Origin of the sequence: Streptomyces sp. AgN23, assembly GCF_001598115.1 — a bacterium.
In the GTDB taxonomy this organism is placed as follows: Bacteria; Actinomycetota; Actinomycetes; order Streptomycetales; family Streptomycetaceae; genus Streptomyces; species Streptomyces antimycoticus.
On record NZ_CP007153.1, the window covers coordinates 3,212,638 to 3,268,630 of the forward strand.

At 70.9% G+C, this 55,993-nt stretch carries 59 protein-coding genes and 1 pseudogene (2 of these 60 running past the window's edge); 21 read left to right on the top strand and 39 right to left on the bottom strand.

The annotated features are described in order from the left end of the window. The 10 genes from lgt to hisI form a co-directional block, all read right to left on the bottom strand. A protein-coding gene (lgt, locus tag AS97_RS14045; protein ID WP_059144994.1) for a prolipoprotein diacylglyceryl transferase crosses the window boundary here: on the bottom strand, positions 1-311 show its 5' portion. The gene continues 652 nt to the left of window position 1, outside the view; 311 of the gene's 963 nt are visible here — the first part of the coding sequence; it begins with the start codon at positions 309-311; its stop codon lies beyond the left edge, outside the window. Positions 312-381: 70 nt separating this feature from the next. Continuing rightward, entirely contained in the window at positions 382-1,209 is an 828-nt protein-coding gene (locus AS97_RS14050; protein WP_125758804.1) for a thioredoxin domain-containing protein, read from the bottom strand. An 86-nt stretch (positions 1,210-1,295) separates the two neighbouring features. Further along, a complete protein-coding gene (trpA, locus tag AS97_RS14055) occupies positions 1,296-2,114 on the bottom strand; it encodes a tryptophan synthase subunit alpha (RefSeq protein WP_086708542.1) in 819 nt (272 codons plus the stop codon). Next, complete coding sequence (gene trpB / locus AS97_RS14060) at positions 2,114-3,361, bottom strand: tryptophan synthase subunit beta (RefSeq protein WP_086708543.1); 1,248 nt, start codon at positions 3,359-3,361, stop codon at positions 2,114-2,116. Before trpB ends, trpA begins: the two co-directional genes overlap by 1 nt. A gap of 290 nt (positions 3,362-3,651) precedes the next feature. Then, the gene (gene trpC, locus AS97_RS14065; RefSeq protein WP_059144997.1) at positions 3,652-4,461 is read right to left on the bottom strand and encodes an indole-3-glycerol phosphate synthase TrpC; all 810 of its coding nucleotides are present in this window, start codon (positions 4,459-4,461) and stop codon (positions 3,652-3,654) included. 160 nt (positions 4,462-4,621) lie between these two features. After that, entirely contained in the window at positions 4,622-5,032 is a 411-nt protein-coding gene (locus AS97_RS14070; protein ID WP_086708544.1) for a DUF2752 domain-containing protein, read from the bottom strand. 117 nt (positions 5,033-5,149) lie between these two features. After that, positions 5,150-5,410, bottom strand: a complete 261-nt coding sequence (locus AS97_RS14075; protein WP_125758802.1) for an HGxxPAAW family protein — start codon at positions 5,408-5,410, stop codon at positions 5,150-5,152. A 141-nt stretch (positions 5,411-5,551) separates the two neighbouring features. Further along, entirely contained in the window at positions 5,552-6,247 is a 696-nt protein-coding gene (locus AS97_RS14080) for a TIGR02234 family membrane protein (RefSeq protein ID WP_059145000.1), read from the bottom strand. Between the two features lie 67 nt (positions 6,248-6,314). Then, on the bottom strand, positions 6,315-7,805 hold the full coding sequence (locus tag AS97_RS14085) for an anthranilate synthase component I (RefSeq protein WP_125758799.1): 1,491 nt from the start codon (positions 7,803-7,805) through the stop codon (positions 6,315-6,317). A gap of 123 nt (positions 7,806-7,928) precedes the next feature. Next, positions 7,929-8,294, bottom strand: coding sequence for a phosphoribosyl-AMP cyclohydrolase (gene hisI, locus AS97_RS14090; RefSeq protein ID WP_059145002.1), 366 nt, complete (start codon positions 8,292-8,294; stop codon positions 7,929-7,931). 107 nt (positions 8,295-8,401) lie between these two features. Here hisI and AS97_RS14095 point away from each other — a divergent pair, with 107 nt between their 5' ends. Further along, positions 8,402-9,430, top strand: a complete 1,029-nt coding sequence (locus AS97_RS14095) for a hypothetical protein (protein ID WP_210564995.1) — start codon at positions 8,402-8,404, stop codon at positions 9,428-9,430. 81 nt (positions 9,431-9,511) lie between these two features. Next, positions 9,512-10,144 carry a TIGR03085 family metal-binding protein gene (locus AS97_RS14100; protein ID WP_210564997.1) on the top strand — a complete coding sequence of 211 codons (633 nt, stop codon included), beginning with the start codon at positions 9,512-9,514 and terminating at the stop codon, positions 10,142-10,144. A 54-nt stretch (positions 10,145-10,198) separates the two neighbouring features. Here the strand turns inward: AS97_RS14100 and AS97_RS14105 are convergent, their stop codons facing one another. Both AS97_RS14105 and AS97_RS14110 read right to left on the bottom strand, forming a co-directional pair. Next, on the bottom strand, positions 10,199-11,029 hold the full coding sequence (locus AS97_RS14105) for an endo alpha-1,4 polygalactosaminidase (protein WP_210564999.1): 831 nt from the start codon (positions 11,027-11,029) through the stop codon (positions 10,199-10,201). 239 nt (positions 11,030-11,268) lie between these two features. Further along, complete coding sequence (locus AS97_RS14110; RefSeq protein WP_059145005.1) at positions 11,269-12,012, bottom strand: SDR family oxidoreductase; 744 nt, start codon at positions 12,010-12,012, stop codon at positions 11,269-11,271. 377 nt (positions 12,013-12,389) lie between these two features. Between AS97_RS14110 and AS97_RS14115 the strand changes: the two genes are divergently transcribed. Both AS97_RS14115 and AS97_RS14120 read left to right on the top strand, forming a co-directional pair. Beyond that, positions 12,390-12,536 carry a hypothetical protein gene (locus tag AS97_RS14115; protein WP_236670233.1) on the top strand — a complete coding sequence of 49 codons (147 nt, stop codon included), beginning with the start codon at positions 12,390-12,392 and terminating at the stop codon, positions 12,534-12,536. Next, on the top strand, positions 12,514-13,047 hold the full coding sequence (locus AS97_RS14120) for an HIT domain-containing protein (RefSeq protein ID WP_210565001.1): 534 nt from the start codon (positions 12,514-12,516) through the stop codon (positions 13,045-13,047). Before AS97_RS14115 ends, AS97_RS14120 begins: the two co-directional genes overlap by 23 nt. Here AS97_RS14120 and AS97_RS14125 read toward each other — a convergent pair. Then, the gene (locus AS97_RS14125; protein ID WP_247204366.1) at positions 12,970-13,422 is read right to left on the bottom strand and encodes a hypothetical protein; all 453 of its coding nucleotides are present in this window, start codon (positions 13,420-13,422) and stop codon (positions 12,970-12,972) included. The genes AS97_RS14120 and AS97_RS14125 overlap by 78 nt on opposite strands. Positions 13,423-13,489: 67 nt before the next feature. Here AS97_RS14125 and fxsT point away from each other — a divergent pair, with 67 nt between their 5' ends. Both fxsT and AS97_RS14135 read left to right on the top strand, forming a co-directional pair. Beyond that, complete coding sequence (gene fxsT / locus AS97_RS14130) at positions 13,490-16,366, top strand: FxSxx-COOH system tetratricopeptide repeat protein (RefSeq protein ID WP_210565005.1); 2,877 nt, start codon at positions 13,490-13,492, stop codon at positions 16,364-16,366. Between the two features lie 23 nt (positions 16,367-16,389). Beyond that, entirely contained in the window at positions 16,390-16,860 is a 471-nt protein-coding gene (locus AS97_RS14135) for an OsmC family protein (protein ID WP_210565006.1), read from the top strand. 30 nt (positions 16,861-16,890) lie between these two features. Here the strand turns inward: AS97_RS14135 and AS97_RS14140 are convergent, their stop codons facing one another. Next, positions 16,891-17,991: an alkene reductase gene (locus AS97_RS14140; RefSeq protein ID WP_210565007.1), complete on the bottom strand. Its 1,101-nt coding sequence runs from the start codon at positions 17,989-17,991 to the stop codon at positions 16,891-16,893. Between the two features lie 92 nt (positions 17,992-18,083). Here AS97_RS14140 and AS97_RS14145 point away from each other — a divergent pair, with 92 nt between their 5' ends. From AS97_RS14145 to AS97_RS47325, 4 genes and pseudogenes are all read left to right on the top strand, one after another. After that, on the top strand, positions 18,084-18,461 hold the full coding sequence (locus AS97_RS14145; RefSeq protein ID WP_059145012.1) for a MerR family transcriptional regulator: 378 nt from the start codon (positions 18,084-18,086) through the stop codon (positions 18,459-18,461). 27 nt (positions 18,462-18,488) lie between these two features. After that, a pseudogene (locus AS97_RS14150) lies at positions 18,489-18,704 on the top strand (sigma factor-like helix-turn-helix DNA-binding protein); the annotation flags it as partial. 95 nt (positions 18,705-18,799) lie between these two features. Continuing rightward, positions 18,800-19,075, top strand: coding sequence for a hypothetical protein (locus AS97_RS47320; RefSeq protein WP_247204367.1), 276 nt, complete (start codon positions 18,800-18,802; stop codon positions 19,073-19,075). Then, a complete protein-coding gene (locus AS97_RS47325; RefSeq protein ID WP_247204368.1) occupies positions 19,041-19,439 on the top strand; it encodes a CU044_5270 family protein in 399 nt (132 codons plus the stop codon). Before AS97_RS47320 ends, AS97_RS47325 begins: the two co-directional genes overlap by 35 nt. Positions 19,440-19,645: 206 nt before the next feature. On the opposite strand, the gene hisF is transcribed toward AS97_RS47325, so the two are convergent. From hisF to hisD, 9 genes are all read right to left on the bottom strand, one after another. Beyond that, a complete protein-coding gene (gene hisF, locus AS97_RS14160) occupies positions 19,646-20,416 on the bottom strand; it encodes an imidazole glycerol phosphate synthase subunit HisF (protein ID WP_059145015.1) in 771 nt (256 codons plus the stop codon). Beyond that, positions 20,413-20,823, bottom strand: a complete 411-nt coding sequence (locus AS97_RS14165) for a Rid family hydrolase (RefSeq protein WP_059145016.1) — start codon at positions 20,821-20,823, stop codon at positions 20,413-20,415. Before AS97_RS14165 ends, hisF begins: the two co-directional genes overlap by 4 nt. Then, on the bottom strand, positions 20,820-21,551 hold the full coding sequence (gene priA / locus AS97_RS14170) for a bifunctional 1-(5-phosphoribosyl)-5-((5-phosphoribosylamino)methylideneamino)imidazole-4-carboxamide isomerase/phosphoribosylanthranilate isomerase PriA (RefSeq protein WP_059145017.1): 732 nt from the start codon (positions 21,549-21,551) through the stop codon (positions 20,820-20,822). Before priA ends, AS97_RS14165 begins: the two co-directional genes overlap by 4 nt. A 95-nt stretch (positions 21,552-21,646) precedes the next feature. Beyond that, positions 21,647-22,306, bottom strand: a complete 660-nt coding sequence (gene hisH / locus AS97_RS14175; protein ID WP_247204369.1) for an imidazole glycerol phosphate synthase subunit HisH — start codon at positions 22,304-22,306, stop codon at positions 21,647-21,649. Next, a complete protein-coding gene (locus AS97_RS14180) occupies positions 22,303-22,467 on the bottom strand; it encodes a hypothetical protein (RefSeq protein ID WP_059142226.1) in 165 nt (54 codons plus the stop codon). Before AS97_RS14180 ends, hisH begins: the two co-directional genes overlap by 4 nt. Beyond that, the gene (locus AS97_RS14185) at positions 22,464-22,643 is read right to left on the bottom strand and encodes a hypothetical protein (RefSeq protein WP_125759916.1); all 180 of its coding nucleotides are present in this window, start codon (positions 22,641-22,643) and stop codon (positions 22,464-22,466) included. Before AS97_RS14185 ends, AS97_RS14180 begins: the two co-directional genes overlap by 4 nt. Then, positions 22,640-23,233, bottom strand: a complete 594-nt coding sequence (gene hisB / locus AS97_RS14190) for an imidazoleglycerol-phosphate dehydratase HisB (RefSeq protein WP_059142224.1) — start codon at positions 23,231-23,233, stop codon at positions 22,640-22,642. The genes AS97_RS14185 and hisB overlap by 4 nt, the downstream gene beginning before the upstream one ends. Then, entirely contained in the window at positions 23,230-24,348 is a 1,119-nt protein-coding gene (locus AS97_RS14195; RefSeq protein ID WP_059142223.1) for a histidinol-phosphate transaminase, read from the bottom strand. The genes hisB and AS97_RS14195 overlap by 4 nt, the downstream gene beginning before the upstream one ends. Then, positions 24,345-25,670, bottom strand: a complete 1,326-nt coding sequence (hisD, locus tag AS97_RS14200; protein ID WP_086711067.1) for a histidinol dehydrogenase — start codon at positions 25,668-25,670, stop codon at positions 24,345-24,347. The genes AS97_RS14195 and hisD overlap by 4 nt, the downstream gene beginning before the upstream one ends. A 156-nt stretch (positions 25,671-25,826) precedes the next feature. On the opposite strand from hisD, the gene AS97_RS14205 reads away from it, so the two are divergent. From AS97_RS14205 to ybaK, 3 genes are read left to right on the top strand one after another with little or no spacing between them, the layout of a single operon-like run. Continuing rightward, positions 25,827-27,422, top strand: a complete 1,596-nt coding sequence (locus AS97_RS14205) for a hypothetical protein (RefSeq protein WP_059142221.1) — start codon at positions 25,827-25,829, stop codon at positions 27,420-27,422. Between the two features lie 55 nt (positions 27,423-27,477). Continuing rightward, on the top strand, positions 27,478-28,218 hold the full coding sequence (locus AS97_RS14210) for an LON peptidase substrate-binding domain-containing protein (RefSeq protein ID WP_210565008.1): 741 nt from the start codon (positions 27,478-27,480) through the stop codon (positions 28,216-28,218). A gap of 11 nt (positions 28,219-28,229) precedes the next feature. Next, positions 28,230-28,727, top strand: a complete 498-nt coding sequence (gene ybaK, locus AS97_RS14215; protein ID WP_059142219.1) for a Cys-tRNA(Pro) deacylase — start codon at positions 28,230-28,232, stop codon at positions 28,725-28,727. Between the two features lie 223 nt (positions 28,728-28,950). On the opposite strand, the gene AS97_RS14220 is transcribed toward ybaK, so the two are convergent. The 5 genes from AS97_RS14220 to AS97_RS14235 all read right to left on the bottom strand — a co-directional run bounded on the left by AS97_RS14220 (position 28,951) and on the right by AS97_RS14235 (position 33,297). Further along, positions 28,951-29,670, bottom strand: coding sequence for a magnesium transporter (locus AS97_RS14220; RefSeq protein ID WP_185930045.1), 720 nt, complete (start codon positions 29,668-29,670; stop codon positions 28,951-28,953). A gap of 59 nt (positions 29,671-29,729) precedes the next feature. Then, on the bottom strand, positions 29,730-30,605 hold the full coding sequence (locus tag AS97_RS14225) for an ABC transporter permease (protein WP_059142217.1): 876 nt from the start codon (positions 30,603-30,605) through the stop codon (positions 29,730-29,732). 90 nt (positions 30,606-30,695) lie between these two features. Further along, positions 30,696-31,736 carry an ABC transporter ATP-binding protein gene (locus tag AS97_RS14230; RefSeq protein WP_210565009.1) on the bottom strand — a complete coding sequence of 347 codons (1,041 nt, stop codon included), beginning with the start codon at positions 31,734-31,736 and terminating at the stop codon, positions 30,696-30,698. 67 nt (positions 31,737-31,803) lie between these two features. Continuing rightward, the gene (locus AS97_RS48565; RefSeq protein ID WP_260613370.1) at positions 31,804-31,938 is read right to left on the bottom strand and encodes a hypothetical protein; all 135 of its coding nucleotides are present in this window, start codon (positions 31,936-31,938) and stop codon (positions 31,804-31,806) included. A gap of 45 nt (positions 31,939-31,983) precedes the next feature. Next, on the bottom strand, positions 31,984-33,297 hold the full coding sequence (locus tag AS97_RS14235; protein WP_210565011.1) for an NYN domain-containing protein: 1,314 nt from the start codon (positions 33,295-33,297) through the stop codon (positions 31,984-31,986). A 290-nt stretch (positions 33,298-33,587) separates the two neighbouring features. Here AS97_RS14235 and AS97_RS14240 point away from each other — a divergent pair, with 290 nt between their 5' ends. Then, positions 33,588-33,767, top strand: a complete 180-nt coding sequence (locus AS97_RS14240; protein ID WP_125759922.1) for a hypothetical protein — start codon at positions 33,588-33,590, stop codon at positions 33,765-33,767. Between the two features lie 121 nt (positions 33,768-33,888). Here AS97_RS14240 and dnaE read toward each other — a convergent pair whose 3' ends face one another. Then, complete coding sequence (gene dnaE, locus AS97_RS14245) at positions 33,889-37,434, bottom strand: DNA polymerase III subunit alpha (RefSeq protein ID WP_210565012.1); 3,546 nt, start codon at positions 37,432-37,434, stop codon at positions 33,889-33,891. Positions 37,435-37,648: 214 nt separating this feature from the next. Here dnaE and AS97_RS14250 point away from each other — a divergent pair, with 214 nt between their 5' ends. The 5 genes from AS97_RS14250 to AS97_RS14270 all read left to right on the top strand — a co-directional run bounded on the left by AS97_RS14250 (position 37,649) and on the right by AS97_RS14270 (position 43,525). Next, positions 37,649-38,974: a DUF2252 domain-containing protein gene (locus tag AS97_RS14250; protein WP_059143473.1), complete on the top strand. Its 1,326-nt coding sequence runs from the start codon at positions 37,649-37,651 to the stop codon at positions 38,972-38,974. An 89-nt stretch (positions 38,975-39,063) separates the two neighbouring features. After that, the gene (locus tag AS97_RS14255; protein ID WP_210565014.1) at positions 39,064-40,044 is read left to right on the top strand and encodes a thioredoxin domain-containing protein; all 981 of its coding nucleotides are present in this window, start codon (positions 39,064-39,066) and stop codon (positions 40,042-40,044) included. 44 nt (positions 40,045-40,088) lie between these two features. Further along, positions 40,089-40,790 carry a hypothetical protein gene (locus tag AS97_RS14260; RefSeq protein ID WP_079059283.1) on the top strand — a complete coding sequence of 234 codons (702 nt, stop codon included), beginning with the start codon at positions 40,089-40,091 and terminating at the stop codon, positions 40,788-40,790. Positions 40,791-40,854: 64 nt separating this feature from the next. Then, positions 40,855-41,685, top strand: coding sequence for a thioredoxin domain-containing protein (locus AS97_RS14265; RefSeq protein ID WP_059143471.1), 831 nt, complete (start codon positions 40,855-40,857; stop codon positions 41,683-41,685). Between the two features lie 196 nt (positions 41,686-41,881). Next, positions 41,882-43,525 (top strand): alkaline phosphatase D family protein, encoded by a 1,644-nt coding sequence (locus tag AS97_RS14270; protein WP_210565016.1) that lies wholly within the window; start codon positions 41,882-41,884, stop codon positions 43,523-43,525. Positions 43,526-43,570: 45 nt separating this feature from the next. Here the strand turns inward: AS97_RS14270 and AS97_RS14275 are convergent, their stop codons facing one another. Then, positions 43,571-44,161, bottom strand: a complete 591-nt coding sequence (locus tag AS97_RS14275; protein ID WP_210565018.1) for a dienelactone hydrolase family protein — start codon at positions 44,159-44,161, stop codon at positions 43,571-43,573. A 119-nt stretch (positions 44,162-44,280) separates the two neighbouring features. Between AS97_RS14275 and AS97_RS14280 the strand changes: the two genes are divergently transcribed. Further along, the gene (locus AS97_RS14280) at positions 44,281-45,435 is read left to right on the top strand and encodes a mechanosensitive ion channel domain-containing protein (RefSeq protein ID WP_125759966.1); all 1,155 of its coding nucleotides are present in this window, start codon (positions 44,281-44,283) and stop codon (positions 45,433-45,435) included. 24 nt (positions 45,436-45,459) lie between these two features. On the opposite strand, the gene AS97_RS14285 is transcribed toward AS97_RS14280, so the two are convergent. The 4 genes from AS97_RS14285 to AS97_RS14300 form a co-directional block, all read right to left on the bottom strand. Continuing rightward, positions 45,460-45,924: a GNAT family N-acetyltransferase gene (locus AS97_RS14285; RefSeq protein ID WP_059143468.1), complete on the bottom strand. Its 465-nt coding sequence runs from the start codon at positions 45,922-45,924 to the stop codon at positions 45,460-45,462. Then, complete coding sequence (locus AS97_RS14290) at positions 45,921-46,862, bottom strand: RluA family pseudouridine synthase (protein WP_059143467.1); 942 nt, start codon at positions 46,860-46,862, stop codon at positions 45,921-45,923. The genes AS97_RS14285 and AS97_RS14290 overlap by 4 nt, the downstream gene beginning before the upstream one ends. Positions 46,863-46,929: 67 nt before the next feature. Continuing rightward, positions 46,930-47,517 carry a signal peptidase II gene (gene lspA, locus AS97_RS14295; RefSeq protein WP_059143466.1) on the bottom strand — a complete coding sequence of 196 codons (588 nt, stop codon included), beginning with the start codon at positions 47,515-47,517 and terminating at the stop codon, positions 46,930-46,932. Positions 47,518-47,588: 71 nt separating this feature from the next. Beyond that, positions 47,589-48,425: a TraR/DksA family transcriptional regulator gene (locus AS97_RS14300; RefSeq protein WP_086709969.1), complete on the bottom strand. Its 837-nt coding sequence runs from the start codon at positions 48,423-48,425 to the stop codon at positions 47,589-47,591. 598 nt (positions 48,426-49,023) lie between these two features. Between AS97_RS14300 and ileS the strand changes: the two genes are divergently transcribed. Continuing rightward, the gene (gene ileS, locus AS97_RS14305; protein ID WP_210565019.1) at positions 49,024-52,161 is read left to right on the top strand and encodes an isoleucine--tRNA ligase; all 3,138 of its coding nucleotides are present in this window, start codon (positions 49,024-49,026) and stop codon (positions 52,159-52,161) included. 294 nt (positions 52,162-52,455) lie between these two features. On the opposite strand, the gene AS97_RS14310 is transcribed toward ileS, so the two are convergent. The 5 genes from AS97_RS14310 to pgeF all read right to left on the bottom strand — a co-directional run. Continuing rightward, positions 52,456-53,646, bottom strand: coding sequence for a DivIVA domain-containing protein (locus AS97_RS14310; RefSeq protein WP_125759965.1), 1,191 nt, complete (start codon positions 53,644-53,646; stop codon positions 52,456-52,458). A 49-nt stretch (positions 53,647-53,695) separates the two neighbouring features. After that, the gene (locus AS97_RS14315) at positions 53,696-53,992 is read right to left on the bottom strand and encodes a YggT family protein (protein WP_014060001.1); all 297 of its coding nucleotides are present in this window, start codon (positions 53,990-53,992) and stop codon (positions 53,696-53,698) included. A gap of 82 nt (positions 53,993-54,074) precedes the next feature. Beyond that, positions 54,075-54,695, bottom strand: a complete 621-nt coding sequence (gene sepF, locus AS97_RS14320; protein WP_014060002.1) for a cell division protein SepF — start codon at positions 54,693-54,695, stop codon at positions 54,075-54,077. A gap of 123 nt (positions 54,696-54,818) precedes the next feature. After that, entirely contained in the window at positions 54,819-55,538 is a 720-nt protein-coding gene (locus tag AS97_RS14325; protein WP_059143462.1) for a YggS family pyridoxal phosphate-dependent enzyme, read from the bottom strand. A 3-nt stretch (positions 55,539-55,541) separates the two neighbouring features. Beyond that, a protein-coding gene (gene pgeF / locus AS97_RS14330; RefSeq protein ID WP_210565021.1) for a peptidoglycan editing factor PgeF crosses the window boundary here: on the bottom strand, positions 55,542-55,993 show its 3' portion. It continues 289 nt past the right edge of the window; the window shows 452 of its 741 coding nt (coding positions 290-741); the start codon falls outside the window, past its right edge; it ends in the stop codon at positions 55,542-55,544.

Genomic DNA, 55,993 nt, shown 5'->3' on the forward strand with positions numbered 1-55,993 from the left:
GCCCCCCAGATCCCGAGGCCGCCCTGCCAGATCTTGAAGGCGTCCACCCAGTCACGGCCGTCGGTGAAGTACAGCTCGTAATCGGTGATGACGTGGTAGAGGCGGCCTCCGACCAAGCCGAAGGGCACCGCCCAGACGGCGATGTCGGCAACGGTGCCGACGCGGCCGCCCCGGGCGACCCAGCGCCGCCCGCCGAGCCAGACCGCGACGAAGACGCCGATGATGATGCAGAAGGCATAGCCGCGCAGCGGGACCGGACCGAGATAGATCACGCCGGACGACGGGCTGGGGATGTAAGCGAGGAGGTCCATGACAGGACCGACGCTACCGTGCCGGGCGGGAGATGCGGCAACCCACCCGGCAACGGCTGCGTAACAAGGATCAGTCCCGGGCCGCCGCGAGGACCATGCGCTTGAGCTTGTTGGGGCTCAGCGGCTTGTCGGGGTCGCCGTACACGGACTCCCCGCCCAGCAGCACCGTCGGCGTGGACGCATAGCCGGAATGGGCGAAGACATCGCTGGACTTGCGCACCCAGGCGTCGTGCCGCCCCTCCTCGACACACTTCCGGAAGGCGGGGGTGACCAGCCCGGGGACCTGGTCCGCGAGCTTGATCAGCCGGGCGTTCTTCGCGTAGCTGTCCCGGGTCTCCGCGGGCTGGTGGCGGTAGAGCACATCGTGGTAAGCCCGGAACTTCCCGGCGCCCTGATCCTGGGCGCAGGCCGCCGCGTTCGCCGCGCGGACCGAACCGGTGCCGCCGAGGTTTCCGTCGATGATCGTCACCAGGTGGTACTCGACCTTCATCCGGCCCTGGTCCTGCAGCTCATGGACGGTCTCGCGGAAGACGTCCTCGAACTGCTTGCACCCCGGGCAGCGGAAGTCCTCGTACACCGTCAGGGTCACCGGCGCCGGCTTCCCGGCCTTGTCCGCCCGCCCGGCCTTCCCCGCCTTGCCCACCATCCCCGAGGGGATCACCAGGCGCCCCTTGCCGACCGCTCCGCGCGGTGGCACCACGGAGCTGCCCGACTTGCCCGAGTCGTCTTCGGTCCTGGAGGCGACCATGCCGACCCCCACGGCCCCGGCGAGGACGGCCACCACCGCCCCCAGGACGCCCAGCGTCCGCTTCCGCTTCGCGCGCGACCGCTCCCGCTCGCGCTGTTCCCTCAGGCGCTCTCGGGCGCCGCGCTTTCCCTCACGGTTTCTCTGGCTCACGCCCTCGCCAACGAGGCGGAGGAGCACCGCCGGGCTCCTCCGCCCCGTTCTTCCCTCTAACGAGCGACCCTCCAACGGGCGAGTCGCTAGCGGGCGGCGCGCACGCCTTCCGCCAGCTCACCCGCGAGCTCGCGCAGCCCCGCCAGACCGGCCTCGGTGTCACCCTCGGCGTCCAGCAGCCGCTTGACGAAGGCCGAGCCCACGATGACCCCGTCGGCGAACGCCGCTACCTCGGTGGCCTGAGTGGCGTTGGAGACGCCGAGCCCCACGCAGACCGGGAGCGTGGTGGTGCGGCGGGTGCGCTCCACCAGCTCGCGCGCCTCCTGGCCCACCGATTCCCTCGTTCCGGTGACGCCCATCAGGGACGCCGCGTAGACGAAACCGCTGCCCGCCGCCGTGATCTTCGCCAGCCGCTCATCACGGCTGCTGGGCGCGACCACGAACACGGTCGCCAGACCGTGCTGCTCGGCGGCCTTCCGCCAGATCTCCGACTCCTGGACCGGCAGATCGGGCAGGATGCAGCCCGCGCCGCCCGCCTCGGCGAGATCGGCGGCGAACCGCTCGACGCCGTACCGGTCCACCGGGTTCCAGTACGTCATGCACAGGATCGGGGCGCCCGTCCGGGCGTGCACCTCCCCCACCGTACGGATCACATCGCGGATCTTGACCCCGCCGCGCAGCGCGATGTCGTCGGCGGTCTGGATCACGGGCCCGTCGAGGACCGGATCGCTGTGCGGCAGCCCGACCTCGACGATGTCGCAGCCGCCCTCGATCATGGCGGTCATCGCGTCCACCCCGCCGTCGACGGAGGGGAAACCGGCGGGCAGATAGCCGATGAGCGCGGCGCGCCCCCCGTCCTTGGCGGCCGCCAGGACGGATCCCAGCAGCTCCAGATTCCCGGCCATCACTTCGCTCCCTGGTCGCTCTGCTGGTCGTAGAGCCCGAAGTACCGAGCCGCCGTGTCCATGTCCTTGTCGCCGCGCCCGGAGAGGTTGACCAGCACCAGGCCGTCGCTCCCCAGCTCACGGCCGAGGTCCAGGGCGCCCGCCAGCGCGTGGGCGCTCTCGATCGCCGGGATGATGCCCTCGGTCTCCGAGAGCAGCCGCAGCGCCCGCATCGCCTCGTCGTCGGTGACCGCCCGGTACTCGGCACGGCCGATGTCCTTCAGATACGCGTGCTCCGGCCCGACGCCGGGGTAGTCGAGACCGGCCGAGATCGAGTACGGCTCGGTGATCTGGCCGTCCTCGTCCTGGAGCACGAACGACCGGGAGCCGTGCAGGATCCCGGGCTCGCCCTGGCTCAGCGTGGCCGCGTGCTCCCCGGTCTCCACACCGTGTCCGGCGGGCTCGAAGCCGACGAGGCGCACGCTCTCGTCCGGCAGGAAGGCGTGGAACAGCCCGATCGCGTTGGATCCGCCGCCCACACAGGCCGCGACCGCGTCCGGCAGCCGCCCGGTCCGCTCCAGGATCTGCCGCCGCGCCTCCACGCCGATCACCCGGTGGAAGTCGCGCACCAGCGCCGGGAAGGGGTGGGGGCCGGCCACCGTACCGAAGAGGTAGTGGGTGCGGTCCACATTGGCGACCCAGTCCCGGAACGCCTCGTTGATGGCGTCCTTCAGGGTGCGGCTGCCGGAGGTCACGGAGATGACCTCGGCGCCCAGCATCCGCATCCGCGCCACATTGAGCGCCTGCCGCTGGGTGTCGACCTCGCCCATGTAGATGGTGCATTCGAGCCCGAACAGCGCACATGCGGTGGCCGTGGCCACGCCGTGCTGACCGGCGCCGGTCTCGGCGATGACCCGGGACTTGCCCATGCGCTTGGTGAGCAGGGCCTGCCCCAGCACATTGTTGATCTTGTGGGAGCCGGTGTGGTTGAGGTCCTCCCGCTTGAGGAAGACCCGGGCGCCCCCGGCGTGCTCGGCGAACCGCCGCACCTCGGTCAGCGCACTGGGCCGGCCGGTGTAGTTGACCAGCAGATCCTCGAGCTCGGCCGCGAAGGCGGGGTCCGTCTTGGCCTTCTCGTACTCGGCCGCGACCTCGTCGACGGCGGCGACGAGCGCCTCGGGGATGAACTTGCCGCCGAAGGCGCCGAAATAGCCCTCGGCGCTGGGCACTCGACCCTCCGGGTCGGGGATGAAGAAATCAGAGGACATGGGTGGTACTCCTCGATCGGGGCAGCGCCCCGCAACGGATGCGACGGGTGGAAAAGCCATGGCCCGCCGGGCGAAACGCCCCGGATACGGCCCTCGGCTACGGCCTGCAGCGCACGCTCAGCGCGTTGCCGTCCGACGCCATCGCCGCCCGTTGATCTGCCCCGGCTCACATCCGATGTGGTAGCGCACGCGCCGCCCCCGCACCCGCCTCGCGGGCGCGCGGCAGCCCCGGGGCCGACAGCCCCGGGCCAGGCGCGCGTACGTCTCCACGGTCCGCCGGTCCCGTCTCGTCAGTCCCGGCCGTGGCGCAGCGCCGGGTGGGCGCCCGCCGCCACCAGATCGGCCACCGCGGCCTTGGGGTCGCGCCCGGTCACCAGGGACTCGCCGACCAGCACCGCGTCCGCGCCGTCGTTCGCGTAGGCGATCAGGTCGTGCGGACCGCGCACCCCCGACTCCGCGATCTTGACGATGTGGTCCGGGATCTCCGGTGCGACGCGTGCGAAGGTCGAGCGGTCCACCTGGAGGGTCTTGAGGTCGCGCGCGTTGACGCCGATCACCCGGGCCCCGGCGTCGACCGCCCGGACGACCTCGTCCTCGTCGTGCACCTCGACCAGCGGCGTCAGCCCGATCGACACGGCCCGCTCGATGAGCGAGACCAGCGCCTCCTGCTCCAGCGCGGAGACGATCAGCAGGATGACGTCGGCGCCGTACGCCCGCGCCTCCCACAGCTGGTAGGAGGTGACGATGAAGTCCTTACGGAGCACCGGAATGTCGACCTTGGCCCTTACGGCTTCCAGGTCGGCCAGCGAGCCGCCGAAGCGCCGCTGCTCGGTCAGCACACTGATGACGGATGCGCCGCCCGCCTCGTAATCGGCCGCGAGCCCCGCGGGGTCGGCGATCGCGGCGAGCGCGCCCTTGGACGGGCTGGACCGCTTGACCTCGCAGATCACCTTGACGCTGTCGCCCTTGAGCGCCGCGACGCCGTCCTTCGCCGGCCGGGCCTTGGCCGCCCGCTCCTTGAGCTCGTCGAGGGTGACGCGCGCCTGCCGCTCCGTGAGGTCGGCACGGACTCCGTCGATGATCTCGTCGAGCACACTCATCGAGCGGGCCCCCTTCCGTGACGGGGATGAAGCTGGCTTTGAATCCGCCGGATGTGGCGGCATACCGCCTCACCTGGCACTGCGATGGTAGCCGCCAGGAGGCCGAGGTCTCGCATCCGGTTGACGCGGACGGCCCCCACATGCACATACACAACAGCGGTCACGGCGTCAGTAGTCCCCCGAACGGGAAATTCCGGATGATGGTGAAGACCAGCGCGACCGCGCCGAGCGCCCCCGCATGCCACGGCCGCGCCGCCGGGAAGCGTCCGCGCACACACCACACCACCCAGCAGACGGCGAAGAGCGCGTAACAGCCGACGGCGAGGGCGTTGTCGCGCAGCGCGGCCGCCAGATCGCCGTGGGCCAGGGCGTGGGCGCCGCGCAGCCCGCCGCAGCCGGGGCAGTACAGCCCGGTGAACCGCAGCAACGGGCAGACGGGGTAGTGACCGGGCTCCCGGGGGTCAACGACGCCGACGTAGCCGAAGGCGGCGAGAACGCCCGCGAGCACCCCGAAAGGTGCCACGAGACGCCGCGCCACGGGGGCCGGGGCGGTCGGCAGTGGTTCGGTCACACCGCCAAGTCTCCCCCGGGATCCACGAAGGCGCAGCTCAGGGCCGATACGCCGGCCTCCGTACGGCTCAGTGCCGAGCGCGGTGGAGGCGGGCGCGGCCCCGGGCCGCGCCCGGGCTCACTGCTGGGTCTGTGCCTGCGCCTGCGCCGTGGGCTGGGGCTGCGGCTGCGGGAGCGAGTGCTGCGCCTTGGGCAGGCCCAGCCCGGCCGCGCGCATCGCCGCGCCGACGACACCGCCGAGGACGATGATCACCATGCCGACCCAGAAGCCGAGTGGGTTGGCCGCCACGGTGAACGCGCCGGCGACGCAGAAGCCGATGAAGGCGATGGTGACACCGGTCCAGGCGGCCGGGGTGTGTCCGTGGTTGTGACCCGCCATGAATTCTCCTCGTAGCTGTACTGCGCCTGGTCCGGGCGCTCGGGGGCGAACGCTCCCAGGCCATTGTCCCCGACGCGCGAAATGCCCTTGAGCGGGGGTGGACATCGCGGTCCGAGACCGGACGGGGGCGCGAAGAAGCTGCTAGGCGCCCCGCTCGGCGTCCTGCCGCGCCGGGGCCCGGGTCGGGTCCTCGCCCCGGTCCAGGGCCTTCCACAGCTCCTCGGGGCGGTCCGGGTCGGGGGCGGGGCCGCCGCGCCGGGTGCGGGCCCGGCCCACGGTGCCCGCGGTGCCCGCGCGCTCGTAGCGACCGGACATGGCCGGCCAGTGGCGACCGTAGCCCAGGGCGAGCACGCCCGCGAGCAGCAGCAGCACGCCGCCGGCCGCGGCGACCCACGGCCAGGGGGTGTACGCCACGTCGTGGATGGGGCTGTGGGTCAGACCGCTCACCTTGGACGCCTTCTCCTCCAGCGCCGCCTTGTCGGTCGCGCCGAGGGCCGAGCTGACGACGATGCCCGCGCCACTGAGGGCGAGCAGCGCCGAGACGGCGCCACGGCCGAGGCGGCGCACGGCGAAGATCGCGACCAGCGCGGCGAGGCCGACGATCGCCAGCGCACCGGGCAGCCCGGTGATGTCATCGCCGTTGGCGCTCTGCGGGAGAGAGCCCTGGGCGACGGAGGCGGTGCCCTCGGCCCACTTGCGGCTGGTGGCCAGCAGGACGAGGGCGGCGCCGAGCGCACCGGCGAGCAGGGCGATGGCAAGGCTGCTTCGGCGGCCGCGCGCGGCGGGGGCGGAGGGCTCGTTCTCGGCCCTTGGCTGGGGTACGGCTGCTGCAGTCACGCCTACCACTATCCCCCACCCGGGTACGGGACCGTCCTCGGGTGGGGGATATGGGAACTACCGGGAACTACCGCCCCAGCCGGCCCGCCGCATGCACCGCCCGCAGCACCGCCGCCGCCTTGTTGCGGCACTCCGCGTCCTCGGCGGCCGGCTCGGAGTCGGCGACGATCCCCGCACCCGCCTGGACATAGGCCGTGCCCTCGCGCAGCAGCGCGGTACGGATGGCGATCGCGGTGTCGGAGTCGCCCGCGAAGTCGAGATAGCCGACACAGCCGCCGTAGAGCCCGCGGCGGCTCGGCTCCAGCTCCTCGATGATCTGCAGCGCCCGCGGCTTGGGGGCGCCGGAGAGGGTGCCCGCGGGGAAGCAGGCGGTGAGCACGTCGAAGGCCGTACGGCCCTCGGCGAGGCTGCCGGTGACCGTCGAGACGATGTGCATGACATGGCTGTAGCGCTCGACCGACATGAAGTCGACGACCTCCACGCTGCCGGGCTCGCAGACCCGCCCGAGGTCATTGCGCCCGAGGTCGACGAGCATCAGATGCTCGGCCCGCTCCTTGGGATCGGCCAGCAGCTCCTCGGCGAGGGCCGCGTCCTCCTGCGGGGTGGCCCCCCGGCGGCGGGTGCCGGCGATGGGGTGCAGCATCGCCCGGCCGTCCTCGACCTTGACCAGGGCCTCCGGGCTGGAGCCCACCACATCGAAGCCCTCGAACCGGAAGAGGTACATATAGGGGCTCGGGTTGGTGGCGCGCAGCACCCGGTAGACATCGAGGGCGCTGGCCGAGCACGGCGTCTCGAACCGCTGCGAGGGGACGACCTGGAACGCCTCGCCCGCGCGGATGCGCTCCTTGATGTCGTCCACGGCCGCCATGAAGTCCTCGCCGCCCCACAGCGCGGTGTACTCGGGCAGCTCCGACTCGGGCAGCGCGGTGGGGTCGGTCGGCACGGGGCGCACCAGGTCGGCGGCCATCGCGTCGAGCCGGGCCACGGCGTCCGCGTACGCCTCGTCCACCCCCGTGTCGAGGTCGTTGTGGTTGATCGCGTTGGCGATCAGCAGCACGGTGCCGTCCCAGTGGTCCAGCACCGCGAGGTCCGAGGTGAGCAGCATGGTCAGCTCGGGCAGGCGCAGATCGTCCCGCCCGTGCTCGCCGACCTTCTCCAGGCGGCGGACGATGTCATAGCCGAGGTAGCCGACCATGCCGCCGGTGAACGGCGGCAGCTGGGCCAGACCCCCGAGGTCGCGGGGGGTGTGCAGGGTCTCGACGGTGGCGCGCAGCGCCTGCAGGGGGTCGCCCTCGGTGGGGACGCCGACCGGCGGGGTGCCCAGCCAGTGGGTGCGGCCGTCGCGTTCGGTGAGGGTGGCGGAGCTGCGGACGCCGACGAAGGAGTAGCGGGACCAGGAGCGGCCGTTCTCGGCGGATTCGAGGAGGAAGGTGCCGGGGCGCTCGGCGGCCAGCTTGCGGTAGAGGCCCACGGGGGTGTCGCCGTCCGCGAGCAGCTTGCGGCTGACGGGGATGACGCGGCGATCGGCCGCCAGCTTGCGGAAGGTCTCGAGATCCATCGTGACAACGTCCTGGGTCAAGGGCTGGGGAGCCCGGCGGGCGGGTGCGGTGATGGGGCGGGTGCGGGGACGGCCGGGGCGGGTGCGGGGACGGCCGGTCCGGCGGCCGGTCTGCCGGCCGGTCTACGGGCCGAGCGGGAGGTCGCCGGCGTCGAAGCAGGTGCGGTCGCCGGTGTGGCACGCGGCGCCGACCTGGTCGACCTTGACGAGGATGGTGTCGGCGTCGCAGTCGAGGGCGACGGACTTGACCAGCTGGACATGGCCGGAGGTGTCGCCCTTGACCCAGTACTCCTGGCGGCTGCGGCTCCAGTAGGTACAGCGGCCGGTGGTGAGAGTGCGGTGCAGCGCCTCGTCGTCCATCCAGCCGAGCATCAGCACCTCACCGGTGTCGTACTGCTGGGCGATGGCGGGCAGCAGCCCGTCGGCGCCGCGCTTGAGGCGGGCGGCGAGGGCCGGGGCGAGGGCGGAGGGGCGGTCGGAGCCGGTCATGCGACCATTCTGCACGCCCGGAGGGGGGTCTTAGCGAATGATCTCCGCCGGGCCGGTATCCCGGGCCCGATGGTCGGGTTGTCGGTGGAATGGGGCATGCTTCGGGCATGACGTTTCCGCCGCCGTCGAATGACCCCAACCGGCCTGGAAACGGCGGGGGGTTCGGTCCACCGCCGCAGCCGCAGCAGCAACCACCGTCTCAGCCCCCGCAGGCTCCGCGGCAGCCGCAGCAGGGCTTCGGGCCGCCGCCCGCGGCGGCCCGGCCCGCGCAGCCGGGCGGGCCCGGGGCGCAGGCCCAGCCCGGTCCGTACGCCCAGCCGGGCCCGCCCGGACAGCCGAGCGGCGGTTTCGGCCCGCCCGCCCTACCGGCCCTGCTGCCCGGCGGGCCACCTCCGGGCGCGCTGCCGCCGGGGGCCGTACCCCCGGGCGCGCTGCCGCCGCCTCCCCCGCCGCCCAGCCCCGGCGGTTCCAAGGTCGCGGCGATCGTCATCGCGGCGGTGGTGGCCGTGGCGGTGGTCGTCGGCGCGATCGTCATCGGGACGAAGGACGACGGGGACAAGAAGACCGCGGCCGACGCCGGCCCGTCCGCCTCCGCCTCGGACCGCCCCCTCTCCTCGCCCTCGGACGGCGGGGTATCCGCCGCCCCGCCGGGCTCGGAGGACCCCGGCCAGGGCGCGCCGCTGGGCGGTGGAAGCGATGCCCCCGACGCGGATCCGGACACCTCGGATTCGGCGGCCCCGGACGCGTCGGAGTCCGGTGAGCCCGGTGACAGGGTGCCGTATGTGGTGCTCGACCCTGGCCAGTGCTTCGACCACCCGGCGATGGACAGCAGCGTCACCAAGGTCGAGAAGCGCTCCTGCCACGGCCCGCACGACGGCGAGGTGATCGCCAACGAGAAGCTGAGCGGCGACTTCTCCTCCGAGAAGGCGATTCAGACCAAGGCGCTGTCGCTGTGCGGTACGGACGCCAAGAAGCGGCTCAAGACCATCCCCAACGACGGCCGGATGTATTACTACTACGCGCTGTATCCCGCCCTGGGCACCTACTCCATCCAGGGCGAGGACCAGGTCTCCTGCGCACTCACGCTGAGCGCCGCACGCGACGGCAAGAAGCTGAGCAAGCCCCTGCCGGGATAGGCCCGGGCAGGGCGGCCCCCGGCGGGGCGCGCGGCGGCGCTTCTCATGGCAGCGGGCGGGCCCCGGTCGTAGGGTAGACGCATGTCCACTCACGCGAAGCGCGAACGCCTGCTCCTCGCCGACCTCTTGGACGGCGCGGGCCCCGGGGCCCCGACGCTGTGCGAGGGCTGGAGCACCCGCGATCTGGCGGCCCATCTGGTGGTCCGCGAGCGCCGCCCCGACGCGGCCGCCGGGGTGCTGGTCAAGCCGCTGGCCGCGCGGCTGGCCCGAGTCCAGGAGGAGTTCGCGGCGAAGCCGTACGAAGAGCTGCTCCAGCTCTTCCGCACCGGTCCGCCGCGGATGTCGCCGTTCGCGCTGAAGCAGGTGGACGAGGCGGCCAACAGCTTCGAGTTCTACGTCCACGCCGAGGATGTGCGCCGCGCCCGCCCGGAGTGGACACCGCGCGAGCTGGACCCGGTCTTCGCCGACACGCTGTGGTCCCGTATCGAGCGCGGCGCCCGGATCTTCGGCCGCCGCTCCCCCGTCGGCCTGGTGCTGCGGCGTCCGGACGGCCGTACGGCGGTGGCCCACCGCGGCGTCCCGGTCGTCACGGTCACCGGCGAACCGGGCGAGCTGGCGCTCTTCCTCAGCGGCCGCCAGGAGGCCGCCCGGGTCGGACTGGAGGGCGACAAGGAGGCCGTGGCCTCGGCACGTGAGGCCAAGCTGGGCGTCTGAGACCGAGGCGCGTCCCCGCAGTCCGGCGGGGACGCGGGGATGCGCCGGGATTCCCTAACAGGTCTCGCGGACGTAATCCTCACCGTCGTCGGTCGAGACGTCCTCGTCCCGCAGGACGATGCTGAGCCGGTCGCCCCAGCCCTCGCACGCCTTGGCGAAGCCCTCCTCGCCGTACTCGACGACCACCACATGGTCGTCGTAGGCCGTGGCGAACTCACCGCACTCGTCGTACTGGCCGCACTCCTCGACCACCGCGAAGTCCAGCCCGGCCGCCTTACGGTCGGAGAGGAGCGCCGCGGTGTTCTTCTGCGCGATGGCCAGCCCCTGGGCGTGCGCGTGCTCCGACAGCAGCGCCATGAACTCCTTGGCGTGAGTGGTGGTCAGCAGCTTCTGGGAGCGCTCGTAGCTGTCGTAGTTGTCGGGCTCGACGGCGTCGAAGCCGTCCTCGGCGCAGCCGTCGATCCAGCCGTCGACCTTCTCCGCCACGCGCTCGCGCTTCTTGGCGGTGCTGATGTCGAGCAGCGGTTCCTTCCAGTGGGTGTCGATGACGAGATCGCCGTCGCGGTCACGCAGCAGCAGGTCGTCGGGCCACTGGTCGCGCTCGCCCGGCTGGACCTGGAAGGCGTTGACGTAGCAGATGTTGTAGAGCCCGTCCGCCGGGGAGTCCGCGCGGTCGCGGCTGACGATGTCGACGCCCTTCGGCGGGGTGTACTCCCCGCCGATCTGGTAGTCGAAGCCGCCGTGGACGGGCGGCAGCGCCACCTCGGACGCGCTGGCCCCAGAGGACATGGACACGGCCACGACGGCGGCCGCGGCGGCCGCGGCCGTCGCCACCGACGCGAGGACCCAGCGGCGACGAAGGCGGGCGGCATGGCTGGCTGGCATGGAGGCTCCAACACTCGCGGGTAACGGCCCCGCCTCGGATGGCATCCGCCGTCCTGGCGACTGAGTCCGGGCTCGGGACCGTAACCGGACCCCTACCGGCTGGGCGTACCTCTCGGGCGGCACGGGGGCGGTACACCCGTGCGGCTGTTGTGATCAAAGCGGCCCCCGGCAGCGGCGTCAAGTCGACAGCCCACGGGGCCGGACCGCTGCCGCGGCAGTTCGCGCGCCCGCGCGGGCCCCTACTGGGCGCTCGCGACCGGGCGCACCACGATCTCGTTGACGTCGACCTCGGCCGGCCGGCTGATGGCGTACGCGATGGCATCGGCGATCGCGGAGGCGGGGAGGGCCACCGAGCGATAGGTCTTCATGGCCTCACGGGCTGCCGGATCGGAGATGGAGTCGGCGAGTTCGGACTCGGTCACGCCCGGGGAGACCAGGCTGACCCGGATGTCACCGGCCGATTCCTGGCGCAGCCCCTCCGAGATGGCGCGTACGGCGAACTTGGTGGCGCAGTACACCGCGGCCGTGGGCGACACCTCGTACGCGCCGACCGAGGCGATGTTCACGACATGCCCACCGCCCTGCTCCTTCATCACCGGCAGCGCCGCGGCGATGCCGTACAGCACACCGCGCACATTCACGTCGAGCATCCGGTCCCATTCGTCGACCTTCAGCGCCTCGAGCGGCGAGAGGGGCATCACCCCGGCGTTGTTGACCATCACATCCACCCGCCCGAACCGCTCCCGGGCGGCCGCCACAAAGGCCCGCATGTCCCCGGCCGCGGTGACATCCAGCCGCTGGTACGCCGCGCTGCCGCCCTCGGCGGTGATCTGCCCGGCCAGCTCCCCCAGCCGCTCGGTCCGCCGCGCCCCCAGATACACCCGGTGCCCCTCGGCGGCGAGCCGACGCGCGGTCGCCTCGCCGATCCCGCTGCCGGCCCCGGTGATGAGCACGACCTTGCCCGTCTCGGTGATGGCGTTCATGGCGATATCCCTTTCGCTCCTGATCCCGTTCTGCCCTGCCCCACCGAGTCTGGGCAGGTCAGTGGCCCTGTACCAGGACGCGCTGCTCCTGGGTGCGGGACACCCTGTCAGCGCCGACGCTGCCGTGCGGCCGACGGTCGGAGAGGGTCACAGCACGATCGCGCGGTGGCTGATCTCTTCGAGACGGGCCGTCGGTACGGCTGGTGCGACGCGTTCCGAGCGCAGGTCCATGGCCGCGTTACGCGCGGCCAGGTTCCGGGTCCTGGCTGCCGCTGCCGCTGCCGACGAACATCCTGTGCGTCAGGAAGCCGACGACCGTGCCGCTGGGCCCGCGCCACCGACTCGTGGACCGGGCGCAAGACCAGCGGACACCTAGGGTGTCTCTGGAGAAGATCGGAGAGTGGTCGGTGACAGCGGTGCGGGGCAGCGGCGGAGAGCGCGAGTACCAGCGGATCGCCGACGAACTCAAGGCGGCGATCACTGCTGGGGAGTACCGGCCGGTTGATCGTCGGTTTGACGCCTGAGCGCGTGGGAGAGGCCATGGACGACTGCGTTTTCTGCCGCATCGTGGAAGGGGTCGAGCCCGCGCGCATCGTCCACTCCGATCAGGAAACGGTCGCCTTCCTCCCGCTCACACCGGCCGTTGCGGGCCATGTCCTGGTCATCCCACGGCAGCATGTGCGGGATGCCTGGGAGCTGGACGAGCCGACGAGTTTCGCGCTCACGCGTGCCGTACGGCAGGTCATGCACGCGGTGCGGACCGCGTTCGAGCCCGAAGGGATGAACATCATCACCTCGGTCGGCTCCGTGGCGACGCAGAGCGTCATGCACGTACACGTGCACATCGTTCCCCGCAACGAGAACGATCGCATGGGCCGCATCTGGCCCCCGCCGCGCAGTTCGGCACCCGAACACCTGGACCAACTGGCCGAGCGCCTGCGCGTTGCTCTGCGGAGTTCAGCCGAGAACGACGGCGAGCAGCACGGCGAGGTGCGCGACCCCGATCCCGCCGTAGAAGAGCGAGAGAGTGACTGAGAAGGTGGCCTGCCACCACCGCACCTGCCCCGCGTAGGGGTACGGATTCATGGAGAAGAGCTCCACCTCGGCACCTGGCTTCCGCGCTTGATCGTAGAGCTTGCGGAACAGCCGCTCCTGCCACAGGAAGTAGCCGTCGAGAAACCAGAACGCCACCAGGGGAACGAAGGCCGTCGCGGCCACCGACAAGCGCGAGCCCTCGGCGGCGAACGCCAGCAGCCCCGCGGCCAGCGTCAGGCACCAGCCCTTGACCAGGAAGGAATTGGTGCCGAGCCGGGTGATGACGGCCTGGATGAACTCCAGGTGCTTGACCTGGTCCTGGCTGAGCGTCGGCCGGCTGCCGAGTATCCCTGTCGGTTCCGCTTCGCTTGTCACCCGACGAGAGTTTAATTCCTCGCCAATAGGCATACTGGAGGACCGTTGGCCTGGTGCAGGGGGGTACATGGAGACGGTGTCGGGCGCTCCGGAGAAGGTCGACTTCTTCATCAGCTACGCCGGAGTGGAGCGGGCCTGGGCCGAATGGGTCGCCTGGCACCTCCAGCAGCACGGTTTCAGCGTGGAGTTCGATCACTGGCACTGGCAGGCGGGGGACAACACCACGCTGCGCATGAGTGACGCACTGGCCCGCGCCGACCGTTTCCTCGCGTTGCTGTCACGGTCGTACTTCGAGCGCCCCCGGTACACCCGGGACGAGTGGACCGCCGCGTTCGACGACCGTGAGCGGGGGACGGGCGGCTTCATCCCCTTGCATGTGGCCGAGCTGGAGAAGAGCGAGATCCCCGATCTGCTCCGCCCGATCAAGGCCGGCATCTTGTACGGGAAGAGCGAGGAGGAGGCGCTCACGGAGCTGCTGAGCGCCGTCGGTCAGCCCGCCGGGCCGCAGGGTAAGCCCGGTTTCCCCGGTTCGGCGGCCACGCTCGGAGACCGGGACGAAGCGGCCCCCCGGTTACCCGCGTCCACGCCCAGGGCATCGAACGTCCCGCCACGGCTTCCCCTGTTCACCGGCCGGGACGAGGTACTCGACCGCATTCGTACGACCTTTCAGTCCCGGTCCCCCGTCCAGGCGTTGCACGGCATGGGCGGCGTGGGCAAGACACAGACCGCGGCCGAGTACTGCCATCGCTTCGCCTCGCAGTACGACACGGTGTGGTGGCTGGATGCCGAGCAGACCGTCACGCTCGACAGCCAGCTCGCGGACCTGGCTCATACGCTCAAGACGGTGCCCGCCACCATGCCGGTGGCGGACGCGGCCCAGAGCGCCCGCCAGTATCTGCGCACGAACGGTCGATGGCTGCTGGTCTTCGACAACGCGGAGGACCCCGGCACCTTCAGGAGCCTCCTCCCCGAGGGCGGCGGCCATGTGCTGATCACCTCGCGCGACCCGGGGTGGCACAGCGCCGCCACCCCCATGGACATCGGCCTCTTCGCGCGCGCCGAGTCCCGGTCCCTGCTGGCCGCGTATGTGCCCAAGCTCCCGCAGACCGAGGCCGATCGGCTCGCCGAGGCTCTTGGGGATCTGCCGCTCGCCCTCGCCCAGGCGGGTGGCCTCATCGCCACCTCCGGCTTCTCCGTGGATACCTACCTCAAGGACCTCACTGCCACCAGCCGCCTCCTCGACCGCAGTGCCCCGATCACCTACCGGCACAAGACCCTCGGCGCGGCGGTACGGCTCTCCTCGGCTCACCTCGCCCGCACCGATCCCGTGGCATCGGAGCTCCTCCGGATCTGTGCCTTTCTCGCCCCCGAGCCCATCCCTCTTGACACATGGCTCACCAAAGCGGGGGTCGAGCTGCCACCCTCGTTGAACGGCCTGGTCTCAGACCTGGTAGCGGTCGCCGACTCCATTGCCGCGATGGCCAGGCTTGGGCTGGTGCGGCCCCAACACGGCGGGCTGACGATCCACCGCCTCACCGCCGCGGTCCTGAGGGACCGTACGGGCGCGAATGCGACCAGCGCCGCCCAGGAAAGCGCACACGAACACGCCAAGAACCTGGTGATCAGCGTGAGGCCCGATGACGAGGGGAGGGACCCGGCCACCTGGCAGGAGTGGGCCGGCCTTCTGCCGCATGTGATGACGCTGAGCGAGACCTGGACGCAAGATGACGACATGCGTGAGCTGTCGCTCGATGCCACGCAGTATCTGCTGATGCGAGGGACGACCTCCGCGGCACACGATGCGGCGCGCGCACTGCACCAGCGGTGGTCAGCCGAGTTTCCCCCGGATCACCCGCATTTGCTGACCGCCGAAACTCTTCTCACCGACAGTCTGAACATCCTGGGTCGCTACCGTCAGGCACTCGCGGTGATCGAGAACGTTGTGGAACTCAGCCGCAACGCCCTGGGTGACGATCACGAGACAACGCTCGCCGCCAACACAGCACTCGCCACCGCATTCACCAACCTGGGTCAGTACCACGAGGCCCAAGTGATCGAGGAAGACGTGCTGCGACGACGTCGAAGCACACTGGGCGAAGATCATCGAGACACCCTCACCTCAGGCAACAACCTCGCCGTCACCCTGGATACGCTCGGCGATCACCACGCCTCACGAGCACTCAAGGACGACGTTCTCAAGCGTCAGCGCAGGGTCTTGGGAGAGAACCACCCCGACACGCTGATCAGCGCCACTAACCTCGCCGTCACTCTGATGGATCTCGGCGAGTTCGTCCAGGCTCGCGCGCTGCTCGAGGGCACCGTCGACCGCAGTCGCGAAACCCTCGGCGACAACCACCCCAACACCCTCAACGCGGCCAGCGGCCTGGCCGCTTCGTTGAAAGATCTGGGTCACCACCACAAAGCGCAGACGCTCAGAGAGGACGTCCTCACCCGGCGACGCAAGGTCCTGGGCGAGGATCACCCCCACACTCTGGACTCCTACAGGGACCTCGCGTCCAGTCTGACCTACCTCGGTCACCACGCACGCGCTCGCTCAATTCTCGATGACACGCTCAACAGAAGCCGCGCCATGCTCGGCGACACACATCCCGACACTCTTACTGTCGCTCATAACCTCGCAACGGTCCTGATGCGCGTCAACCAGCACGTCCAGGCTCGCGCGCTGCTCCAGAGCACGCTCGACAAACACCGCGCGACCCTGGGCCCGGAGCACCCGAACACACTCACCACCGCTGCCAATCTGGCCTCCGTGCTGAGCCATCTCGGGCGGCGCAAAGAAGCGCGCGCGCTTCTGCGGAACAGCCTCGAGGGATTTCGCAGAACACTCGGCGAAGAGCATCCCAAGACCAAAGCCGTCGCCGAGCAACTCGCCGGCTACAAGAAGGTCTTCGGGAAACGCAAGAAAAAGATCCGCCGCCCGTAGACACGACAGGGAGCACACAGCCGATGGGTCGACAGCACTTCTACCGCGCCACCGTCCGGTGGACCGGCAATACCGGTTCGGGGACGAGTGGTTACCGGGGCTACGAGCGGTCGCACGACATTCTCGGGGACGGCAAGCCGACCCTGCGGGGCAGCGCCGATCCGGCGTTTCTGGGGGATCCGGGGTGCTGGAATCCGGAGGAGTTCCTGCTGGTCTCACTCTCGCAGTGCCACATGCTGACGTACCTGTCGGTATGCGCCCGGGACGGGGTGAGGATCACGGCGTACGAGGACGTGGCCACCGGGGTCATGGAGGAGGCGGCCGGGCACAGTGGGCGCTTTACCGAGGTGGTGCTCAATCCGGTGGTCACCGTCGCGGACGCGGCGATGGTGGAGCGGGCGCGTTCGGCGCACCATGACGCCCATCAGGCGTGCTTCATCGCCAATTCGGTCAACTTTCCCGTCCGTCACGAGCCGACCATCCGGGTCGGCTGAGCCGGGCCGGCCGACCCGGGTCGGCCGAGGTCAGGCCGCCGTCAGCGTGGGGTAGTCCGTGTAGCCGGTCTCGCCGCCCACGTACATCAGATACGCGTCCCGGATGGGGTTGAGCGGGGCGCCGGTGCGCAGGCGGGTCACCAGGTCGGGGTTGGCCAGGAAGGTGCGGCCGAGGGCGATCAGGTCGGCTCCGGCGGTCAGCAGCCGCTCGGCCTGGCGCATGCCGCCGTCGGCGGGGACGCCGTCGCCGGGCAGCGACGGGTTGGCGATCAGCGTGGCGGGCCAGGCGGTGCGGAGTTCCCGGAAGAGGGGATGGCCCGGTTCGGCGCGGACGATGTGGAGGTAGCTGAGGCCGGTGTCCGCCAGTTCCTTGATGAGGGCGGGGTAGAGGGTCTCGGTGTCGCCCTCCTCGATGCCGTTGACGGTGGATCCCGGGGAGATCCGCAGGCCCACCCGCTCGGGGCCGATCGCGTCGGCGACGGCGTGGACCACCTCGGCCACGAACCGGATGCGCCCCGCCACCGAGCCGCCGTAGCCGTCGGTGCGGCGGTTGGTGTTCCGGGCCAGGAACTGGTGGAGGAGGTAGCCGTTGGCGGCGTGCACCTCCACTCCGGCGAAGCCCGCGTCGAGGGCGTTGCGCGCGGCGGTGGCGAAGTCGGCGACGGTGGAGCGGATCTCCTCGACCGTCATCTCGCGCGGCACGACGGCCTGTTGGTGGCCGCCGGGGGTGAAGATCGTCTCCGGGAGCGGGACCGGCGAGGGAGCCACCGGTGTCAGCCCGCTGGTGTCCGGGTGGCCGACCCGCCCGCCGTGCTGCAGTTGGAGGAACATCCGGCCGCCCGCCGCGTGCACCGCATCGGTCACCCGCCGCCATCCGGCCACCTGCGCCGCGCTGTGGATCGCGGCGATGTCGGGGTAGGTCTGCCCCACCGCGTTGGGCGTGGCGGCCTCGGCGACGATCAGCCCGGCCGTGGCGCGCTGTGCGTAGTAGGTAGCCATGATCGGTTCGGGTACGCCGTCGGCGGCGGCGCGGTTGCGGGTCATCGGAGCCATCACCAGGCGGTTGGACAGCTCCAGCGGTCCCAGGCGGGCGGGTTCGAAGAGGCGGGGTATCCGGGGTGTGTGCGTCATGCCGGTACGGTAGAACTTGACACCAGTGTCACGTTCAAGTCCCCGGATTCATGTCCCTGGATTCACGTCCCGGCCCGGCAGACGAGGTGAGCATGCGGATCGGCGAACTGGCTCGGCGCACCAGCGTGAGCGAGCGCTCGCTGCGCTACTACGAGAAGCAGGGGCTGATGACGGCCGAGCGTACGCCGGGCGGTCATCGCGAGTACCCCGAGGGCGCGGTGGACCGGGTCATCCGCATCCAGGAGCTCTTCGCCGCCGGGCTGTGCAGCGAGAAGATCGCCCAACTGCTCCCCTGTATGCGCGATGCGGACGGCGGCCCGTCCCGGCGGGCCAACTCCCAGCTGGTCTCCGACCTCACCACGGAGCGGAAGCGCATCAACCGGATGATCGATGACCTGCTCCGCTCCCGCGACGTCCTGGACGAGGTGATCGCGACGGCGTCGGAGACCGGCGAGCCGCCCGCTCCGTAAGAGGTGTGGCGCAGGTCACGGGAAACGGTGGCGGACTTCGCCGACGAGACCGCCGGGCGGATCGACGACGCCCGCCGGCTCGCCGCCGTGCGCACGGTGTACGGCCGGCTGCGGCGCGGCGAGCGGGAGGCGCTGGCGCTGTGCGTGTGGTCCGCGCTGGACTACGCGCAGGCCGCCCAGGCGCTGGGGATTCCGGTGGGCACCGCGCGCTCGCGGCTGTCCCGGGCCCGCGCCCGGCTGCGCGAGCTCGCGGCGATGACGACCAGAACCGCATCACCGCCACCGCCACCGCCCCCGCCCGCACGGTCCGGCGGCGGCTGTCGCGCCCGGCGCTGCTGATGCCCGCCGCGGGCCTGGCGCTGGCCGGGACGCTGGCCGTCACCCTCACCGGGAGCGGGACGTCCGGCGACACCACCGCCCAGCCGCGCGAGACCGCCACCGTCCTGCTCGACCGGATCGCGGGGACCGCGGCGAAGTCGGACGTCAAGCCGGTGCGACAGGACCAGTTCGTCTACGTGAAGAGCCTGACGGCGGGGGCCGAGATGAAGGAGGACGGCTCCTCGAAGCTGGAGCCGCGGCATGAGCGCGAGCCGGATGGCCGAACCGGACGATGAGGGGGAGAAGGCACAGGCCGTCTTCAACCGGATCGGTTCCTTCCTGGGTGAGACGGTGATGCCGCCGGAGAACGCGGCCGCTCTCCACAAGGCCGCCGCGAAGATCCCCGGGGTGACGCGGAAGGAGGACGCGGTGGACGCGGCGGGCCGCCACGGGGTCGGCATCGCCCGCGTCGACAAGAGGACGGGGGAGATCACCGAGTGGGTCTTCGACCGGGACAGCCTGACCCTGCTCGGTGAGCGCAGCTACCTGACGAGGGACCGCTGGGCGGGCAAGAAGGGCGACGTCATGGAGAAGACGGCGTACCTGAAGCGCGGGATCGTCGACGCGTACCGCGAGCCGCCGGACTCCGCCACGAAGTGACACCAGGCGCGCCCACGGCATAGATATGCGGCTCCGCCGCGTGGCAGGGGCTCAGCCTCAGACCCCTGGGGCCCAGGGGTCTGAGGCTGAGCCCCGATCCGGGGTCTGGGGCGGAGCCCCAGTTGCGGGAAGGGGCGGGGAGGGGAGTAGCCCGCCCCAGGTGGCACGGCCGTCAGACGCCTCCTGGGCGCCGTGGGCACGCCGCCTCAGCGGACCGGGTGCCCCGCGTCCCGCAGCGCGCCCTTGACCTGGCCGATCCGCAGATCGCCGAAGTGGAAGACGGACGCCGCCAGCACCGCGTCGGCACCCGCGGCGACCGCCGGCGGGAAGTCGGCGAGCTTCCCGGCGCCGCCGCTGGCGATGACCGGGATGGTCACATGCTTGCGGACGGCCTCGATCATGGCCGTGTCATAGCCGTCCTTGGTGCCGTCCGCGTCCATGGAGTTCAGCAGGATCTCCCCCGCGCCCAGCTCCGCCGCGCGGTGGGCCCATTCGACGGCGTCGATGCCGGTACCGCGGCGACCGCCATGGGTGGTGACCTCGTAGCCGGAGGACGTCACCGTCCCTTCGGGACAGCGGCGGGCGTCGACCGAGAGGACGAGCACCTGGCTGCCGAAGCGCTGGGAGATCTCGCGGATGAGCTCGGGGCGGGCGATGGCGGCGGTGTTGACGCCGACTTTGTCCGCCCCGGCGCGCAGCAGCTTGTCGACGTCCTCCGGGGTGCGGACGCCCCCGCCGACCGTCAGCGGGATGAAGACCTGCTCGGCGGTGCGGCGGACCACGTCGTAGGTGGTCTCGCGGTCGCCGGAGGAGGCGGTGATGTCGAGGAAGGTCAGCTCGTCCGCGCCCTCCTCGCCGTAGACCTTGGCCATCTCGACCGGGTCGCCCGCGTCGCGCAGATTCTGGAAGTTGACGCCCTTGACGACCCGGCCGTTGTCCACGTCCAGGCAGGGGATGACTCGGACCGCCAGGGTCATGACTGTCGTGCTCCTCGGAATGCTTCCAGTTCGACTTCCACCAGGACGCGCGAGTCGACGAAACCGGACACCACGACCAGCGTCGCGGCCGGGCGCACGGCGTCGAAGAGCTGCTTGTGCGCGCGGCTCACTTCGTCCACGTCACGGGCGTGGGTGAGATACATACGGGTGCGGACCACCGATTCGACGCCCAGGTCGAACTTCTTCAGCGCGTCCAGCGCATGGCCGAAGGCGGCGAGCGTCTGCTCGTACGGATCACCCTCGCCCTCCAGTACGCCGCGCTCCGCCAGCGGCATCGTCCCGGCGACGAGCACCAGGTCACCGACCTCGACGGCCCGGGCGAACCCGATGGTCTCCTCCCAGGGGCTTTCGGTCTGGACCCGCCGCGCGGACTCGGGTGAGGTCATACGGATACCGCCTCCAACGCCTCTTCCAAGGTGAACGCCTTGGCGTAGAGTGCCTTGCCCACGATGGCGCCCTCGACACCTTCCGGTACCAGAGTCGCAAGGGCACGCAGGTCGTCAAGCGAGGAAACGCCGCCGGAGGCGACGACGGGCTTTTCGGTCGCGGCGCAGACATTGCGCAGCAGCTCCAGGTTGGGGCCCTGGAGGGTGCCGTCCTTGGCGATGTCGGTGACGACGTAGCGGGCGCAGCCCTCGGAGTCGAGGCGGGCCAGCGTCTCGTACAGATCGCCGCCGTCCCGGGTCCAGCCGCGGCCGCGCAGGGTGGTGCCGCGCACATCGAGGCCCACCGCGATGAGGTCGCCATGCTCGGCGATGACCTTGGCGACCCACTCCGGGGACTCCAGGGCGGCCGTGCCGAGGTTCACCCGGGCGCAGCCGGTGGCCAGGGCGGCGGACAGCGAGGCGTCGTCACGGATGCCGCCGGACAGCTCGACCCTGAGGTTCATGGCGCGGGCCACCTCGGCGATCTGCTCGCGGTTGTCCCCGGTGCCGAAGGCGGCGTCGAGGTCCACCAGGTGCAGCCATTCGGCGCCCGCCCGCTGCCAGGCCAGGGCGGCCTCCATCGGGTCGCCGTACGACGTCTCGGAGCCGGACTCGCCGTGGACGAGGCGGACGGCCTGGCCGTCTCGGACATCGACGGCGGGGAGGAGTTCGAGGCGGTTCGAGCGCATTGCGGACAACCTTCGGTGAGAGCGTGAGGGCGGTGCGGGTGGGTGCGGGCGGGCGGGTGGGTGGGTGGGTGCGGACCGTGGCCGGCGCGGGCCGGTCAGAGCGTGTCGAGCCAGTTGCGGAGCAGCCGCGCTCCGGCGTCGCCCGACTTCTCGGGGTGGAACTGGGTGGCCCACAGCGGGCCGTTCTCCACGGCGGCGACGAACGGCTCGCCATGGGTGGCCCAGCCGACCTTGGGGGACGGCATATGGGGGTTGGTGACCTCGAGCTCCCAGGTGCGGACCGCGTAGGAGTGGACGAAGTAGTACCGCTCGTCCTCGTCCAGGCCCGCGAAGAGCTGTGAGTCTTCGGGCGCCTTGACCGTGTTCCAGCCCATGTGGGGGACGACGGGGGCGCGCAGCGGCTCGACCGTGCCGGGCCACTCGTCCAGGCCCTCGGCCTCGACTCCGTGCTCGATACCGCGCCCGAAGAGGATCTGCATGCCGACGCAGATGCCCATGACCGGGCGGCCGCCGGACAGCCGGCGCCCCACGATCCAGTCGCCGCGCGCATCGCGCAGCCCGTTCATGCAGGCGGCGAAGGCGCCGACGCCGGGGACGAGGAGGCCGTCGGCGGCCATGGCCTTGTCGTAGTCGCGGGTGATCTCGACCCGCGCGCCGACATGGGCGAGGGCCCGCTCGGCGGAGCGTACGTTGCCGAATCCGTAGTCGAAGACGACGACGTTCTTCGCGGTCGTGCTGTGCGTCAGGTCGCTCAATTCCATACCTCAAGCCGCAGGATCCCGGCGAGCAGCGCCATCGTGGCACCGATCCCGAGCAGCGTGACGACGCTCTTGGAGATGCCCTGCTTGACGAAGGAGATGACCCCGCCGAGCAGAAACAGCCCCACGAGGATGAACACGGTCGACAAGCCGTTCAAGACGCTACCTCGTTCGCTTCTCCGCCCGCGCGGCGAAAGCGCGGGTCGCGGGTCATCTGCGGCCCGGCGGCCGCGCGCGCGACGCTCACCGCTACCCCGTTCGCTTCTCCGCCCGCGCGGCGAAAGCGCGGGTCGCGGGTCATCTGCGGCCCGGCGGCCGCGCGCGCGACGCTCACAGGGCCCCCTTCGTGGAGGGGAGGATCCCGGCGGCGCGGGGGTCGCGCTCGCTGGCGTAGCGCAGGGCCCGCGCCAGGGCCTTGAACTGGCACTCCACGATGTGGTGCGCGTTGCGCCCGTAGGGGACGTGGACATGCAGGGCGATCTGCGCCTGGGCCACGAAGGACTCCAGGATGTGCCGGGTCATCGTGGTGTCGTAGGTGCCGATCATCGGCGCGATGTTCTCCGGCTCGGTGTGCACCAGGTACGGGCGGCCGGAGAGGTCGACCGTCACCTGGGCCAGCGACTCGTCCAGCGGCACCGTGCAGTTGCCGAACCGGTAGATCCCCACCTTGTCGCCGAGCGCCTGCTTGAAGGCGGCGCCGAGCGCGAGGGCGGTGTCCTCGATGGTGTGGTGGGTGTCGATGTGCAGGTCGCCCTCGGTCTTGACCGTGAGGTCGAAGAGGCCGTGGCGGCCGAGCTGGTCGAGCATGTGGTCGTAGAAGCCGACACCTGTCGAAACTGCCACATCGCCCTTACCGTCGAGATCGATCTCGACGACGACCGAGGTCTCCTTGGTCGTGCGCTCCACACGTCCCACGCGGGTCATGCGCTCTTCTCCTTCATCAGCTCGCGTACCGCGTCGAGAAACGCGTCGTTCTCGGCCGGTGTGCCCGCGGTGACCCGCAGCCGGCCCGGTACACCGTTGTCACGGACCAGGACGCCCCGGTCCAGCAGGCCCTGCCACGCCGCATGGGCGTCCTCGAAGCGGCCGAACTGGACGAAGTTGGCGTCGGAGTCGGTCACCTCGCAGCCGAGGGCGCGCAGCTCGCTCACCAGCCGGTCGCGCTCGGCCTTCAGCGCCTCGACGTACCCCAGCAGCGTATCGGTGTGCTCCAGGGCGGCCAGCGCGGTGGCCTGGGTGACGGCGGACAGGTGGTACGGCAGGCGGACCAGCTGGACGGCGTCGACGACCGCCGGATCGGCGGCGAGATAGCCGAGCCGCAGCCCGGCCGCGCCGAACGCCTTGGACATGGTGCGCGAGAGCACCAGCCGCGACCGCCCCTCGATCAGCGGCAGCAGCGAGGGGCGGTGGCTGAACTCCCCGTACGCCTCGTCCACGACGACCAGCGCCCCGGCGGCATCCGCCCTGGCGGCCTGCGCTGCCTCGTAGAGCGCGAGCACCGTCTCGGCCGCGACGGCGGTGCCCGTCGGATTGTTCGGCGAGGTGATGAAGACGACATCGGGGCGGTGCTCGGCGATGGCCTTACGGGCGTCATCGACATCGATGGTGAAATCGGCGTTCCGCGGACCGGAAATCCAGCCGGTGCCGGTGCCGCGGGAGATCAGCGCGTGCATCGAGTACGAGGGCTCGAAGCCGATCGCGGTGCGCCCCGGCCCGCCGAAGGTCTGCAGCAGCTGCTGCAGCACCTCATTGGACCCATTGGCCGCCCAGACCTGCGCGACGCCGACCTCGAGACCGGCGGTACGGCTGAGATAGCGGGCCAGCTCGGTGCGGAGCTCGACCGCGTCCCGGTCCGGGTAGCGGTTGAGGTTCCGGGCCGCCTCGGTGACCCGCTCGGCGATGCGGGCGACCAGCGGCTCGGGCAGCGGATAGGGGTTCTCGTTGGTGTTCAGCCGTACGGGCACCTCGAGCTGCGGGGCGCCGTACGGGGATTTGCCACGGAGCTCGTCCCGGATCGGGAGATCGTCAATGCCGGTCACTTGCTCGGTGGCACCTTCCAGTCGAATCTTGCCTTCACCGCGGCGCCGTGGGCGGGCAGATCCTCCGCCTCGGCCAGCGTCACCACATGGCCGGCGATCTCGGCCAGCGCCTCCCGGCTGTAGTCCACCACATGGATCCCGCGCAGGAACGACTGCACGGACAGCCCCGAGGAGTGGCAGGCGCAGCCGCCCGTGGGCAGCACATGGTTGGAGCCCGCCGCATAGTCGCCGAGCGACACCGGCGCGAACGCCCCGACGAAGATCGCCCCGGCGTTGCGCACCCGGGCCGCGACGGCCGCCGCGTCCTCGGTCTGGATCTCCAGGTGCTCGGCCGCGTACGCGTCCACGACGGCCAGGCCCTGCTCCAGACCGTCGACCAGCACGATGCCGGACTGCCGCCCGGACAGCGCCGGACGGATCCGGTCCTCGACGTGCTTGGTGGCCGCCAGCTGGACGTCCAGCTCCTTCTCGACCGCTGCGGCCAGCTCCTCGGAGTCGGTGACCAGCACGGAGGCGGCCAGCGGGTCGTGCTCGGCCTGGCTGATCAGGTCCGCGGCCACATGCACCGGGTCGGCAGTGGCATCGGCGAGGATGGCGATCTCGGTCGGCCCGGCCTCGGCATCGATGCCGATCCGGCCCTTGAGCAGCCGCTTGGCCGCGGCCACGAAGATATTGCCGGGCCCGGTCACCATCGCGACCGGGCGGCAGTCCTCGGTGCCGTAGGCGAACATGGCGACGGCCTGGGCGCCGCCCGCCGCGTACACCTCGTCCACGCCCAGCAGCGCGCACGCCGCGAGGATCGTGGGGTGCGGCAGCCCGCCGAACTCCGCCTGCGGCGGGGAGGCGACGGCCATCGAGTCGACCCCGGCCTCCTGCGCGGGCACCACGTTCATCACCACGGAGGAGGGGTAGACCGAGCGCCCGCCCGGTACGTACAGCCCGACGCGCTCGACCGGCACCCAGCGCTCGGTGACCGTGCCGCCCGGCACCACCTGGGTGGTGTGGTCGGTGCGCCGCTGCTCGCGGTGGACCAGCCGGGCCCGCCGGATGGACTCCTCCAGGGCGGCGCGCACGGCCGGGTCCAGCTCCGCGAGGGCGCGCTCCAGCGCCGCCGCGGGGACCCGCACCCGCTCTATGGCGACGCCGTCGAACCGATGGGCGTAGTCGATCAGCGCGGCGGTACCACGATGGCGCACGTCGTCACAGATGGGCCGCACCTTCTCCAGGGCGGCCTCGACGTCGAGTTCGGCACGGGGCAGCAGGTCGCGGTCGATCCCGCCTTCCGGGAAGGCGGCACCGCGCAGATCGATACGGGAGATCACGCGATCAATTGTCTCAGACCCGCCACGACGCCCCTCCCCCCGTATCAGTCAGTGATACGGACGCCCTAAGTTGACCCTGACCGTTGGCGTTCAACCGGTTACTCAGCGGGAATGTGCTCCGTACGGGGACACGGAGAATCAGGAGGGGACACGGCTGTGACCGAGCCGCACGATGGCGACCCACCCCCGGGCCTGGATCTGACCACCGCCGAATGGGGCATGTGGCAGGCGTTCCGCAATGGCAGCACCCATGATCTGCGCACGTCGCACCCCCAGCGGAACGACCCCTCCGGCCCGTACGCGTGGGGCCCGGAGCGCAGTGTCCGCGCGCGTGTCGTGGCCCTCCTGCTGCTGGACGGACCGCCCGCGCAGCCGGGCCGGGTCGCCGCGCTCAAGCTCAACGGGGTGCACATCACCGGCACGCTCGACCTGGCCGGCGGAAACATCGAGCCCTATGTGGAGCTGAAGAACTGCCGCTTCGAGCGGGAGGTGCTGCTTCCCGAGGCGCAGTTCACCACCCTGCGCCTGGTGGGCTGCGCCCTTCCCCGGCTGGAGGCGGCCCGGCTGCGCACCGAGGGCGATCTGCACTTGCCGCGCTGTGTGGTCGAACACGGGATCCGGCTCACCGACGCCCATATCGGCACGGATTTACTGCTCAACCAGCTCATCGTGCGCCGCGACCGCCGGGGCATGTCGATCAGCGCCGACGGGCTGACCGTCGCCCAGGACTTCCAGGCCGACATGATCGAGTCCTATGGCGAGCTGAGCCTGCGCGGGGCGCAGATCGGGGTGTCGCTCAGCCTGCGCGGCAGCCGGCTGCGCAACCCTTACGGCCGCCGCGCGCTCAACGCACCGCAGCTCACCGTGGAGCGCAGCCTGTATCTCACCGCGGGCGGGGTGAGCACGTACTCCAGCGGCTCCACCCCGCCGTACGGCACCGCCTCCACGCCCACCCGGGGCACCCGGATCCAGCGCTTCGAATGCGAGGGCGGGATCCGGCTGGACGACGGGCGGATCGGCGACGCCATCGACTTCGACCAGGCCCGCTTCATCATGGAGAACGACCAGGAGCTGTCGCTGCGCCGGGTCCAGACCCCCGAGCTGCGCTTCCTCGGGGAGCGGCCGCAGCGCGGACGGGTGATCCTCTCCGGCGCCCGGGTGGTCAATCTTGTCGACAAGTCGGTGAGCTGGCCGGGGCCGGGCGGGCTGACCATGGCCGGGTTCAGCTATGAGTGCCTGATCCCGCGCGGCCACTTCCCGCTGGCCCGGCGGCTGGAATGGGTGGCCGCGGCGACCCCCGAGTACGCGCCCGAGCCGTACGAGATGCTGGCCAACACGATGCGGGCCAGCGGCGAGGACGCCGACGCGCGCGAGGTCCAGCTCGCCAAGCAGCGCCGCCGCCGGGAGACGCTGCCGCTCGCCGGGAAGGTGTGGGGCTATCTCCAGGACTGGACGGTGGCCTACGGCTATCGCCCGGGCCGGGCCGCGGTGTGGATGGCGGTGCTGTGGGCGGTCGGCTCGGTGTTCTTCGCCCACAACCGGCCGGAGGCGCTGAAGCCGGGTGAATCCCCGAACTGGAACGCCTCGCTGTACACGCTCGATCTGCTGATCCCGGTGATCGATCTGGGCATGGACGGCTACTGGAGACCGGACGGCGCCGTCCAATGGGCGTCCATCGTCATGATCCTGCTGGGCTGGGTGTTGGCCACCGCGGTAGCCACCGGCGCGTCCCGGCTGCTGCGGCGCCAGTGACCGGCTGCTGCGGGCCAGTGAAAGGAAACGCGCGGGGCCATTAGGCTTACGCCCCGTGACCTCCGCGCGCCTTCCGCTCTTCCCGCTGAACACGGTGCTGTTCCCGGGGCTCGTCATGCCCCTGAACGTCTTCGAGCAGCGGTACCGCTCCCTGATGCGCGATTTGTCGGCGCTTCCCGAGGACGCGCCGCGCCGGTTCGGGGTGATCGCGATCCGGGACGGCCATGAGGTCGCCCCGAGCGCGGTCGGCCTCCCGGTCTCCGTCACGCGGCCGGACCCCGGCCCCACGGCCGGGTTCGGACCGGATCCCGCCAAGTCCTTCTACGCCGTGGGGTGCGTGGCGGACGCGGCCACCATCCGGGAGCAGGAGGACGGCACCTTCGAGGTGCTGGCCACCGGCACCACCCGCTTCGAGCTGGTCTCCGTGGACTCCTCCGGCCCCTATCTGACGGCCGAGGTCAAGGAGCTGGAGGAGGAGCAGGGCGAGGGGGCCGGGGCGCTGGCCTCGGGGGTGGTACGGGCCTTCCGCATGTACCAGAAGCGGCTCGCGGGCGCCCGTGAGCGGACCCTGGCGAACGAGCAGGAGCTGCCAGGGGAACCGTCGGTGCTCTCCTACCTGGTGGCGGCCGCGGCCGTGCTCGACACGCCCGCGAAGCAGCGGCTGCTGCAGGCGCCGGACACCGCGAGCCGGCTGGCCGACGAGCTGAAACTCCTTCGCGCCGAGAGCGCCGTGATCGGTAAGCTCCCGTCGCTCCCGGCCGTCGATCTGACCCGCGGTCCCACCAGCCCCAACTGACGCGGACGAATATGCCCAAGAAGACCAAGAAGACCTCGGCGGGCACCCCCGCCACGACCGCCCTCACCGCGGCGGGCACGGATTTCACCCTGCACTCCTACGAGCACGACCCGGCAGCCCCCTCCTACGGTGAGGAGGCCGCCCAGGCTCTCGGCGTCGAACCGGGCCGGGTCTTCAAGACCCTTGTCGCGAGCGTCGATGACCGGCTTACGGTCGCCATCGTGCCGGTCTCGGCCACGCTCGACCTCAAGGCGCTCGCCTCGGCGGTGGGCGGCAAGCGCGCCACGATGGCGGACCCGGCGGCGGCCGAGCGCACCACGGGCTATGTGCGGGGCGGGATCTCCCCGCTCGGTCAGCGCAAGCGCCTTCCCACGGCCCTGGACGCGTCGGCCACGGGCTACGAGACGATCTGTGTCTCGGCCGGCCGCCGAGGGCTGGAGGTCGAGCTGTCGCCGGGGGACCTGGCGTCGCTGACGGACGCGGTACTGGCGCCGATCGCCCGCGTGTAGCGCTCACAGCGCTCCTGCGGGGCCCCTGGCGCCCGGCTCGTGCCGCCGGGACTCCGCCCCGGACCCCGGTCCTCAAGCGCCGGACGGGCTGATGTTCAGCCCGTCCGGCGCTTGAGGACACGCCGGAAGGGCGTCCAGGGACAGGGGCGGGGCGGGGAACAGCCCCCCGCAGGCGTCACGAACCGCCGGACACCCCTAGCCGCTTTGAGGCGGGCCGAACGCTCTAGCGCGCTTCCGGGCTCGCCACCGGCGGCAGAGCGGGCTCCGGGTCGCGGGGGCCGAACAGCCCCGTCAGCGCCAGATGGATCACCATCGCCGCCACCGACCACGCCAGCAGCGCCCCCTTCGCGCCCAGCTTGAGCGGGCCGTCGAAGGTGACGCCCTTACCGGCCTCCTTGGCATGCGCCACGACGTCCGAGGTGGGCCCCAGCCAGAGGCCGAGCCGCCAGGCGATCACCGAGGCGAGCACCCCGCCGATCGCCAGGCCGATGACCAGCGCGATACCGCCGTGGCGGAAGAGCAGAAAGACGATGAGGGCCGAGACGGCCCCGAAGGCGAGCCCGAGCAGCGTGAACACACCGTCCGCGCCGATCGCGTCCTCCCCTTCCGAGTTCTTCAGATAGACGGCGGTGCCGTCCGAGACCAGGGGAACCTTGGGCGCCAACCACAGCCACAGCAGCCCCAGAAGCACCCCGGAGACCGCCACCGCGATGGCGACCACCGACGCCTGCACCAGTTCGGCGCGCAACTCGGGCCCCGGCTCGGAGTACTCCGAGTGCCCCGCGTCCCCCGAATGCCCGGAAGGGGGCTCGGGGTGCTGCGGGTACCCGGAGGGATTCGGCACGGAGGAGTCCCCGGCAGGCTGCCCGTGGACCGGGGGGCGGCCCTCGGCGGGATCCTCGTGCGGCGGAGGCGGATCATGTGGCGTCAACGGTGCGGTCACCCCGTCATCGTGCCAGGCGGACGGCGTACTTCGGTCGGCGGGACGTTCGCTGCGGCGCGTCACCGCACGGCCGCCCGCCGATAGGCCCAGGTCGCGGCGGCGAGGGACACCACGGCCACCCCGGCGCACACCCCGAGGTCGGCGCAGACCACCCACCAGTCGGGCTGACCGTCGAAGGTACGGGCCAGGGCCTCCACACCGTACGTCGACGGCAGCAGATCGCGCGCGTACGACACCACCTGCGGCATCCGGTCCGCGGGCAGCACCCCCAGCAGCAGTGCGGCGGACATCCCCAACTGTCCGCACAGTGTGGCGAGTTCCTGACGCGGGGCGAGCAGCCCCAGCACGGCGCCGAGTCCGGCGAGGGCGGCGCCGGAGAGGGGGATCACGGCGAGGAGGATCCACAGATGCGTCATGGGCAGTTGGAAGAGCACACTGCCCATGACCGCGGTGACGATGGTTCCGGGCACGGTGAAGGAGGCGTAGGCGGCGGCCGCCCCGAGCACCACGGCCGAGGGCGGCACCGGCAGGGTCGCGTAGTGGTCGAGCCCGCCGCTGGCCCGGAGCTGGCCGAAGTACTGGGCGAGCAGGTTGAGCGCCACGAAGGCGACGACCAGCACGCTCGACCCGGCCACCACCGACCGCGCCCCGCTCCCGCCGTCCACCACTCCGCGCATCAGGATCATGATCCCGATGGACTGGAAGGTCGCCACGAAGAGCAGCGGTATCCGGGCCACCCGGGCCCGGGAGAGCTGGGCGCGGTAGACCGCGGCGAGCGCGGGGAAGAGCCGTGCCCGCGCCGCCAGCGGCGCGGGGATGTCCCCGGCCTCACCGGGCGCCCCCGACGTACCGGGCGAGACACCGGGCGCACTGGGCAGCCCAGCGGAAGCACCGGACGCACCAGGCACACCAGTGGTCCCGGACACGGCGGGCATGACACTCACGTTGTGCGGCTCCTCTTCGCCTCTGCGGCTCTTACGGTCACGGTCACGGTCACCGGCGTGTTCACCGGCTCGCCCCGGCGGTCACGCCTTCACCAGCCCCTCCGCGCCCTCCGCACGGCCGCCCAGGGCGATGTACACATCCTCCAGGCTCGGCGTGGCAAGGGTGAAATCGTCCAGCGCCGCGAAGGCGGAGCCACCGGTCACGGTGGCGATGGCGGCGCGCGCCTCGTCCGGCGGGAGCCGGAGCGTCCAGCGCCGCCCGGAGACGCCGTCGGCGGCCCGGGCCGCCTCGGCGGCCTTCCGCAGGGCGGCGACCTCGGGCACGTCCAGCGGCGGCTCGGTGCGCCACACCAGCTCCAGCCGCACCTCGTCGGCGACCAGCGCCTTCAGCCCGGCGGGCGTGTCGCAGGCGATGACCTTGCCGCGGTCCAGCACGGCGACCCGGTCCAGAACCGTTTCCGCCTCGATCACATTGTGGGTGACCAGCACCACAGTCACGCCCCGCTCGGCCCGCCGCCGGTCCACGGCCGCCCATACGGCGCGCCGGGCGACGGGGTCCATCCCGCTGGTGGGCTCGTCCAGCACCAGCAGCGGCCGCTCCCCCACCAGTGCGGCGGCGACGCAGGCCAGCCGCCGCTGGCCGCCGGAAAGCTTCTTGAGCGGGCGCCCGGCGATCTCCCCGAGCCCCAGCTCCTCGATCACCGCGTCCCGCTCGGCACGGGCCGCGCGGGCCTCCAGCCCGCGCAGCCGCGCGGTGGTCTCGGCGGCGAGGGCGACGGTCAGCTCGTCCAGCGCGGTCGAGTCCTGGCCGAGGTAGCACAGCAGCCGGGCGGCGCGCTCGGGGTGGCGTACGAGATCGTGGCCGAGCACCCGCACACTGCCCTGGTCGGGCCGCAGCAGGCCGGTGAGCTGCCGTACGAGAGTGGATTTGCCGGCGCCGTTGGGCCCGAGCAGCCCGAAGACCTCGCCGCGCACCACATCGAGGTCGATGCCGTCGCTGGCCCGCACGGCGGGCGTGGCGGGGGCGCCGCGGCGGCCGCGCGCCGCGGGATAGGTCTTGACCAGGCCGCGCACGGTGCACACCACATCGCCGCTCGTCGCCTGTTTCGCGCCCGTCCTCACGAGCTATGAGGGTACGCGCCCAAACACCCGCTCCCGTCCTCGGGGCCCTCGGGGACGGATCGGAGGATCACAGGACGAGCAGGTTCGGCGGCACGGTCGTGTCGGTGCCACCGGGGGTTGCGACGAGGACGGAGTACGTCCCGGGGAGCGCCACGGGCACGACGACGAGGGCGTGTCCGGCGGGCTGCTCCCTTCCCGTCACCAGGGGCGCAGCCCGCCGCGGGCGTCAAGATCCGCCGGATATCCCCTAGCCGCCCGTCTGGGCGTGCTCCGCGGCCGAGCGGAGGTCGATCTCGCGCCAGAAGCCCGCCCGGATCGCATAGCGGTCGTGCTCGTCGATCTGGTCGTCCTTGTGGGCCAGCAGCCCGAAGCGGGCCGCGTAGCGCAGCAGTTCACCGTCGATGCGGTGCGGGATGCGGGGGTACTCCGTGGAGATCTGGCGCAAGGGCCCCGGATCCCCGAGCCGGTCGATCCAGCGGCGGGCGAAGACCTGGCCGACCTCGAACGGGTCGCCGCTGACGGCCGTGATGTCCTCCTCGCGGTCGGCCCAGCGCTGCTCGGCGCTGGTGAGCTGGGCCAGCATGGGGAGGTTGGCGGTCTCCGGCGGCTCCCCCACGGCGCCGGGGCCCCGGTCGATCCAGCCCTTGTCGGAGGACCAGCGCAGGGTGGCGCCGGCGGCCTGCTGCCGCTCCGTCTGGCCGCCGGGCGCGGCCGGGCCGCGGCCCAGGTCGGCGAGGTCCTTGGGGGTGGGCACCCCCTTGCCGGCGCCCGCCGCCACGCCGTCCGCGCCCGCCTCGGGGGCCGGGGCGGCGGGACGGCCGGGGGTGGCGGCCGGGCCGGTCACGTCGGCGCCGGGCCGGGCGGCGCCGTTACGGCCACCGGGGGCCTCCGCCGTGCCGGGCGACCCGGTCGCGGCCGCGGCGGCAGCGGCGGCCGTCTCCGGCAGCGGGGCGGAGAGAATGGCCGCGATCTCCGGGCGCGGCTCGGAGACGGGCGCACAGGGCCCGGGAAGCTCCTTGGCGCGCACCGCCCTGGTGATCCAGGCGCGGTCGAGGACGCGCCGCTCATCGGCCTCGGCGACGAGGTCCTCGGACTGGTTGTAGTCGCCGTCGGCGGCCTGGACCGCCCAGAGGTGGACGGCGACGCCGTGCTCCTTGGCCGACATCAGCCCGGGCAGCAGGTCTCCGTCGCCGGTGACGAGGACGATGTCGGCGCAGGCCCGGTTGCGGGCGAGCTCGGTGAGCTCGGCGTGCATGGCGGCATCCACGCCCTTCTGGGCCCAGCGGCCGTCACTGCGGGTGAGCGCGCCCAGCCGCACGGTCACCCGGGGCATCACGCGCAGCCGCCGGTGCTCGGGCTGGGGCACACGGTCGGGGGCGCCGTCGAACCAGTAGATGCGCAGCAGCGGGCACTCCGTCTCGGCCTCGGCCCGCTCCCGCAATCCCTGGATGAGGGTCGCGTGGTCGACGGAGATACGCGATCGGGCGGGCTCCCCGGCCAGCAGGCTCGCGGCGGCGCCCAGCAGATACCCGGCGTCCACCAGGACGACGCAGCGGTCCACGTTCCACCCTCTTTCCTGACGGTCCAGTCCTCGGTCGCCCCCCGCGCACAGCCGTACCCCGGATGTGGTTTTCGGCTTTCCTTCGAGTCTGCCCGACCGTGCGGGGGTTATCAGTCCGAACTGGATCACCGGCGTGGCGGATACGGCTTACCCGCCAATACCCTCCTTCTCACTCACCGTAATTGCCCGAAATGCACGGGTCACCGCGGCATGTCACTGTTTCTTCCCGAAGGGCTTCTCCCAGCAGGGCCCTTCGCCAGGGGGCTGATCCCAACCGGAGGAACACCACCATGGGCAAGAACAAGAACCGCGATCGCAAGCAGCAGCAGGACCAGCGTCAGGAGCGCGGCGCGGCCGACCGCGGCGCCGAGCAGCAGCCGTCGATGGAGGGGCAGTCGCAGGCGATGCGGCCGGAGGGCAGCCCCGCGACGGCCCGCAAGGGCCGGCAGAAGAGCTTCGGCCACAACTGACGCACCGCGCACCGGCGCTGGGCCACCGCGGTGGCAGGCCGCGTGACCGTGGCCATCAGGGGCGCGCCCGATACGGGCGCGCCCCTGATGCGCTCTCGCCGACGTCAAGGACGCCGGGCGGTCATCCGGCCAGGCAGGACGCCCCCAACAGCACCTTGAGATCGCCGAAGAGCGCCGGGTCGGCGGTGACGCGGTGCCGGTCGAGCCGCAGCACGGTCGTTTTCCGCGCCCCCTGGAGCTTGATCCGCACCTCGGTGGCGCCGCGGTGGTGGGTGAGCACCTCGCCCAGCTTCTCGACCAGCGGCGGGGTGACCTTGACCGTGGGAATGGTGATCGTCACGGGCGCGTTGGCCGATGCCTCGGACAGATCGGGGACCATCAGCTCCATGGCGACCAGCCGGGGCACGTCCTCGCGCTTGTCGAGGCGGCCCTTGACGAAGACGACCGCGTCCTCGACGAGCTGGGTGGAGACCAGCTGGTAGGTGGCCGGGAAGAACATGCACTCGATGGAGCCGGCCAGGTCCTCCACGGTGGCGATGGCCCAGGCGTTGCCCTGTTTGGTCATCTTGCGCTGCAGACCGGAGATGATGCCGCCGATGGTGACGATCGCGCCGTCCGCGTGCTCACCCCCGGTGAGCGCGGAGATCGCGGCATCCGCCTTCTCGTTCAGCACATGCTCGATGCCGAACAGCGGATGGTCGGAGACATACAGGCCCAGCATCTCCCGCTCCTGGGCCAGCAGATAGGTCTTCTCCCATTCGACGTCCGAGAACTCGACGTCGAGGCCGAAGCCCGGCCCCTCGCCGTCCCCGCCCTCACCGGCCATGCCGCCGAAGAGGTCGAACTGCCCCTCGGCCTCCTTGCGCTTGACCGCGACCACATTGTCGATCAGCGCTTCGTAGTGCGCCGTGAGCCCCTTACGGGTGTGGCCCATCTCGTCGAAGGCGCCCGCCTTGATCAGCGATTCCGTGGTGCGCTTGTTGCACACCACCGCCTCGGCCTTGTCCAGGTAGTCCGGGAACGAGGCGTACTTCCCCTTGGCCTTGCGGCCACGGATGATCGCCTCCACCACGTTCTGACCGACGTTCCGGACCGCCGTGAGACCGAAGAGGATCACATCATCACCCTGAGCGGTGAAGTTGGCCTCGGACTCATTGACGTTCGGCGGCAGCACCTTGATGCCCATGCGACGGCACTCGTTCAGATAGACCGCCGACTTGTCCTTGTCGTCCCGTACCGAGGTGAGCAGCGCCGCCATGTACTCGGCGGGGTAGTTGGCCTTGAGATACGCGGTCCAGTAGGTGACCAGGCCGTACGCGGAGGAGTGCGCCTTGTTGAACGCGTATCCGGCGAACGGGACCAGGACGTCCCACACCGCCTGGATGGCCTCGTCGGAATACCCCTTGTCCCGGGCGCCCTTCTGGAAGGGCACGAACTCCTTGTCCAGGACCTCCTGCTTCTTCTTGCCCATGGCACGGCGCAGCAGGTCGGCCTGGCCGAGCGAATAGCCGGCGAGCACCTGGGCGGCCTTCTGCACCTGCTCCTGGTACACGATGAGGCCGTAGGTGATGCCCAGGACCTCCTTGAGCGGCTCCTCCAGCTCGGGGTGGATCGGGGTGATCTCCTGCTGCCCGTTCTTCCGCAGCGCGTAGTTGATATGCGAGTTCATGCCCATCGGGCCCGGCCGGTAGAGGGCCGAGACGGCGGAAATGTCCTCGAAGTTGTCGGGCTTCATCATGCGCAGCAGGGAGCGCATGGGGCCGCCGTCGAACTGGAAGACGCCGAGGGTGTCACCGCGGCAGAGCAGTTCGAAGGTCTTGGGGTCGTCCAGGGACAGATCGAGCAGCTTCAGATCGATGCCCTTGTTGGCGCGCACCATCTTGACGGCGTCGTCCATGATGGTGAGGTTGCGCAGGCCCAGGAAGTCCATCTTCAGCAGGCCGAGCGACTCACAGGTGGGATAGTCCCACTGGGTCACGACCTGGCCGTCGTTCTTCGGCGAGAAGACCGGGACATGGTCGGTCACCGTCTCGCTCGACATGATCACGCCGGCGGCGTGCACACCCATCTGGCGCACCAGGCCCTCGATACCGCGCGCGGTGTCGATGACCTTCTTCACATCCGGCTCGTTCTCATACATCCCGCGCACCTCGCCCGCCTCGCTGTAGCGGGGGTGCTTCTCATCGGTGATGCCGGAGAGCGGGATGCCCTTGCCGAGGACGTCGGCGGGCATGGCCTTGGTGATGCGGTCGCCCATCGCGTACGGATAGCCGAGCACCCGGGCCGAGTCCTTGATGGCGTTCTTGGCCTTGATGGTGCCGTAGGTACCGATCTGGGCGACCTTGTCGTGGCCGTATTTCTCGGTGACGTACCGGATGACCTCACCGCGCCGACGCTCGTCGAAGTCGATGTCGACATCGGGCATGGACACCCGCTCGGGGTTGAGGAACCGCTCGAAGATCAGCCCGTGCTCGACCGGGTCGAGGTCGGTGATGCCCATCGCGTACGAGACGATCGAACCGGCCGCGGAGCCTCGGCCGGGGCCGACCGCGATGCCGTTGTTCTTGGCCCACATGATGAAGTCGGCGACCACGAGGAAGTAGCCCGGGAACCCCATCTGGATGATGACGTCCATCTCGTACTCGGCGAGCTTCTGACGGTCCTCGGGGACGCCGCCGGGGAAGCGGCGGGCCATCCCCTTCTTGACCTCCTCCTGGAACCAGGTGACCTCGGTGTACCCCTCGGGGACGTCGAACCGCGGCATCAGGTCGCGCTTCTCGAACCAGCCGGTGGCGTCGATCTGCTCGGCGACCAGCAGGGTGTTGGCGCACCCCTGCTGCCAGGCGTCGGAGGAGTCGATGGCGTACATCTCCTCCGTGGACTTCAGGTAATAGCCGGTGCCGTCGAAGCGGAAGCGGTCCGGATCGGAGAGGTTCTTGCCGGTCTGGACGCACAGCAGCGCGTCATGGGCCGTCGCCTCGCGGGAGTACGTGTAGTGCGAGTCGTTGGTGACCAGCGGCGGGATGTCCAGCTTCTTGCCGATCTCCAGCAGCCCGTCCCGCACCCGGCGCTCGATCTCGATGCCGTGGTCCATCAGCTCCAGGAAATACCGGTCCTTGCCGAAGATGTCCTGGTACTCGGAGGCGGCCTTCAGCGCCTCGTCGAACTGGCCGAGCCGCAGCCGGGTCTGCAGCTCGCCCGAGGGGCAGCCGGTGGAGGCGATCAGGCCCTCGGACCACTGGGCGATGGTCTCCTTGTCCATCCGCGGCCACTTGACGAAATAGCCCTCCATATAGGCGTCCGAGGAGAGCCGGAAGAGGTTGTGCAGACCGGTCTTGTTCGACGCCCAGATGGTCTTGTGGGTGTAACCACCGGAACCGGAGACGTCATCGCGCTTCTGATGCGGCTGGCCCCACTGGACACGCCGCTTGTAGCGCCGCGACTCGGGCGCCACATACGCCTCGATCCCGATGATCGGCGTGATCCCGGCGCCCGTCGCCTGCTGGAAGAAGTCGTACGCGCCGTGGAGGTTGCCATGGTCGGTCATGGCGATGTGGGTCATGCCCATCTCGTTGCACGCGTTGAACATGTCCTTGAGCCGCGCCGCACCGTCCAGCAGCGAGTACTGGGTATGGACATGCAGGTGCGTGAAGGGCGGCTTGGTCACGGTGGAAGACCTCCGGCGAACAATCGATGACGGCAGGGCGAGACAGCTCCGAAGGTTACCCCTCCGCACTGACAGGAGCCGGGCACTCGCGAGTAGCCTCAGGCGTTGATCCCGACGGGTCATCCGGTCTTCCCGCGCACCTGGCGCGACGGAACATACCCTGTCGTATCTGCCGTACCGATCACATCCCTCATGCCCCAGGAGGCGTTCCGCGATGTCGAACCAGCAGACCCAGGCGGAACAGCGCGGCGAGCACATCCTCGCCGTATTCGACACCGCCTTCGGCGAGCTGCTCGCCGCCGACCCGGCCGCCTTCCGCGTCAAGTTCCGGAAGATGGCCGCCTCGGCGTTCGCGTTCTACCGCGGCACCGCCTGCCTGTTCTATTCCGATGTGGAGCGGGAGCGCGCCGGCGGGCCGTACCTGGACGACCGCACCAGCCGGGTGTGGATCCACGGTGACCTCCACGCCGAGAACTTCGGCACCTACATGGACGCCAACGGCCGACTGATCTTCAATGTGAACGACTTCGACGAGGCGTACGTCGGCCCCTTCACCTGGGACCTGAAGCGTTTCGCCGCCTCCGTGGCGCTCATCGGCTACACCAAGGCGCTCAGCGACGAGAAGATCACCGAGCTGGTGCGGACGTACGCGGGTGCCTACCGGGAGCGCGTTCACGCCCTGGCCACCGGCGCCAAGAACGACGAGGTGCCGCCCTTCACACTGGAGACCGCCGAGGGTCCGCTGCTGGACGCGCTGCGTGACGCCCGCTCGCTGACCCGCTTCGGGCTGCTGGACTCGATGACCGAGATCCGCGACTTCGAGCGCCGCTTCACGGCCGGCGGCGGGTCCATCGAGCTGGACGCGGCCACCCGCTACAAGGTCCTGGCCGCCTTCGACGGCTATCTGGAGACGCTCCCCGAGTCCAGTCTCTCGCGCCCGGACTCCTACCGCGTCAAGGACGTCGTGGGCCGCCGGGGCATCGGCATCGGCAGCGCCGGGCTCCCCTCGTACAACATCCTCCTGGAGGGCAACAGCGACGCCCTGGAGAACGATGTGGTGATCTACATGAAGCAGGGGCAGACCCCGGCGGTCTCCCGGCACATCACCGACGAGCAGGTGCGGTCGTACTTCCACCACGAGGGCCACCGCACGGTGATCTCCCAGCGCGCGCTGCAGGCTCACGCCGACCCGTGGCTGGGCTGGACCGAGCTGGACGGGTCGGGGCAGCTGGTCGCCGAGGTGTCGCCGTACGCGGTGGACCTCGACTGGTCCGACATCGACGACCCGGCCGAGATCGCGGCGGTCGTGGCCGACCTGGGACGGGCCACGGCCACCATGCACGCGGCCGCCGACGACCAGAGCGGCCACTCGCTGGTGCCGTTCTCCACCGAGCGCGCCATCGACGCGGTGATCGCCGCCGACGAGGACGGCTTCGCCGACCTCCTGGTGGACTTCGCGCACTCTTACGGTGCCCGCGCCCGGACCGACCATCAGATTTTCGTGGACCTCTTCCGCAACGGCCGCATCCCCGGCCTCTGATCGTCACGCCGGGCTCTGATCGCCACCCCGGCCCCTGATCGTCCCCCGGCCATGGCCGCCGTCTGCTCGCCCCCTTATGGTTACCGGTCATGTGGCCTGGACAGCAGCCGCCGGGGGGCGAGCAAAACCCGCAGCAGAACCCGTATCAGCAGCCGGAGCAGCCGGAGCACCCGCAGCCGGGGCATCCGCCGCCTCCGGCCCAGCCCCCGGGCTTCCCGCCCGCTCCCCCGCCGCCCGGCCCGGGCGGCGGGCCCTGGGGTGGCGCCCCCGCCCCGGCGGACCCGCAGCGCAAGGCCGGGCTCACGGCCGTGGTGGCGGTGACGGTGGCCGCCGCGGTGGTCGCGGGCGTTCTCCTGATCACGGATGACGACAAGGACTCCCGGGCCGGATCCGTGGACGATGTCGTCCAGGGCCCGGCGGGCTCCGGCGGTTCCGAGGACCCGGACGGCTCAGGGGGCTCGCAGAAGCTCATCCTGCCCGCCCACAGCTCCGGTCCCAGCGGCACCACCGTGGTGATCGGCGAGGCCGATGCCGGGCACACCCTCGACGTCTACGAGGACCTGCGCTGCCCGCCGTGCGCCTCCTTCGACCAGGCGGTCGGGCCGACCATCGCCAAGGACATCAAGGCCGGCAAGTACAAGGTTTCGTTCCACTTCGCCGCCATCCTCGACAAGAGCATGGGCGGCAACGGCTCCGCGAACGCCCTGAGCGCCCTCGGGGCGGCGCTGGACGTGAGCACCGACACCTTCCTCGACTACAAGGCCGCCCTGATGTCGCCGAAGAACCACCCCGAGGAGAGCAAGGACTCCTACGCCGACGACGACCAGCTGCTGGCCGTCTCCCAGGAGGTGTACGCGCTCAAGACGAACGCCTCCTTCCGGGAGGCTCTGCGCGAGGGCACCTACGACCCCTGGGCGAAGAAGATGATCGCCGACTTCGACGCCACCGGGGTGAACGGCACCCCGACCGTCAAGCTCGACGGCTCCCAGCTGACCGGAAGCGGCGGCTCCACCCCGCTGACCGCGACGGAGTTCACGGAAGCGGTGAACAAGCAGCTCAAGGGCGGTTAGCCGGGCGCCGGGGCAGATTCTTCACATGGTCCCTACAGCCGTTCATGGCAGAATTCGAAGTCATGGACGGCACCGGACCGCAGCTGAGGGCAGTGCGCGCGGCGCTCTTCACCGCGCTGTGCGTCATGCTGTCCTCGGCTTCGCATGTCCTGCTGTCGGCGGCCCCGCTGCCGCTGGGCACCGTCGCCGCGCTCTCGGTGGCCGTCTTCGCCGTCGCCTACGCCCTCGCGCGGCGGGAGCGGGGCTTCTGGTCCATAGCGGCCCTGCTGATCCCGCTGGAGCTGGCCGCCGACACGATCTTCACCACCGGCCAGCAGGCGTGTTACGGCCAGTCCGGCGGCCCCGTGGCGGGCTCCCTGCGCTCCATGGGGGTCACCGTGCTGTGCGGCGGCGGCGATCTCGGCAGTCCGCTGCCCGGGGTCTCCCAGCACGGCGTCGGCACCCCGCTGGCGGCCGCCGTGAGCTCCGCCACCCCCTGGCTGCTGCTCGCCGCGCATGTCGCGGTGGGTCTGCTCGCCTCGGCCTGGCTGCGGCGCGGCGAGGCCGCCCTGAGCCGTCTGCTGGCCTCCGTGGCCGCCTTCGCCTTCCGGCCGCTGCTGCTGGCCGTCGCGGCCCACGCCGCGACCCTGCGGCCCCGTCGTCGCCCGGCCCCGCGATCCGTACGGCCGGTGCGCCCGGCGCCGGCGCTCCCTCTCCTCGTGCACTCCGTGGTGCGTCGCGGACCGCCCTGCTCGGCCACTGCCTGAGCACAGCGATCCACCCACCCCGTACGCATCACTGACGACGCACACCCACGGAGATCGATCCATCATGAGCAACCGCAACAACCAGCAGAACAAGCAGGCCGCGCGCGAGCGGCTGCGCGCCGAGCGTGAGCGCCAGGCCAAGAGGGACCGGACGCGGCGCCAGCTGTTCGTCGGCGGCGCGGTCGTCGCGGTCCTCGCGATAGCCGGCGGCATCGGCTACGCCGTCACCAACATGGGCTCGTCGGACGACGCCAACCAGAAGTGGCGGGCGGCGGCCGAGAAGAAGACGTTCACGAAGCCCGCCAACACCACCGGCTCCCGGGGCACGACGGTCGTCATCGGCGACAAGAAGGCCAAGAACACCCTGCACGTCTACGAGGACATGCGCTGCCCGGTCTGTGCCCAGTTCGAGAAGTTCACCGGCCCGACCGTGCTCAAGGACATCAAGGACGGCACCTACAAGGCGCAGTTCACCATGGGCACCTTCCTCGACGACAACAAGCAGATGCCCGGCGCCGGCTCGAAGAACGCGCTGAGCGCGCTCGGCGCGGCCCTCAACGTCAGTCCGCAGGCCTTCCTGGACTACAAGGAGGCGCTGTACGCGCCGAAGAACCACCCGCAGGAGACCGATGACGCCTTCGCGAACGACCAGAAGCTGATCGACGTCGCCCAGCAGGTCAAGGAACTGAAGGGCAACACGGCCTTCGAGAAGGCCGTGAAGAACGGCACCTACGACCGGTGGGCGCTGGCCATGTCCAAGTCGTTCAACGACACCAAGGACGTCGACGCCACCCCGACCTTCAAGCTGAACGGGAAGAAGCTGGAGGTGGGCCAGAACCCGCCGATGACCCCGGACCAGTTCACCCCGCTCGTCAAGCAGAACCTCGAGAAGTAGCGTCCGGCCCTTCCCGGCCGAGTCGGCGGGCGTGCCCCAGGGGCGCGCCCGCCGACGGCGTCGCGGCCCGGCGACGACGGCGGCGGTGACCCGGCGGCAGCGGTGGTGACGTCGCGCCCATGTCGGCGGTGACCTGGCGGCGACGGATGGGCGAACATCCCCCAAGCCCCCTGTCCTCGCACGCTACTTGTCAGTAATGTCCTCGGCCGTGACCGACCTCCACATCTCGCGCCGCAGCGCCGTCACGGCCGCGGCGGCTGCCGCCGCCCTGCTGCCCCTCGTCCCCGGACCCGCCGCCCACGCCGGCTCCGGGCCCGCCTTTCTGCACGGCATCGCCTCGGGTGACCCGCTGCCCGACGGGATCCTGCTGTGGACCCGTATCACGCCCGCCCCCGACGCCGTGCCCGGTTCGGGGCTCGGCCCGGTCATCGAGGTGACCTGGGAGGTCGCCGAGGACCGGGACTTCCGCTCGGTCGCCGCCCGCGGCACCGTCAAGGCCGCCGCCAGCACCGACCACACCGTCAAGGCCGATGTGCGCGGGCTGCGCCCCGCCACCGACTACTTCTACCGCTTCGGCGTGGACGGCGGCGTCCGCTCCCCCGTCGGGCGCACCCGCACCACCCCCGCGCACGACGCCGCGGCCGACGGGGTCCGCTTCGGCGTGGTCTCCTGCGCCAACTGGGAGGCGGGCTGGTTCTCCCCGTACCGCCATCTGGCCGCCCGTACCGACCTGGACGCGGTGCTCCATCTCGGCGACTACCTCTACGAGTACAAGAGCGGCGAATACCCGGAGGCGAAGGACGTCGTCCGCCCGCACGCCCCCACCCATGAGATCGTCACGCTCGCCGACTACCGCGTCCGGCACGGGAGCTACAAGACCGACCTCGACGCCCAGGCGCTGCACGCCGCGCTCCCCCTGATCGCGATATGGGACGACCACGAGTTCGCCAACGACGCCTGGTCCGGCGGGGCGGAGAACCACACGCCCGGCGCCGAGGGGGCGTGGGCCCAGCGGGTGGCCGCCGCCAAGCAGGCGTACTTCGAGTGGATGCCGGTGCGCCCCTCCACCCAGGGCACCACCTACCGGCGGCTGCGCTACGGCACCCTCGCCGATCTCCATCTGCTCGATCTGCGCTCGTTCCGCTCCCAGCAGGCGGCCACCGGCAGCGGCGACGTGGACGACCCGGAGCGCACCCTGACCGGCCGCGCCCAGCTCGACTGGCTGAAGTCGGGCCTGACCGCCTCGGACACCACCTGGCGGCTGGTGGGCAACTCGGTGATGATCTCACCGGTCGCCTTCGGGGCCCTCCCCGCCGAGCTGCTGGGCCCGCTCGCCGAGCTGCTGGGGCTGCCCAAGGGCGGCCTGGCCATCAACACCGACCAGTGGGACGGCTATACGCACGACCGGCGCGAGCTGCTCTCCCACCTCACCGACCACGCGATCGGCAACACGGTCTTCCTCACCGGCGACATCCATATGGCGTGGGCCAACGACGTACCGGTGAAGGCCGCCACCTATCCGCTCTCCCGGTCGGCCGCGACCGAGTTCGTGGTCACCTCGGTGACCTCGGACAACCTCGACGATCTGCTCCATGTGGCACCGCAGACGGTGTCCTTGGCCGCGGCCGCCGCGATCCGGGCCGCCAACCGCCATGTGAAGTGGGTGGACATGGACTCGCACGGCTACAGCGTGTTGGATGTCACTCCCCAGCGAGCCCAGATGGACTACTACACCGTCTCCGACAGGACCGATCGCAACGCCACGACCGCCTGGGCGCGGTCGTACCGCACCCAGGCGGGCAGCCAGCGGGTCGAGCGCGCCGACGCACCCGTGCGCTGACGCACCGGCTCACCGACGGTTCACGGGCTCGGACGGTTCACGGGCTCAGAGGTCGGCCAGGAAGCCGAGCGCCACCCGCCAGGTGGCCTCGGCGGCCTCCTTGTCGTAGTCCGGCAGCTCGGGGTCGGTGAAGATGTGGCCGGCCCCGGCGTAGCGGAAGACCTCCACATCGGCGCCGGCCCGCCGCATCCGCAGATACCAGGCATTGAGCCAGTCGTGTGGCTCGAACGGGTCGGGGTCGGCCACATGGAGCTGCACCGGCAGCTCATCGACCGTGGTGTCGTCGCCGATATCCGAAGTGCCGTGCAGCAGAAGCAGTCCGCGCGCCTTGTCGTCGGCCAGCGCCAGGTTCTGCGCCAGGGCGCCGCCGAGCGAGAAACCGGCGTAGACCAGCCCGCGGTCCGAGTGCGGCGCGGCGGCGGTGATGGCCCGTTTCAGCAGCTCGTCGCGGCCGATCCGCTCCTTGATCACCATGCCGTCCTCGACGGTTTCGGCGGTCTGCCCCTCGTACAGGTCCGGCACGACCACCTCATGCCCGGCCGCGCGCAGTCGGTCGGCCGCCTCCTGTACGGCGGGCCGCAGCCCGTATGCGGAGTGGAACAGAACAATCGTCGAGGTATCGGCCACCGCTGTCACTTTCCTTTCCGTGGATCGCCCCCTCCCATCGTGCCAGCCCCGGTCTGAGGACACCGGATCCGGGGAAGGCGGGACAGGACACCCGGAGTCTCCCTGAGGGAAGGATGAGGTAGGTGTCCATGGAGGACGTGCTGCGTCCGCTCGTCGTCATCGGCGGCTCACTGGCCATCACGCTGTTCATCGGCTGGGCCGTCGACTGGCTGCTGCGGAGGGTCGATGCCCGGCACCCCGAGACCCCCTTGTGGGGCCATCTGCGCCGCTGCCGGCTTCCGCTGCAGGTGACCGTGTGCACGGCGCTGCTGAGCGGTTCGTACGACAAGACGCGGGCGAGGGTTGTCCAGGAGCATGAGCCGGCGATCGGCAGGCTGCTCGCGCTGGTGCTGATCGCGGCGACGGCGTGGCTCGTGGTGCGGGTCTCGTCGGCCGTCGTGGAGTCCTCCTACTTCCGCTACGCCTCCAGCGCGCACGACGCCGCGCGGGTGCGCCGAGTGCGCACCCAGGTGACGCTGATCCAGCGGGTGGTGGCCGCGATCGTCGGTGTGGTGGCGGTCTCCGCCATGCTGCTGACCTTCCCGGCGATGCGCACGGTCGGCACCTCCATGCTGGCCTCCGCCGGGATCCTCGGTGTGGTCGCCGGTGTCGCCGCCCAGTCCACGCTGGGGAACCTCTTCGCGGGGCTGCAGATCGCCTTCGGCGACATGGTGCGGATCGGCGACACGGTGGTCGTGGACGGTGAGTGGGGCACGGTCGAGGAGATCACGCTGACCTTCCTGTCCGTACGGACCTGGGACGAGCGCCGGATCACCATGCCGGTGTCGTACTTCACCAACAAGCCGTTCGAGAACTGGTCGCGGGGCGGCACCCAGAAGGTGGCCACCGTCCTCTTCCACCTCGACCACACGGCGCCGATCGAGGAGATGCGGGAGCGGCTGCGCGAGATCGTGCAGAAGTCCCCGGCCTGGGACGGCCGGGACTGGAACCTGGTGGTGACGGACACCACCCCGAGCACCATCGTGGTGCGGGCGCTGATCACGGCGCGGGACCCGGACGACGCCTGGACCGTGCGCTGTGAGGTGCGCGAGAAGATGATCACATGGCTGCGGGACGCCCATCCCCACGCCCTCCCGCGCATCGCCACCGCCCCGGCGGCCCAGCCCCCGCCGGCACGGCTGGAGCGCGAGCGGAGCCATGAACTCCACGACCGCCGCGGCGGTCACGACCGTCTCGCCCGCTTCGAGGACGGGCTCCGTAAGGACACCCCGCGCACACGGTGAGGGCGGCGGGGCGCCGGAGGGCCGCTACAGCGGCCGTCGCATCGCGCGGTGCGGGATGCCGCTGCCCTCGTCGAACTCGGGGCCGAACGCCTCGTAGCCCAACCGCTCGTAGAAGCCGAGCGCATGGGTCTGGGCCTCCAGGTAGACCTCGGCCAGACCGCGCCGGTGGGCCTCCGCCTCGACGGCCCGGACCAGGTCGGCCCCCAGCCCCGTGCCCCGCGCCGCCTTGGCCACCGCGAGGCGGCCGAGAACGGCGGTGGTGGCGCCGTCGACACCGGCGTGGGCGTACTTCTTGTCCGCGGCGGCGCCATGGAGAAAGCGCACGGTGCCCATGGGGCGGCCCTCGTCGTCGGTGGCCAGGAGGTGGACGGCGTGCGCGTCGTACGCGTCCATCTCCTCCTCCTCGGGGATCCGCTGCTCCACCACGAAGACCTCCCGGCGGACCGCGAAGCAGCCGGACAGGTCTCCGTCGGCCACGACCTCGATCACGCGCTCTCGGCCCTCACGATGTCCAGCGCCCCGCGCAGATCGTCCGGGTAGGCGCTCTCGAACTCGACCCACTGGCCGTGCGCGGGGTGCTCGAAGCCGAGCCGCATGGCGTGCAGCCACTGCCGGGTCAGCTTCAGCCGCTTGGCGAGCGTCGGGTCCGCGCCGTAGGTGAGGTCGCCGACGCAGGGGTGGCGGTGGGCCGCCATATGCACCCGGATCTGATGGGTGCGGCCGGTCTCCAGCTTGATATCCAGCAGGCTCGCGGCCCGGAACGCCTCGATGAGGTCGTAGTGGGTGACGCTCGGCTTGCCGTCCGCCGTCACCGCCCACTTGTAGTCGTGCTGCGGATGGCGCCCGATCGGGGCGTCGATGGTGCCGCTCAGCGGGTCCGGGTGACCCTGGACCAGCGCGTGGTAGCGCTTGTCCACGGTGCGCTCGCGGAATGCCTGCTTGAGCACGGAGTACGCGAGCTCGGACTTGGCGACGACCATGAGCCCGGAGGTGCCGACGTCCAGCCGGTGCACGATCCCCTGACGCTCGGCGGCGCCCGAGGTGGAGACGCGGAAACCGGCGGCCGCGAGCCCGCCGATCACGGTGGGTCCGGTCCAGCCGGGGCTGGGATGGGCGGCGACGCCGACCGGCTTGGAGACGACCACGATGTCCTCGTCGTCGTGCACGATCTCCATGCCCTCGACGGGCTCGGCGACGACCCGCACCGGCGGCGCGGCCTGCGGCATCTCGACCTCGAGCCAGGCACCCCCGGAGACCCGGTCGGACTTCCCGGCGACGCTGCCGTCGAGCTGCACCTTTCCGGCGGCGGCCAGCTCGGCCGCCTTGGTCCGGGAGAAGCCGAACATGCGGGCGATCGCGGCGTCGACGCGCTCGCCCTCCAGACCGTCCGGTACGGGCAGGGTGCGGATCTCGGGAATCGTACTCACCCGACGAGTATGCCGGACCGGAAGCACCGGTTCGTACGCCCGTCGGATACCGGCCGCCGGGCGCTGGTCAGTCCGTGTGGACCGTGCCGTCCGGGTCCAGCCCGCGGAAGGACAGGATCACGATCAGGAAGCCGCCGCAGACGATGGCCGAGTCGGCGAGGTTGAAGACCGCGAAGTGGGAGGGGGCGATGAAGTCCACGACCGCCCCCTGGAAGTCCCCGGGCGCCCGGAAGATCCGGTCGGTGAGATTGCCGAAGGCCCCGCCGAGCAGCAGACCGAGCGCGATGGCCCAGGGCAGGCTGTGGAGCTTGCGGGCCAGCCGCGCGATCACCACGATGACGCCGACCGCGATCACCGTGAAGACGATGGTCATGGCCTCGCCGAAGCCGAAGGCCGCCCCCCGGTTGCGGATCACCTCGAACTGCAGCCAGGTGCCGATGACCTCGACCGGAGCATGGTGCTCCAGCTTCGCGACCACGGCCAGCTTGCTGACCAGATCGATCACATAGGCCAGCGCCGCGACCGTGAGGAGCACGCCGACGCGCCGCTTCCCCCTGCCCGCCGCGGCCTCATCGGCTCCGGCAGCGCTGGTCCCGGCACCCTCCTCTGCCTTCCCCGCATCCGGCGTACCGATGGCCTGCTCCGCCTCTGTCACGTGAGTCCCTCAACTCGTCCGGGCCAGTCTCCCCCTGTGAGGGACGAGGGTACGGCACATGCGTACGGGCGTCAGCGCCGCTCCTGGCGCTGCTTGCACTCGACGCACAGCGTGGCCCTGGGGAACGCCTGCATCCGGGCCTTGCCGATCGCATTGCCGCAGTTCTCGCACAGCCCATAGGTGCCGGTGTCCAGCCGATCCAGGGCCCGCTCGGTCTGCAGCAGCATCTCGCGGGCGTTTCCGGCCAGGGCCATCTCGTGCTCGCGGGTGATGTTCTTGGTGCCGGTGTCGGCCTGGTCGTCACCGGCACCGTCGCCGGAGTCGCGCATCAGCCCGGTGATCGCCTGCTCGGAGGCGAGGATCTCGGTGCGCAGCCGGCCGGCCTCGGTCAGCAGCCCGGCGCGCGCCTCGTCCACCTCCTCGGCGGACCAGGGGTCCTCGCCCGGGCGGACCGCGAACTCGCTGGGGTCGACCGGCGCGCCCGCCGCACGGGCCTTGGGCAAGGGGGGTGCCGTCGTCGTGGCCTTCTTGTCGGTCGGCGCACCACCCGGAGTCTTCTTCGCAACCACTTTCCTGGCTCCCGTCTTCTTCGCGGGCACCGCCTTGTCGGCGGGCGCGGCCTTCCTGGCCGTGGTCCTACCGGCCGTGGCCCCGGCCACGGTCTCCCCGGCCACGCCCTCCTCGGTCGGCGCGACCGTCTTGGCGGATGCGTGCTTCCTGGTGGGCGTCTCCGAGTTCTTCCCCGGGGCGCTCTTCTCGGCCGCCTCGGCGGCGGCTTGCGCGGCGGCTCCGGCGGGGGCCGCGGTCTTGTTGTCGACGGCCTTCTTGCCCGAGGCGCTCTTCTTGCCGGGCGCGGCCTTCGTCGCCTTCGCCGTGCTCTTCTGCACGGCGGTCTTTCTCGCCACCATGGCCGCGGCCCCTTCACATATTGTGATCTTGCGCGCGAATCGTTCCGGAACGATAAATCGACTCCGGGCGGGCGGCAACGGGGCACGCCGCCCGATTCGCCCGGCTTATCCGTACGACAACCCGGTCCCCACCTTTGTGCCCCACTCCACGTCCGGTAATCCGCCCGGAATCCGGTACCCACCGGTGACCCAGCGTGACGACCGCGGCCACGACACCCGGGGTATCGCCATTCGGGTCAATCCCCGGAGCCTGCCGTCCCCCACTCGGCGCAGGGCGGTATTCGGTCGGCCCCGGTCCCCTCGGCCCCGTACACTGGGGCGCAGCGAGAGGCGTGGATGGGGACGAGTAGCGTCGTAGGCGGCCCAGAGCGACCCGGGGACGGTGTGAGCCCGGGGGCGAGCGCGATGTGAAGAATCACCCCGGAGCCGCCGGAAGAACGCCCGCACTGGGTCAGTAGAACCGGCATCGCGGTCCCAATGAGGGGGCCGGGAGCCGACCAGCTGCCGGTCAAGGAGGGTGGTACCGCGGGAGCGCACGGCTCTCGTCCCTCCGACGGAAACGGAAGAGCACGTGTCCGCCGGAGGAAGAAGAGCCCCGATGACGCCGCAGTACCGCCAGGTGCCCGCCCAGGTCGACCTGCCCGCCCTCGAGCACGCCGTGCTCGACTTCTGGCGGGAGAACGAGATCTTCTCCCGTAGCCTCGAGCAGTCCGAGGGACGGCCCGAGTGGGTCTTCTACGAGGGCCCCCCGACCGCGAACGGCATGCCGGGCGCCCACCACATCGAGGCCCGCGTCTTCAAGGACGTCTTCCCGCGCTTCCGCACCATGCGGGGCTACCACGTCGACCGTAAGGCGGGCTGGGACTGCCACGGCCTGCCGGTCGAGCTGGCGGTCGAGAAGGAGCTGGGCTTCAACGGCAAGAAGGACATCGAGGCGTACGGCATCGCCGAGTTCAACGCCAAGTGCCGGGAGTCCGTCACCCGGCACACCGACGCCTTCGCCGAGCTCACCACGCGGATGGGCTTCTGGACCGACCTCGACGGCGCCTACTGGACCATGAACCCGGGCTATATCGAGTCGGTGTGGTGGTCCCTGAAGGAGATCTTCAACAAGGGGCTGCTGGTACAGGACCACCGGGTCGCCCCCTGGTGCCCGCGCTGCGGCACCGGGCTGTCCGACCACGAGCTGGCCCAGGGCTATGAGACGGTCGTCGACCCCTCGGTCTTCGTCCGCTTCCCGCTGACCTCGGGCCCGCTGGCGGGCGAGGCGGCACTGCTGGTGTGGACGACCACGCCGTGGACCCTGGTCTCCAACACCGCGGTGGCCGCGCATCCGCAGGTGCGCTATGTGGTCGCTACCAACGGCGAGGAGAAGCTGGTCGTCGCCGAGCCGCTGGTCGGGCAGGCGCTCGGCGAGGGCTGGACCGTCACCGGGGAGTCCTTCACCGGGGCCGAGATGGAGCGCTGGACCTATCGGCGCCCCTTCGAGCTGGTGGAGATCCCCGACGCGCACTACGTCGTCAACGCCGAGTATGTGACCACCGAGGACGGCACCGGTCTGGTCCACCAGTCCCCCGCCTTCGGCGAGGACGACCTGCTGACCTGCCGTGCCTACGGTCTGCCGGTGGTCAACCCGGTCCGCCCCGACGGCACCTTCGAAGAGGGCCTTGACCTGATCGGCGGCCAGTTCTTCAAGAAGGCCGACGAGGCGCTCACGGCGGACTTGAAGGAGCGCGGGCTGCTGTTCCGGCATGTGCCGTACGAGCACAGCTACCCGCACTGCTGGCGCTGCCACACCGCGCTGCTCTACTACGCCCAGCCGTCCTGGTACATCCGCACCACCGCGATCAAGGACGCGCTGCTGCGGGAGAACGAGAAGACCAACTGGTATCCCGAGTCGGTCAAGACCGGTCGCTACGGCGACTGGCTCAATAACAACATCGACTGGGCGCTGTCGCGCAATCGCTACTGGGGCACCCCGCTGCCCATCTGGCGCTGCGCCGAGTCCCATCTCACCTGCGTCGGCTCCCTCGCCGAGCTCTCCGAGCTGACCGGAACCGACCAGAGCGGTCTGGACCCGCACCGGCCGTACATCGACGACATCACCTTCACCTGCACCGCCGACGGCTGCTCGCTGACGGCCGAGCGGGTGCCCGAGGTCATCGACGCCTGGTACGACTCGGGCTCGATGCCGTTCGCGCAGTACGGCTACCCGTACCGGAACAAGGAGCTCTTCGAGAGCCGCTACCCGGCGCAGTTCATCTCCGAGGCCATCGACCAGACCCGCGGCTGGTTCTACACGCTGATGGCGGTCGGCACGCTCGTCTTCGACAAGTCCTCGTACGAGAACGTGGTCTGCCTCGGTCACATCCTGGCCGAGGACGGCCGCAAGATGTCCAAGCACCTGGGCAACATCCTTCAGCCGATCCCGCTGATGGATCAGCACGGCGCCGACGCGGTGCGCTGGTTCATGGCCGCGGGCGGCTCGCCGTGGGCGGCCCGGCGAGTGGGCCACGGCACCATCCAGGAGGTCGTGCGCAAGACGCTGCTCACCTACTGGAACACGGTCGCCTTCCAGGCGCTGTACGCCCGCACCTCGGGCTGGGCGCCGTCCGCGGCGGACCCGGCCCCGGCCGAGCGGCCGCTGCTGGACCGCTGGCTGCTGGGCGAGCTGGGCACGCTCACCGAGCAGGTCACCGAGGCCCTGGAGGCGTACGACACCCAGCGCGCCGGAAAGCTGCTGTCGGCCTTCGTCGACGATCTGTCCAACTGGTACGTGCGCCGCTCCCGCCGCCGCTTCTGGCAGGGCGACGCCGCCGCGCTGCGCACCCTGCACGATGTCATCGAGACGGTCACCCGGCTGATGGCGCCCCTGGTGCCCTTCATCACCGAGCGGGTCTGGCAGGACCTGGTCGTCCCGGTGGTCCCCGAGGCCCCCGCCTCCGTGCACCTGACCACCTGGCCGGAGCCGGACCAGTCGATGATCGACCCGGCCCTCTCGGCCCAGATGGCACTGGTGCGGCGCCTGGTGGAGCTGGGGCGCGCGACCCGCGCGGAGTCCGGTGTGAAGACGCGCCAGCCGCTCTCGCGCGCGCTGGTCGCCGCGGCCGGCTTCGAAACCCTGGGCGCCGAACTGCGCGCCCAGATCGAGGAGGAGCTGAACGTCTCCTCGCTCGCGTCGCTGAGCGAGGTCGGCGGCTCGCTGGTCGACACGACCGCGAAGGCCAACTTCCGCGCCCTGGGCAAGCGATTCGGCAAGGGCACCCAGCCGGTCGCCAAGGCGATCGCGGAGGCGGAGGCGGCCGCGCTGTCGGTCGCGCTGCGCGAGGGGAACGCGTCGGTCGTGGTGGACGGCGAGACGGTGGTCCTCTCCCCCGACGAGGTCATCATCACCGAGACCCCGCGCGAGGGCTGGTCGGTCGCCTCCGACGCGGGCGCCACGGTCGCCCTCGACCTGGAGATCACCCCGGAGCTGCGCCGCGCGGGTCTCGCCCGTGACGCGATCCGGCTGATCCAGGAGGCCCGTAAGAACAGCGGGCTGGACGTCGCCGACCGGATCGCGCTGCGGTGGGAGACGGCGGACGAGGAGCTGCGGCAGGCGCTCACGGATCACGCGGGGCTGATCGCGGATGAGGTCCTCGCGACCGACTTCGCCTCCGGCGCCGGGGAGGAAGGCTACGGTGACCAGTTCACCGACGCCCCGCTGGGCCTCACCTTCCGCCTCCGCAAGGCGTAACCCCGCCCGGGGGTTTGTTCCCCTACCCGCCCCTTCCCGTAACCGGGGCTCCGCCCCGGACCCCGGTCCTCAATCGCCGGACGGGCTGATTTCAGCCCGTCCGGCGATTGAGGACACGCCCGAAGGGCGTCCGGGGTTCAGGGGCGATGCCTCTGGTTCGGGAAGGGTCGGGTAGGGGAAAAGCCCCGGCCCCCACCACCCGCACGCGTGGCACGCAAAGGGCCGGGTCCCAGGAGAAGGCTCCTGGGACCCGGCCCTTGTGATTGCCGAACGCTCCGCGCTAGACGGCCCGCGTCAGTTGTCGTCCTCGTCGATGAGGAAGCCCCGCATCGGGCTGGGCGCCTGCTGCATCGGCTGCGGACTCTGCGGCCGCACCGGTGCCATCGGCTGGGTCATCGCGGGAGACATCTGCTGCTGCCCACCGTAGGACGGCGCTCCGCCGTTCTGGTTGTGGCCCCCCATGGTCTGGTTGCCACCCATGGTGTGGCCGCCCATCGAGCCGGCGCCGGCCGAGGCCATGGAGCCGCTCATCGACGGGGACGGCGGCAGCGAGGCGGTCGCCGGGGTGCGCGGCGGGGCGAGCGAGTCGTCGGCCTGGTTCTCCAGCTGGCGAAGCTGGCTCTCCAGGTACGACTTCAGCCGCGTGCGGTACTCGCGCTCGAAGCCGCGCAGGTCCTCGACCTTGCGCTCGAGCGTGGCACGAGCGGACTCCAGGGAGCCCATCGCGACACGGTGCTTCTCCTGCGCGTCCCGCTCCAGCGCGTCGGCCTTGGCGCGGGCGTCCCGCTCCAGACCCTCGGCGCGGCTACGGGCCTCGCCGACGATCTTGTTGGCCTCGGAACGGGCCTCCGCAATCGCCTGGTCGGCGGTCTGCTGCGCGAGCGAGAGCACGCGTGCGGCGCTGTCGCCGCCCGGGCCCTGGCCCGGCTGGGGCAGCTGCGGGCCGCCGGGGCCGCCAGGACCACCGGGACCGCCCATCGGGCCACCCATGGGACCGCCGGGACCCATGGGGCCGTTCTGGCCCATCGGACCGTTCTGGCCCATGGGGCCGGGTCCGCCCTGCTGCATCGGGCCAGGCCCGCCCTGCTGCATCGGACCGGGTCCGCCCTGCTGCATCGGTCCGGGGCCGTTCTGGCCCATCGGACCCGCCGGCAGCTGCGGGGCTCCGCCCGGGAGTTGGGGCGGACCACCCATCTGCTGCTGGCCGGGCGGCACCGGCTGCGGTCCGGATATGGCGGCGGGCACAGGTGCGCCGGGCCTCTCCTGCTGTTCGGGAGGCTTGCGCATACCTTGTTGCTGACTCTGGGCGGCGGCACGGGTCGCTGCGGCCAGCTTGGCACGCAGGTCCTCGTTCTCCCGTAGCAGCCGGGTCAGTTCGGCTTCGACCTCGTCGAGGAAGGCATCGACCTCGTCCTCGTCATAGCCTTCTCGGAGGCGGACGGTCGTGAACTGCTTGTTCCGCACGTCCTCGGGGGTCAACGGCATCTCTACTTCACCTCAACGTAGTCGTCGGCAATCGGCAAGACCGTATCGTTCACACCCTGCTCGCAAAATTGCTCACGACGGTGATCAGGATCCAGACGATGATCATCAGCACGAAGAAGGACAGGTCGAGCGCCACACCCCCGAGACGCAGCGGCGGAATGAACCGCCGCAGCAGCTTGAGTGGCGGATCGGTGACAGTGTAGGTGGCCTCGAGGATGACCACCATCGCCCTACCGGGTTGCCACGAGCGCGCGAACTGGAAGACATAGTCCATCACGAGCCTGAAGATCAGCACGATCAGGTAGCAGTAGAGCGCGATGTAGATCACCTGTAGTGCGATGCCCATCCCGCGCGTCCCTCTCCCCTGGTTCGTACCCGGCCTTTCGGCCTCGGATGACTCGGTGTTGCCGGTTTGCCGTTTTTGCGTCTCAGCTCTGGTTGAAGAACCCGCCCTCTGCGATACGGGCCTTGTCCTCCGCCGTGACATCGACGTTAGCAGGAGACAACAGGAACACCTTCTGCGTCACCCGCTCAATGCTCCCATGGAGGCCGAACACCAGACCGGCGGCAAAGTCGACAAGTCGCTTCGCATCCGTGTCGTCCATCTCCGTCAGATTCATGATCACGGGAGTGCCCTCACGGAAGTGTTCCCCGATAGTACGGGCCTCGTTGTAGGTCCGGGGGTGCAGTGTGGTGATGCGGTACGGCTCCCGCTCGGACACGACCTTGGGCATGATCACTGGCGCGTTCTTCTCCAAGTTCTGACGTTCAGGTGTGATGGACGCCACGGGGGCAATTCGCGCGGGTCGCCCGGTTTCCACCGCAAGAGGAGCCGGTTCACGTTGCGCGGGAGGGTGGACGACTCGCACAGATTCGCCCCTTTCCGGCCGCGGTTCGGTCTCCACTACCTGATGCCGCCGACGGTCCCGCTCCCGTTCGGGCTCCGGCTCGGGCTCGAAGTCGTCGTCGGGGTCGAATCCCCGGCCGTCGTACCCATCGTCCTCCACGAGGCCGAGGTAGACCGCCATCTTGCGCATCGCGCCGGCCATTCTCTGCGTCCTCCGCTCTGTGGTGGATCGGCTCCGCCACCGGATGCCATGGATCCACGTGGCCAGCCCGCCTTTTGGCGGGAATGACCATATTTTCTGCTGTGGTCCGACTTCTTCGCGACGTTACCGGAGGCTGGGTCGGACTCCGAGTACCGCAGTGCCGACGCGCACATGTGTCGCCCCCGCCGCCACGGCTTCCTCGAGGTCCGAGCTCATCCCCGCCGAGACCATGTTCGCAGCCGGATGAGCCACGCGCAGGCGGGATGAGATTTCCATCAGCCGGTCGAACGCCGCCCGCGGCCGCCCCTCGTAGGAGCCCGTCAGCGGGGCGACGGTCATCAGTCCGTCGAGCCGGAGTCCTTCGGCCTCGGCCACGGACTCCGCGAGCCGTTCCACTCCGCCCGGTCCCACGCCCCCGCGCGCTCCCCGTTCATCGGAGTCCGCGTCGAGCGCGACCTGAATCAGGACGCCCATCTCCCTCGCGGCCCCCACAGCCGCACGGGAGAGCGCGTCGACCAATCGCTTACGATCGACAGATTGCACCACATCGGCATAACTGGATACGGAACGCACCTTATTGGTCTGCAATTGCCCGACAAAGTGCCAGATCAACGGCAGATCCGCGCATTCCGCGGCTTTCGGGGCGGCTTCCTGATCGCGGTTCTCGGCGACATGCCGTACGCCGAGTTCCGCGAGCAAACGGACATCGCTCGCCGGATAGGTCTTGGTGACCACGATCAGGGTCACCTCTTCGCGCTCGCGACCGGCCTCGGCGCAGGCGGCAGAGATACGTTCCGTCACCCGGGCCAGATTCGCGGCCAGTTCCGTCTTGCGATCCGTCACAGCTCAGCCGTCCAACCAGACGTAGCTCGCGAGCCGCCCCGTGGTGTGCTCGCGCCGGTACGAGAAGTGGTCCGCCGACTCCAGGGTGCAGATGTGAGATTGTCCATCCTTCTCGTCCATCCGCACACCGGCACGGTCCAGTTGGGCCCGCACACCGGCCGCCACATCCACCGCCGGGGTACCCCACCGGGTCTCGGCCCACGCCTCCGGCACCGTCTGCGCGACATCGGCGCGCATCTCCGCGGGGACCTCGTAGCAGCGGCCGCAGACCGCGGGGCCGGTGCGGGCGACGATCCGGGCGGTCTCGGCGCCCTGTTCGGTCATCGCCCTGACCACCGCCGGGACCACTCCGGCGACCAGTCCCGGCCGGCCCGCGTGGGCGGCGCCGACGACCCCGGCCACCGGATCGGCCAGCAGCACCGGTGTGCAGTCGGCGGTAAGGACGGCCAGGGCGA

Bases quoted from the DNA above. Each gene is read 5' to 3' on its own strand.
- trpA (WP_086708542.1), bottom strand. From the start codon at position 2,114: ATGGCCGGGAATCTGGAGCTGCTGGGATCCGTCCTGGCGGCCGCCAAG.
- trpB (WP_086708543.1), bottom strand. From the start codon at position 3,361: ATGTCCTCTGATTTCTTCATCCCCGACCCGGAGGGTCGAGTGCCCAGC.
- trpC (WP_059144997.1), bottom strand. From the start codon at position 4,461: ATGAGTGTGCTCGACGAGATCATCGACGGAGTCCGTGCCGACCTCACG.
- AS97_RS14075 (WP_125758802.1), bottom strand. From the start codon at position 5,410: ATGGCGGGTCACAACCACGGACACACCCCGGCCGCCTGGACCGGTGTC.
- AS97_RS14085 (WP_125758799.1), bottom strand. From the start codon at position 7,805: ATGGATCTCGAGACCTTCCGCAAGCTGGCGGCCGATCGCCGCGTCATC.
- hisI (WP_059145002.1), bottom strand. From the start codon at position 8,294: ATGACCGGCTCCGACCGCCCCTCCGCCCTCGCCCCGGCCCTCGCCGCC.
- AS97_RS14095 (WP_210564995.1), top strand. From the start codon at position 8,402: ATGACGTTTCCGCCGCCGTCGAATGACCCCAACCGGCCTGGAAACGGC.
- AS97_RS14100 (WP_210564997.1), top strand. From the start codon at position 9,512: ATGTCCACTCACGCGAAGCGCGAACGCCTGCTCCTCGCCGACCTCTTG.
- AS97_RS14105 (WP_210564999.1), bottom strand. From the start codon at position 11,029: ATGCCAGCCAGCCATGCCGCCCGCCTTCGTCGCCGCTGGGTCCTCGCG.
- AS97_RS14110 (WP_059145005.1), bottom strand. From the start codon at position 12,012: ATGAACGCCATCACCGAGACGGGCAAGGTCGTGCTCATCACCGGGGCC.
- fxsT (WP_210565005.1), top strand. From the start codon at position 13,490: ATGGAGACGGTGTCGGGCGCTCCGGAGAAGGTCGACTTCTTCATCAGC.
- AS97_RS14135 (WP_210565006.1), top strand. From the start codon at position 16,390: ATGGGTCGACAGCACTTCTACCGCGCCACCGTCCGGTGGACCGGCAAT.
- AS97_RS14140 (WP_210565007.1), bottom strand. From the start codon at position 17,991: ATGACGCACACACCCCGGATACCCCGCCTCTTCGAACCCGCCCGCCTG.
- AS97_RS14145 (WP_059145012.1), top strand. From the start codon at position 18,084: ATGCGGATCGGCGAACTGGCTCGGCGCACCAGCGTGAGCGAGCGCTCG.
- AS97_RS47320 (WP_247204367.1), top strand. From the start codon at position 18,800: ATGCCCGCCGCGGGCCTGGCGCTGGCCGGGACGCTGGCCGTCACCCTC.
- AS97_RS47325 (WP_247204368.1), top strand. From the start codon at position 19,041: ATGAGCGCGAGCCGGATGGCCGAACCGGACGATGAGGGGGAGAAGGCA.
- hisF (WP_059145015.1), bottom strand. From the start codon at position 20,416: ATGACCCTGGCGGTCCGAGTCATCCCCTGCCTGGACGTGGACAACGGC.
- AS97_RS14165 (WP_059145016.1), bottom strand. From the start codon at position 20,823: ATGACCTCACCCGAGTCCGCGCGGCGGGTCCAGACCGAAAGCCCCTGG.
- priA (WP_059145017.1), bottom strand. From the start codon at position 21,551: ATGCGCTCGAACCGCCTCGAACTCCTCCCCGCCGTCGATGTCCGAGAC.
- hisB (WP_059142224.1), bottom strand. From the start codon at position 23,233: ATGACCCGCGTGGGACGTGTGGAGCGCACGACCAAGGAGACCTCGGTC.
- ybaK (WP_059142219.1), top strand. From the start codon at position 28,230: ATGCCCAAGAAGACCAAGAAGACCTCGGCGGGCACCCCCGCCACGACC.
- AS97_RS14225 (WP_059142217.1), bottom strand. From the start codon at position 30,605: ATGCCCGCCGTGTCCGGGACCACTGGTGTGCCTGGTGCGTCCGGTGCT.
- AS97_RS14240 (WP_125759922.1), top strand. From the start codon at position 33,588: ATGGGCAAGAACAAGAACCGCGATCGCAAGCAGCAGCAGGACCAGCGT.
- AS97_RS14250 (WP_059143473.1), top strand. From the start codon at position 37,649: ATGTCGAACCAGCAGACCCAGGCGGAACAGCGCGGCGAGCACATCCTC.
- AS97_RS14255 (WP_210565014.1), top strand. From the start codon at position 39,064: ATGTGGCCTGGACAGCAGCCGCCGGGGGGCGAGCAAAACCCGCAGCAG.
- AS97_RS14260 (WP_079059283.1), top strand. From the start codon at position 40,089: ATGGCAGAATTCGAAGTCATGGACGGCACCGGACCGCAGCTGAGGGCA.
- AS97_RS14265 (WP_059143471.1), top strand. From the start codon at position 40,855: ATGAGCAACCGCAACAACCAGCAGAACAAGCAGGCCGCGCGCGAGCGG.
- AS97_RS14270 (WP_210565016.1), top strand. From the start codon at position 41,882: ATGTCCTCGGCCGTGACCGACCTCCACATCTCGCGCCGCAGCGCCGTC.
- AS97_RS14280 (WP_125759966.1), top strand. From the start codon at position 44,281: ATGGAGGACGTGCTGCGTCCGCTCGTCGTCATCGGCGGCTCACTGGCC.
- AS97_RS14300 (WP_086709969.1), bottom strand. From the start codon at position 48,425: ATGGTGGCGAGAAAGACCGCCGTGCAGAAGAGCACGGCGAAGGCGACG.
- ileS (WP_210565019.1), top strand. From the start codon at position 49,024: ATGACGCCGCAGTACCGCCAGGTGCCCGCCCAGGTCGACCTGCCCGCC.
- AS97_RS14310 (WP_125759965.1), bottom strand. From the start codon at position 53,646: ATGCCGTTGACCCCCGAGGACGTGCGGAACAAGCAGTTCACGACCGTC.
- AS97_RS14315 (WP_014060001.1), bottom strand. From the start codon at position 53,992: ATGGGCATCGCACTACAGGTGATCTACATCGCGCTCTACTGCTACCTG.
- sepF (WP_014060002.1), bottom strand. From the start codon at position 54,695: ATGGCCGGCGCGATGCGCAAGATGGCGGTCTACCTCGGCCTCGTGGAG.